Annotated in this window: 36 protein-coding genes (1 of these 36 cut by a window edge); 5 read left to right on the top strand and 31 right to left on the bottom strand. The window is 51.7% G+C overall.

From position 1 onward, the window contains the following. Both D7M11_RS25720 and D7M11_RS25715 read right to left on the bottom strand, forming a co-directional pair. Positions 1-1,401 (bottom strand): NTTRR-F1 domain (locus D7M11_RS25720; RefSeq protein WP_120750137.1); only part of this gene is annotated, 1,401 nt, incomplete at its 3' end. Positions 1,402-1,629: 228 nt separating this feature from the next. Next, positions 1,630-2,616 carry a glycosyltransferase family 2 protein gene (locus D7M11_RS25715; RefSeq protein WP_120750136.1) on the bottom strand — a complete coding sequence of 329 codons (987 nt, stop codon included), beginning with the start codon at positions 2,614-2,616 and terminating at the stop codon, positions 1,630-1,632. Positions 2,617-2,776: 160 nt separating this feature from the next. On the opposite strand from D7M11_RS25715, the gene D7M11_RS25710 reads away from it, so the two are divergent. Together D7M11_RS25710 and D7M11_RS25705 are read left to right on the top strand one after the other, a co-directional pair. Beyond that, the gene (locus D7M11_RS25710) at positions 2,777-3,568 is read left to right on the top strand and encodes a DUF6492 family protein (protein WP_120750135.1); all 792 of its coding nucleotides are present in this window, start codon (positions 2,777-2,779) and stop codon (positions 3,566-3,568) included. A gap of 62 nt (positions 3,569-3,630) precedes the next feature. Next, complete coding sequence (locus D7M11_RS25705) at positions 3,631-4,443, top strand: alpha-1,2-fucosyltransferase (protein ID WP_147433500.1); 813 nt, start codon at positions 3,631-3,633, stop codon at positions 4,441-4,443. A 54-nt stretch (positions 4,444-4,497) separates the two neighbouring features. Here D7M11_RS25705 and D7M11_RS25700 read toward each other — a convergent pair whose 3' ends face one another. From D7M11_RS25700 to D7M11_RS36195, 12 genes are all read right to left on the bottom strand, one after another. After that, positions 4,498-5,490 (bottom strand): glycosyltransferase family 2 protein, encoded by a 993-nt coding sequence (locus D7M11_RS25700; protein WP_120750133.1) that lies wholly within the window; start codon positions 5,488-5,490, stop codon positions 4,498-4,500. 219 nt (positions 5,491-5,709) lie between these two features. After that, positions 5,710-7,668: an alpha/beta hydrolase family protein gene (locus D7M11_RS25690; protein WP_120750131.1), complete on the bottom strand. Its 1,959-nt coding sequence runs from the start codon at positions 7,666-7,668 to the stop codon at positions 5,710-5,712. A gap of 601 nt (positions 7,669-8,269) precedes the next feature. Next, positions 8,270-9,448: an ABC transporter substrate-binding protein gene (locus tag D7M11_RS25685; RefSeq protein WP_193556280.1), complete on the bottom strand. Its 1,179-nt coding sequence runs from the start codon at positions 9,446-9,448 to the stop codon at positions 8,270-8,272. Positions 9,449-9,716: 268 nt separating this feature from the next. Further along, the gene (locus tag D7M11_RS25680) at positions 9,717-10,880 is read right to left on the bottom strand and encodes a Gfo/Idh/MocA family protein (RefSeq protein ID WP_147433499.1); all 1,164 of its coding nucleotides are present in this window, start codon (positions 10,878-10,880) and stop codon (positions 9,717-9,719) included. Between the two features lie 285 nt (positions 10,881-11,165). Beyond that, entirely contained in the window at positions 11,166-12,011 is an 846-nt protein-coding gene (locus D7M11_RS25675; RefSeq protein WP_120750128.1) for a helix-turn-helix transcriptional regulator, read from the bottom strand. A gap of 264 nt (positions 12,012-12,275) precedes the next feature. Continuing rightward, on the bottom strand, positions 12,276-13,136 hold the full coding sequence (locus tag D7M11_RS25670) for an STM4011 family radical SAM protein (RefSeq protein ID WP_120750127.1): 861 nt from the start codon (positions 13,134-13,136) through the stop codon (positions 12,276-12,278). Next, positions 13,133-14,491 carry an STM4012 family radical SAM protein gene (locus D7M11_RS25665; RefSeq protein WP_120750126.1) on the bottom strand — a complete coding sequence of 453 codons (1,359 nt, stop codon included), beginning with the start codon at positions 14,489-14,491 and terminating at the stop codon, positions 13,133-13,135. Before D7M11_RS25665 ends, D7M11_RS25670 begins: the two co-directional genes overlap by 4 nt. A gap of 27 nt (positions 14,492-14,518) precedes the next feature. Beyond that, positions 14,519-15,304 (bottom strand): STM4013/SEN3800 family hydrolase, encoded by a 786-nt coding sequence (locus D7M11_RS25660; protein WP_120750125.1) that lies wholly within the window; start codon positions 15,302-15,304, stop codon positions 14,519-14,521. Between the two features lie 30 nt (positions 15,305-15,334). After that, positions 15,335-16,591, bottom strand: coding sequence for an STM4014 family protein (locus D7M11_RS25655; RefSeq protein WP_120750124.1), 1,257 nt, complete (start codon positions 16,589-16,591; stop codon positions 15,335-15,337). 2 nt (positions 16,592-16,593) lie between these two features. Beyond that, positions 16,594-17,436, bottom strand: coding sequence for an STM4015 family protein (locus tag D7M11_RS25650; RefSeq protein WP_120750123.1), 843 nt, complete (start codon positions 17,434-17,436; stop codon positions 16,594-16,596). A gap of 316 nt (positions 17,437-17,752) precedes the next feature. Continuing rightward, complete coding sequence (locus D7M11_RS25645; RefSeq protein ID WP_120750122.1) at positions 17,753-18,394, bottom strand: HAD family hydrolase; 642 nt, start codon at positions 18,392-18,394, stop codon at positions 17,753-17,755. Between the two features lie 52 nt (positions 18,395-18,446). Beyond that, complete coding sequence (locus D7M11_RS36195; protein WP_147433498.1) at positions 18,447-19,223, bottom strand: helix-turn-helix transcriptional regulator; 777 nt, start codon at positions 19,221-19,223, stop codon at positions 18,447-18,449. Here D7M11_RS36195 and D7M11_RS36190 point away from each other — a divergent pair. Together D7M11_RS36190 and D7M11_RS25635 are read left to right on the top strand one after the other, a co-directional pair. After that, positions 19,209-20,078 carry a phytanoyl-CoA dioxygenase family protein gene (locus D7M11_RS36190; protein ID WP_158606832.1) on the top strand — a complete coding sequence of 290 codons (870 nt, stop codon included), beginning with the start codon at positions 19,209-19,211 and terminating at the stop codon, positions 20,076-20,078. The two genes, D7M11_RS36195 and D7M11_RS36190, sit on opposite strands and share 15 nt — an antisense overlap. A 174-nt stretch (positions 20,079-20,252) precedes the next feature. Next, positions 20,253-21,065 (top strand): AraC family transcriptional regulator, encoded by an 813-nt coding sequence (locus D7M11_RS25635; RefSeq protein WP_147433496.1) that lies wholly within the window; start codon positions 20,253-20,255, stop codon positions 21,063-21,065. A gap of 443 nt (positions 21,066-21,508) precedes the next feature. Here the strand turns inward: D7M11_RS25635 and D7M11_RS25630 are convergent, their stop codons facing one another. From D7M11_RS25630 to D7M11_RS25555, 16 genes are all read right to left on the bottom strand, one after another. Beyond that, positions 21,509-24,358 (bottom strand): stalk domain-containing protein, encoded by a 2,850-nt coding sequence (locus tag D7M11_RS25630; protein ID WP_120750119.1) that lies wholly within the window; start codon positions 24,356-24,358, stop codon positions 21,509-21,511. A gap of 78 nt (positions 24,359-24,436) precedes the next feature. Next, a complete protein-coding gene (locus tag D7M11_RS25625) occupies positions 24,437-25,765 on the bottom strand; it encodes an ABC transporter substrate-binding protein (RefSeq protein WP_120750118.1) in 1,329 nt (442 codons plus the stop codon). Between the two features lie 344 nt (positions 25,766-26,109). Beyond that, positions 26,110-26,571 (bottom strand): YhjD family protein, encoded by a 462-nt coding sequence (locus D7M11_RS25620; RefSeq protein WP_120750117.1) that lies wholly within the window; start codon positions 26,569-26,571, stop codon positions 26,110-26,112. Further along, complete coding sequence (locus tag D7M11_RS25615; protein ID WP_120750116.1) at positions 26,568-27,824, bottom strand: DNA polymerase IV; 1,257 nt, start codon at positions 27,822-27,824, stop codon at positions 26,568-26,570. The genes D7M11_RS25620 and D7M11_RS25615 overlap by 4 nt, the downstream gene beginning before the upstream one ends. 260 nt (positions 27,825-28,084) lie before the next feature. Further along, positions 28,085-28,474: a hypothetical protein gene (locus D7M11_RS25610; protein ID WP_116061861.1), complete on the bottom strand. Its 390-nt coding sequence runs from the start codon at positions 28,472-28,474 to the stop codon at positions 28,085-28,087. Positions 28,475-28,930: 456 nt separating this feature from the next. Further along, on the bottom strand, positions 28,931-29,875 hold the full coding sequence (locus tag D7M11_RS25605) for a phosphotransferase (protein WP_120750115.1): 945 nt from the start codon (positions 29,873-29,875) through the stop codon (positions 28,931-28,933). 26 nt (positions 29,876-29,901) lie between these two features. Then, complete coding sequence (locus tag D7M11_RS25600; RefSeq protein WP_120750114.1) at positions 29,902-30,300, bottom strand: GNAT family N-acetyltransferase; 399 nt, start codon at positions 30,298-30,300, stop codon at positions 29,902-29,904. A 259-nt stretch (positions 30,301-30,559) separates the two neighbouring features. Continuing rightward, positions 30,560-31,345, bottom strand: coding sequence for an IclR family transcriptional regulator (locus D7M11_RS25595; RefSeq protein WP_120750113.1), 786 nt, complete (start codon positions 31,343-31,345; stop codon positions 30,560-30,562). Positions 31,346-31,485: 140 nt separating this feature from the next. Continuing rightward, positions 31,486-33,546, bottom strand: coding sequence for a glycoside hydrolase family protein (locus D7M11_RS25590; protein WP_120750112.1), 2,061 nt, complete (start codon positions 33,544-33,546; stop codon positions 31,486-31,488). Positions 33,547-33,670: 124 nt separating this feature from the next. Then, on the bottom strand, positions 33,671-35,005 hold the full coding sequence (locus D7M11_RS25585; protein ID WP_120750111.1) for an ABC transporter substrate-binding protein: 1,335 nt from the start codon (positions 35,003-35,005) through the stop codon (positions 33,671-33,673). Positions 35,006-35,108: 103 nt separating this feature from the next. Beyond that, entirely contained in the window at positions 35,109-35,642 is a 534-nt protein-coding gene (locus D7M11_RS25580) for a hypothetical protein (protein ID WP_193556278.1), read from the bottom strand. Beyond that, on the bottom strand, positions 35,639-36,010 hold the full coding sequence (locus D7M11_RS25575; RefSeq protein WP_120750109.1) for a hypothetical protein: 372 nt from the start codon (positions 36,008-36,010) through the stop codon (positions 35,639-35,641). Before D7M11_RS25575 ends, D7M11_RS25580 begins: the two co-directional genes overlap by 4 nt. Then, positions 36,010-37,098, bottom strand: coding sequence for a sialidase family protein (locus D7M11_RS25570; RefSeq protein WP_120750108.1), 1,089 nt, complete (start codon positions 37,096-37,098; stop codon positions 36,010-36,012). The genes D7M11_RS25575 and D7M11_RS25570 overlap by 1 nt, the downstream gene beginning before the upstream one ends. Next, the gene (locus D7M11_RS25565; RefSeq protein ID WP_158606831.1) at positions 37,095-38,024 is read right to left on the bottom strand and encodes a dihydrodipicolinate synthase family protein; all 930 of its coding nucleotides are present in this window, start codon (positions 38,022-38,024) and stop codon (positions 37,095-37,097) included. The genes D7M11_RS25570 and D7M11_RS25565 overlap by 4 nt, the downstream gene beginning before the upstream one ends. A gap of 468 nt (positions 38,025-38,492) precedes the next feature. Then, complete coding sequence (locus D7M11_RS25560) at positions 38,493-38,942, bottom strand: pentapeptide repeat-containing protein (protein WP_120750106.1); 450 nt, start codon at positions 38,940-38,942, stop codon at positions 38,493-38,495. 109 nt (positions 38,943-39,051) lie between these two features. Then, positions 39,052-39,999 carry a helix-turn-helix transcriptional regulator gene (locus D7M11_RS25555; RefSeq protein ID WP_120750105.1) on the bottom strand — a complete coding sequence of 316 codons (948 nt, stop codon included), beginning with the start codon at positions 39,997-39,999 and terminating at the stop codon, positions 39,052-39,054. Positions 40,000-40,103: 104 nt separating this feature from the next. On the opposite strand from D7M11_RS25555, the gene D7M11_RS25550 reads away from it, so the two are divergent. Then, a complete protein-coding gene (locus tag D7M11_RS25550) occupies positions 40,104-40,562 on the top strand; it encodes a VOC family protein (RefSeq protein ID WP_120750104.1) in 459 nt (152 codons plus the stop codon). A gap of 224 nt (positions 40,563-40,786) precedes the next feature. Here the strand turns inward: D7M11_RS25550 and D7M11_RS25545 are convergent, their stop codons facing one another. Continuing rightward, on the bottom strand, positions 40,787-42,056 hold the 3' portion of the coding sequence (locus D7M11_RS25545; protein WP_120750103.1) for an ATP-binding cassette domain-containing protein. The gene runs 986 nt beyond the window's last position; 1,270 of the gene's 2,256 nt are visible here — the last part of the coding sequence; its start codon lies beyond the right edge, outside the window — the gene reads right to left on this strand; the stop codon is at positions 40,787-40,789.

Here is a 42,056-nt window from a genome sequence, read left to right as displayed (position 1 = left end):
TTCTCCTGCCAACCCCGTGGCCCCGGTCGGTCCCGTTTCTCCGGTCGATCCCGTTTCCCCAGTCAACCCCGTGGCTCCGGTCGGCCCCGTGCCTCCAGCCGAACCCGTGGCTCCGGTCGATCCCGTGGCTCCGGTCAACCCCGTTTCTCCGGTCGGCCCCGTGGCTCCGGTTGAGCCCGTTTCCCCAGTCATCCCCGTGGCTCCGGTTGAACCCGTGGCCCCAGTTGTGCCCGTTTCTCCAGTTGTGCCCGTTTCTCCAGTTGTGCCCGTTTCTCCAGTTGTGCCCGTTTCTCCAGTCGTGCCCGTGCCTCCGGTCGATCCCGTGGCTCCGGTCGGGCCCGTGGCTCCGGTCGATCCCGTGGCTCCGGTTAACCCCGTGGCTCCGGTCGATCCCGTGGCTCCGGTCGATCCCGTGGCTCCGGTCGAACCCGTTTCCCCAGTCGATCCCGTGGCCCCAGTCGTGCCCGTTTCCCCGGTCGATCCCGTAGCTCCGGTCGAACCCGTGGCTCCGGTCGGCCCCGTGGCCCCAGTCGTGCCCGTTTCCCCGGTCGATCCCGTAGCTCCGGTCGATCCCGTGGCTCCGGTAGGGCCCGTTTCTCCGATCGAACCCGTGGCCCCGGTCGGTCCCGTTTCTCCGGTCGATCCCGTGGCTCCGGTCGAACCCGTTTCCCCAGTCGGCCCCGTGGCTCCGGTTGAACCCGTTTCTCCTGTCAACCCCGTGGCTCCGGTCAACCCCGTGGCCCCAGTCGTGCCCGTCTCTCCAGTCAACCCCGTAGCCCCAGTCAACCCCGTTTCCCCAGTCAACCCCGTGGCTCCGGTCAACCCCGTGGCTCCTGTCGAACCCGTTTCCCCGGTTGCCCCCGTTTCTCCGGTCGAACCCGTGGCTCCGGTCGCCCCTGTTGCGCCGGTAGGCCCCGTTACGCCCCCGCCTATCGCGTTTAACAACTGAACATCATCAATAAGAATGTCAGCCGAACCAGCGGTTGGCCCTTTATTAAACACAATTAAAGCTTGTGAAGCGCCTAAGGGGATGTTGCTCGTATTGTGATAAACAGTAATCCATTCGTTTTCGAGAGCATTAGGCAGACGATCCTCATAAATCGCCTCTATGGCCGTAAAACCGAGGAAATTAAATATATCGTCGTAATAACTAACCGTTACTAATAATAACGGATTCGGTGCTGCCCCCACCTTCGACAACGATACCAATAATTCGTAGCTTTCACCTTCTTCAACGGGTACGTATTGCGCTAGAACCGCATTAACGTCGCCACCCTGCAAAAGCGCAGAATAAAAACCGCTATGCGCCCTAATCGAGGTAATGTTGGCATTTAGCGATATCCATGGACTTAGGCCTCCTGTTTCGAAACCGCCATTAACAACTAGATTATTTATTGGCATTCCAATACTCACCTTCAATTTGTTAGAAATGTTAGAGTAAAAAAATTACTTTATTAATATACACATCATGTTGAAGGTTGTCCGGGCTCTCGCGGCTTAGACACGTAGATTCTGGTATTGGCTTGGCAGCGATCAACCCACAAGTTTGAGGAAATTAAAAAGGCTGTCGAAATATTCGACAACCTTTTTTCCGGCTCGAAATAATTAAGCTCTTATTCGATATGCCTATTACAATAAGAACAGGTTTTTATTCAGTATCATACCTTTGTTTTGGAAAAAAGTGCTCAATTCTTTCCTTTGTTTTATCTGAAAAAGCATAACTCCATCAATCCGCCCCCTCTTGTACAATTTCACTGCTTTCTCAGGATATGAGCCGTTGCTAGAATTATCGAAGTGGGAGTAAATTTGCACAGGACAATGTGGAAGCACATGTCTCACCGCATTTCGGCTAATCATCCTGTCCGCAAATACGATTAGCCGGGGATCGCTAGCAAGGTGTGAATACTCGAATTGGCGCAACCGCATGATACAGCATCGCAACTTCTCCATGTAAGTAGCCATCCCGTTCCGACGGGACAGCGAAGAAGAATGGATTCTGTATTTGTATAATACCTCGTCGATCTTCCCGATCGGGCCGTGTTGAAACAGCCTCAGCCACAGGTCGTAATCATAGGTGATCCGGAAACTGGTGTCATAGCCCCCAGCTTCGAGAAACTTCGCTTTCGAGAATAAAGCCGTTCCATGACATATCGGACAAACAAGATAACGGTTTCGATATAAAAGTTCACTGTCATTACCATAATTAAGGTTGGTCTCGGTCCTTCGAAGTTGATTCGGATCCACGTCGTTTTCGCCTATACAGGTTATCTTTGAGCCAACCGCAACCAGCTCGGGATTTTGCAGAACATATCCGGCTTGAACAGCAAGCCGTTCCGGCATGCTTACGTCATCCGCATCGTGTACGGCTATCCAGTCCCCACGAGCTTTTTTAATGGCAAAGTTGAGCGCATTTGCCGCCCCACGATTAGTAGGCAACCGATATTTAATAATGCGCTTATCCTTCAATCGATCAAGTATTTTAGGTGTACGGTCTGTTGAGCCGTCATCAATTACAATTAATTCAAAATTGTCGTATGTTTGCGCCAATACACTATCAATGGCTTGCTGAACATACAATTCCCCATTGTACACAGCCATCACTACGGATATTTTCATTACTGCCCTCCAATCGCTCTATAATCGGTCGTCATCAATAATTTATTCATTCTCCCCTTTCATATCTTGTGCGCTTTTCTCAGGTGCACCTGTCCGAACCAACACCGACAATAGTCATATGATGAAGGTAGAATTCCGTCCATGAAGGGAGGGTTCGTTGGTGAATCAAGGTCATCCCGTTTGGAGCCATACAAAGATCGATATTGTTATTCCGGCGGCTCCGAAAGACATAAGCGTTTTACCCCATACCATAGAAGGAGCTCGTCAAAACATCAGACATCCCATCGGTTCCATAGCGGTAGTTGCACCCGATGATCCTAAGATCCGAGCGTTGTGCAAACGGTATAACTGCGCCTTTTTCGATGAGTCGGGGGTCGTGCCGATTGCCAAAAACAAAATCGATTATACCGTAAACGAAATCGACCGAGCCGGATGGATTTTTCAGCAGCTAATCAAGTTTAGCGGAAATATCGTTTGTGCCGAAGAGCACTATCTCGTCATTGATGCCGATACCGTATTTATCCGACCGAATGCATTCAAGGAGAACGGTAAAACGGTGTTTCATTATGCAGACGAATACCACTTACCCTACTTTGTCGCCTACGAAAGACTACTGGGTGAGAAGCCGGTCTCCCCCAAATCGTTTTGTACACATTACATGCTATTCGAGAAAACAAAAGTGGCTCAGTTGAAGAGTACGATCGAGGAACGATTCCATATACCTTGGTATGAAGCGATTTTGCAGCACGTGGACCGAACCCACACTTCCGGATTCGCCGATTATGAAACCTACGGGAACTTTGTACTGTCTCATTTTCCGGGCCAGGCGGTCATGAAGTATTGGAACAATCTTAGTCTGACTCGTTCCAAAATGAATAAGACCATACAAACTGATTTACGCAAGCTTGCCTCCAAATACAATACCGTCTCATTCCACAGCTGGAACAAATAATATACATCTAAGCGTAGGGGGAACGAGAGTTGCATCAGGATAGCGGGAGACCCGGAATCTCCATGTCGACACTAGGCCGCTACGGACGTTTCGGCAATCAAATCATTCAATATGCTTTTTTACAAATCTATGCGAAGCGTTTCGGTCTGAACGTGCAGACATCGTCCTGGATCGGAAGAGATTTATTTGGACATCGGGACGAGTTGGTCAACCGGAAATATCCTAGAATACAGGAAACGCAAATAAAAAACAAACAAAAACTGCTGACCGATCCGCATCCTCGCCTGATTAATGTCGACATCCAAGGGTATTTCCAATTCCACACGCGCTACTATGCTCCTTATCGAGCCGATTTCCATTCTTTATTTGAGCCAGTCCCTGATGTAGCGGTCTTAATGGAGAAAGGGTTGCGTCGTTTGCGTGCAGTGGGAAAAACCGTAATCGGATTGCACCTGCGCAGAGGTGATTTTCGCACCCGTCAGGTAGACGAAGCCGATAAAAAAATTTACTTTATACCGCCTAACGAGTGGTATATTCAATGGCTCAAGTCCATATGGCCTTACTCGGTTAAGCCCGTGCTGTACATTGCAAGCGACGAGTTGGAGTCGGTTCTTCCGGAATTCTCCGAATTCAGCCCCATTACTTATCGAGACCTGTTCGACCCTTATCCAATGGCGGACTATTATCCCGACCATTATGTCCTAAGCCGTTGCGACATGCTGGGTATTTGCAGCAGCACATTTTCTTATACCGCCAGTATGCTAAATAAACGAGCGAGCATATTTCTCCGACCGGACCAAGAACGTGGGAAGCTAGTCCCCTACGATCCTTGGAACAGTCCCATCAACCCTTGGCTTCACCTTATGGGGTTATAACGTAAAAAAAAGCAAAGGCCGAACTCCTCTGAGGATCGGCCTTTTTCTGCATACCTACACGGTAAACAAATTACGGTTCAGGATCATTCCATTGCTCTGGAACGCTTCTATCAGTTGTCGAATAGTCCCTTTGTCGATCAAGGTGCTCATCATGATTCCATCGATGCTCCCCTTACTATACAAATCATTTACTTTCGAAATACTGAGTTCATACTGATCATGAACATACAGGGTTGCTTTGCAGTTTGTAGCCGGTAAAACTTTATGGTAAAGATTTTTGCACAACCAATCCGGAGCAAATATGGCGAGTCTCGGATTCACCAGTTTCGCGTAACATACCTTACTTATCGACAAGAGTGCGCTTCTCAGCTTCTCGTCATACGTATCCTGCCACTTCTTATTGGAAAGCGATGTCGGATACACACGGTAATTGTATAACACTTTGTTTACTTTTCCGATCGGTCCGTAATCGATGAGCCGCGTCCAGAGATCATAGTCATAGGCAATTTTATAGCTCGAATCATAGCCGCCTACATCCAGATACGCTTGCTTGGAGAAAACGACTGACCCGTGACATAACGGGCATGCGCTGAACCGCCCATCCATAATTTGTTTAGGAGTAACATAGTCATTGAATGCATTCTGAGTCGATTGTAGAAAGGAATCGGGGAGCTTTTTGTTTCCCGGAATGCATCGGATAAGGGAACCGACAGCAACATACCCAGGATGGCTTCGGATATACGCAGCTTGCTTCTTTAGTCTGTCAGGCTGGCTAATATCATCCGCATCATGAATAGCGATCCATTGACCTCTTGCCAGCTGTATCGCTTTCACCAGTGCGTTGGCAGCTCCCCGATTTTTAGGCAAATGAATCACGCGAAACCGGGGGTCATGAATGTGATTCAATATATCCCGCGTAGCATCCGTCGACCCGTCGTTTACAATGATAACCTCCAGATGTTTATAGGTCTGCGCTTGGATACTTGCTATAGCTTCTTGCAAAAACATCTCGCCGTTATAAACGGCCATCGCTACCGAGATAAGCATTTGTTCCCTCCTAATCGATCATATATACGGCTAGTTTATGATCGATGGAAGAACTTGCCTTGGACAGATGACCGGTCAGCTGAAAATGGACCCATTCCGTTGGGGCCATTTTCAATCCAGATACAAAATACGAATTCAAAGCTACGCTTTCGCAAATCATGCACTGAAACCAAACAAAAAAACGGAGCCCGCGCGAATAACGGGTTCCGTTTTTCTGCATCAACCTGTAATCGTGCCGTTAGTCAAGGCGTCCATGTATGCTTCCCTACTGCCGAAATGGAGCAGTTGTCCCGGCTTACCCAGCGAGTCGTACACCTTCTCCGTCCACTCGAAGCGATCCCACTTATTGCCGATGACGACGATTTTGGCTGGCCATAACAAGGCGGCAAGCTGCGGAATATCCGCATGGCGGGTCATGTTCTTGAGTTCAATGCCTTCACCCAGGCTGGCGGGATCATCGGGGGACGCGAACGTCGATGGAATATCCTCGAGCACCACGGTATCGATTCCTCCATCCAGCAGGGCAACCAGGAGGCTCACGACCGCAGCTTCGCCACGTCCGGCCAGTATTATGCGCTGCGAGTCCACCTCGGGCATATGGCGCAAAATGTCCAATCCGCACAGGGTGTCTCCTATGCGCATCTCCGTGATCGTCCGCCCGATTAGCGCAGCCGCCCGGCGAATATGCCAATTCAGCTCCACTCCCCATGTCGAATCGCCCGTTCCTCTCACGTCGATGCGTCCGCGAAGCCAGTCGTCCTTCACCCCGTTCAGCACGTCATACGCGTCTTCCTCTTTGCGATGGCACGATTGGCGAATACAAACGGCGAGCGGGTGTTTGCTTGTATCGAGCAGCCCCCGAAGCTCACCCTCCAGCCGCCAATCGGCTTCGGGCGAAAACGAAAATTTGCGCGCGAACGACGGGCCAGCCCAATATTCTTGTTCTATACTATATGATGGCGCCCGTGGTTTTGCGGGAATCGTATTCAAAATTTGCGTGCGTAACGTGTCCAGCAGATTCGTTTTAACGGTCTCCAATTGACTTTCCGTGCGGATGTCCGGCAGCGGCGGCGATGGAATGAACCACTCTTGCACGGTTGTCACGCGGCTCGGTTCGGGCGGCTTCCCGCTGTAAACAAGAAGCTGATCTTCTTCGACCCTTACGCCATCTACATCCTCTACCGATTCCGGCGTTATATCCTTATGCGCGAGATGGGTCAGAAACCAGCTCAATATGCGTTTGCGAGATTCGGGCGTATACATATGCTGAGCGCGAAACGCACACAAATCCAGTTTGTTTTCATGTCCGAGCTTCCAATACAACGCTTTCAAACGGTCATACACATGCTGTACAGAATCGATTCGAAACACGCGATCCCGATCGGGCGCCACAACCAGCACCGGACGGGGGGCAGCCAGGGCGTAACTCTCCGCAGACGACCAGCCGTCCGGATTGTTCGGAAAATTGCAGTCGCAATGATAATCCAGCGTCCGGTCACCAAGATGCGACGCCAGATCGCCGGTGCCCGACGACGAAGCCATCGCCTTGATCCGGTCATCGGCACATGTCAGCCACCAGCTGATCGACCCGCCGCCCGAATGTCCCGTAACGCCGAGCCGATTCGGATCGACCTCGTCCAGATCGCACAGCAGATCCAAACCGCGAATCGCATTCCAAACTTCCACCGCCGCCGGCGTGTAGCCGGAACTGACCCAGTCGAATCTTCCTTGCGCGTACGTTCCATGGTGCACTCCGCGTATCTCGCCCAACTGAATCGTATCCAGCACCAGCGTTACGAAGCCCTCCTGGGCAAACCGGCGCGCATGGTCCTGATAATGCACCTTCTGCTTGCCGTGATGACCGCATAAGTATAACACTGCCGGAGCGGGCTCCTTCAATCCGCTGGGCACGTACAGATTCGCCGTCACATACAGGCCGGGCAAGCTCTGAAAATGCAGCTTGCTTATCCGGTGGGTGTCGCAGTCTACAGATCCAGTAATCGTTTTCTGTAACGGCGTGCGTTGCTGCGCCAAGTACGTATCGATGCCCAGCATCTGGTGAAACTTCATCTGTCTGCTCTTGCGCCAGATTTCGAACGATTCTGTGGTATCGAAATCCGGCAGCGATCTGGCCGATGCAGCACGAGCCTGCTTATTTAGGTAATCGACGATATGCACGGAGGGAGCTCCTTTCTTGCATCTGATAGTGGGAAGTTGCTAGAGCTATTATAGCAAAAATAAGAAGCTCCGAGGTATTCGCCTTAAAAGACAGACATCATTCTAGCAGCCCGCCACTCAATGTCGCTTTACAACAAGCTGGGAAACACGCACTTTATACAAAAAAGGGAACCGTCTGAGCAGCTTTTGTTTCAACTTGGTCTCACCAATCCTTCGCGGCCACTTACATAACAATGTATATTCACCAAATGATTCTACTTTTTTGTTGGAATATCCTGTATATGAAAAGAAAAAAGGCAGCCGGTCGATTCCCAGCCGCCTCACTTATGTCATTGTTGGAGAGTCCCGCCGCCGCTATGCTTTGGCTTCCCATAATCGTTGTGTATCCGTTGTCGGAGCATCGGAACATCGTATCGTAAAATGAGTGGTTGTCATGTCTGTAATCCAGACATATCCGGTATTGCCGAGAGAACCGAACGGGGCCCACACGCCTGGGAGCCGCCTGTTACGCAAACGGCAACTATATACTAACGGGGCGATCCGTTCCGCGGGAAGTCCGGGCATACGGGCTCTGCCCGGACTTCCCGCGTATTCTACATGCTTACTTCTTTGCCGCTATTACTTCTTGAATTTTTTTATTGGCCGCCTCGTCGGCTTCTCGCAAGGCAGTGTTTATATCTTTTTGACCTGTGACGACATTCGTATATGCTGTATACAAGAATCCCGGCACTTGTCCGAAATAGGAGTTGAACGGATAAGGGGATGCGGCGGATTCGAGCGGTACGGCTGCTTTCAAATTTTTACCCGCCAGCTTCGGCACGTCTTTGCCGAGCACATCCATCAAATTGTCAATTTTGATCGGAGGTACGTACCCGAGCTTAGCGAAATCCTTCTGAAATTCCTCGGAACCGATGTACGCGGCTGCGATGAACGCCTGGTCACGGTTTTTGCTCGTGCTGGCGATGGCATAAAACGGGAGCTGAAGGCCGGGACCCGTCTTCGGAGCTTCCTTGAACCTCGGAAGCTCGACGAGATCCCAATTGATCGTTGTCGTATTGGCAAAATCCCAGCTACCGGCGCTTTGCGCGGCAACCATGGCTACCCTGCCGTCCTTCCAGAATGGATCGACGTAACTTGGGACGAACTCATTTCCGTTAATAAGATGGAACCGCGCAAAGTTATCGATGATTTTTTTCCAATTGTCGTTGTTGAGCGTCGCCTTGTTCGTCTTTGTGTCGATAAAGCCCTGAGATAATTGATTGACCGGGAACAGATGGCTGTATCCTTCCTGAAAGCCCATATATTGGACGCCGCCGTCTTGCCTCGTCAGTTTGCCGGCCAATTCATAAACTTCGTCCCACATCATGCCGTTTTTTGGATAAGCGACTCCGAATTTATCGAATATGTCTTTGTTGTAAAACAGCGCTGTAGACACGGTCGCATTCGGAATACCGTATATTTCCCCTTTGCTGCCAAACATCCTCATTTGCTCCTGGACGGCAGGGTATAATTTGTTCATATCGTATCCGTATAATTTGATCAAATCGGAAACGTCGTTCTGCAGCTCGTTGTCGGCCATTAGCGAATAAAAGCTCGCACCGCTTACTTTGACCAGATCGATCGCGACACCCGCCGCAATCAAATCAGATATAGACCCGCCCCCGTTGTTCTTGTTGGCGGAATACAGCTTGAAGGAGAGGTTAGGGTATTTTTTCTGGATTTTGTTGCCGTACAGCTCCATGAACATCTCCTGAGTATAGGTTGCCGAGTTCTCGAACACGTTTATAACGACTGGCTTGGAGGTTGCTGCTGCAATTTTGGCGGCGATATCATTCTTTTCTGGCGCAACTCCGTCCCCCTGTCCGTTGGTAGTACCCCCTGATTTGTTCCCGCTGCTACATGCACTAAGTGCCAATACAAGAATTGTACTTACGATTGCGACCGACCGTTTTCGGATCATGGAAAGTTCCCCTTTTTCTCATTTATTTGAAATTCCTTCGTGTTCGTATCTCCAAACCCACCTGCAGCTCCCGCTTTCGCGTTCGGTACTAAATCCATTCATGTTTAACCGCTTGATCCCTGTACGAAGCAGCTTTGCGGAAATCCGGCACATCGATGACCCTTCCTCCGTTCATGACCGACAACTCGGACAATAGACCAACCGCCGTCCATTCGCAGGCGTCGTACACGTCGATTGCCGGCGGAGCCTCGCCCCGCACCGCCTGAATGAAGTCATGTACGATAAAATAGTCTCCGCCCCAATGGCCGGTCTGCTTCTGCTCCTCCGTGGCGTTAAGGTAGCGCTCCGGCAACTTGTCGGCATATCCGCTCAGCGGTTCCCACTTGGCGTGGTCCATCTTCTCTCCGTCGTTATGGAAATAAATTTTGTGCTGATCACCGAGGCCGCGCGGCGCTTCGTAGCTGCCTTTCGTTCCCTGCAGCGTGTAATAAGTGCAATTGCTCGGCCGGTTCGACACGCAGTCGAGGCGCAGACGGATCAGCTTGCCGCTCTCGAGCTGGCACATCGTGACGGACGTATCCTCCTGCCTGAACTGCGGGGCTGTATGCCAGCCCGTGCCGAAGCAAGCGACGCTTCGGATCCGTTCCCCGCGGAACCACTGCATGAGCGGTCCGAGACTATGCGTCGGGTAAAAGTTACCCCGTTTGCCATATTGCCAGTAATGACGCCAGGAGGTCCGGTTCGCCGTCGGATCGTTCGCGATCCGGCGGTTATAACCGTAGGCAAGATGGCGGTTGCTGTGCAAATACTCCCCTTCGGCATAATAAAGATCGCCGAACATTCCTTGCCGGACCATATTGCCGATCAGCTGGTTTTCCGGAATATAGCAGTAATTTTCCGCCATCATATACACCTTGCCGCACTTCTCCACCGCTTCCTTCAGCCACCACAGCTCATCCATCGTAACCCCGGCGGTCACCTCGCACAGCACATGCTTGCCGGCTTCCAGCGCCTGGATCGTCTGCTGGAGATGAAACTGCATCGGCGTGGCGACGAAGACGGCGTCGATATCCGATTCGAGCATGTCTTCATACACCCGGTACGTATTCGGAATCCGCAGCTGGGCGGCCCTTGCCAGCAGCTGGCCTTCGTGCAGATCGCATAAAGCGGTTACTTCCACGCCGGGAATCGAGCTGAAGCCAAGCATCATACTTAACCCACGTACCCCGACAATGCCAATTTTTAAGGTCACTTCTCCTCGCTCCCGTCTGTGTAAATGGGTACCGCCCCCTAGAATACGCTTACAAAGCTATGAGTTAATTGCAATCCTCCATCTTCGGTTAAAAAGTAGGGCACGCCCCCTTCTATTCAACTGGCGGAACTATATTCCGTGGGCTAAACCACAACTCTAGCGTACCATAGCAGCTTCTCCCCGGTATGATGGATCTTGCATCGTTTTCAACGCTTATTTGCCTTATGTTGCTCTCTTGTATCGTGACCGTCTCCTTACTGCCCGGCTCACCGGTCGCCACGGCGCTCATGACAAGGCGCTTTGCTCGCGGCGATACTGATCCGGGGACATGCCGACCTGCTTTTTGAACACCCGGCTGAAATGGGCCAAATTATTATAGCCAACCTGGTAGCATACATCCGTAACCGTGCTGTCCTTCCGGTAATAAAACAGCAGCTTGGCCTGCTTGATTCGTCTATGGCGCAAATAATCGAAGATGGTCATGCCGGTCATCTCCCGGAACATTCTCGTCAAATAATATTTGCTCATATGAAGCTCGGCTTCCATCTGCTCCAGCGTGACGTCTTCCATATAATAATTTTCAATAAAGGCGATCATCTTCTGCACATTGCGCTCTTTCTCCGCCGATATTCTCGGACTGTTCTCCATCGCCTCCCTGCTCAAATTGCTGATAAACATCAGCAAATCGTAGAAGGCCATCAGGAAACGGTTATAAAACGCTTTTTCCTCTTCCTCATAGAAATGGTTGATGCGCTGTAAAATGTTCTCGCAATCCGCAATCTGCTCCTCGCTAAGCCGGATGCGGTGATTACGCAGCTCAATAAACGGCTTGAGCGGAGAATCCGTACAGAAGTAAGGATCGAACACGGAAGCGAGCTGAGGATCGAATGAAAACCGGGTCTGCACGCAATCCCACCCCGGCTCCTCCTTCGGATTGTAAGGCGTAATACCGTTCGTAATAATCATATCGCCCCGGCCCCACCGGACCGAATGCTCTCCTTGGTCATAGTCGCATTGGCCGCTATGTATGTAATAGAAATGGTATTGGGTACAGTCGTGGGGAGTGACGCAAGGATCGCTTCTCTTGTACTCGTAAGTGGCAAAGGGGAAATGCTGTCGTGGATGACTCATCGATTATCCCTCCAACTCGTATTCATCGGCTCCAGCGGATGGGCAATATAGATCAACTGGCCACACGTTTAATGTAGCACAACCTGGTAGCCAAGATTTGATTTTGATTGCCATTTCCTCTTCTTGATTTGATATATATTGCACATTGGGTGATCGAGTACGGCTGTGGCACGCAAAAAAGCCGTAGACGAACGAACGTTCATCTGCGGCTTAGGTTGTTTCATTTTGCGCGTGCACGACCCGCACTATAAGTCAGTCATACCTTTACGCGTTAGAACTTGCAATGCGCTCCAGCTTCCGGTTTCCGTAAACGCGTTCCAGCCCCAGCTCGGGCATATGGATGTAGCCGATATAACAATCGCAGTCGTTCATCCGGCAAGCTCTCGCTTTCGACAAGCCATCCAAGCCGTCGCGGTACAAATGCCCGATCACGCTGCGGTCCTTGTAGCAGCGTTTGACCGTGCCTGCACCCTGGACGTAAAACACGTCGTAGCCGGTCCGGCATTCCCGGCCGCGGCTGTCGTAATCGGCGGCGTTTAAGCCAAAATGCGGGTCGATGCCGCGCAAGAAGTCAAGATCCGCATCCGAGTAGTAGTCGCGCTTGTCTTTGAAGGCGTTCACCCACATGTAGACGTCCACGGGCAGCGTTCTGCGCATGGAGGCCAGGGCGTCAAAAGCGCTTTTGACCCCGACCGAGCCTACGCTAAACGGCACTCCCCGGCGGTACAGCGTCAAACATTGCCGGACGAAGGCCTCCTCCCCGGTTTGACCGGGATGATACGTAGCCCAGAATGCCGCCCTGCTCGGTTCGAGCTCGCTCGTCCAATCCAGCTTGACCGACAGATTCGTCTGGATCGCCACCTTGTCGATATGCTCCATATGCGACAGCTCGACCATCGCTTCCCGGTACCAGCGGTGCACAAGGCCTTCTCCGTACGGATTGAAAAAAATCTCCAGCCGGTGGCCTTCGGCGCCCTGCCGGCTTGCCCAATCGACGAATGTCCGAACCTGCTGGCGATCGGCGGCGAGCGTGGCGCTGCTGTCTTTCGTTTTGCTGAACGGACAATACGGACAATCGTAATTGCACGACGAGAGACTGCCGCGAAAATAAACGGTGGCGTTCATGCAAACTCATATCCTTCCATAAGCTCCCGCACTTGCGGCGAAATGAGACCCTCTCCGATCGCATCGGAATAGGCCATCCCTTCGGACGTAAGCCGGATCGTTCCTTGTTCGTCTAACGCAAGTCCGCTATCCAGCAGCAGCCCCAGCTCCGGAACATCTCGGATCGCTTCCCGTCCCGGGAATCGTTCTGCATATTCGGCAAGCGTTAGCCCTTCGCTGTGCAAAATCGCCTTCACGACAAATCTTCTGCGCTGCTCGTCCTCGTTCAGCACGTAACCGTAGTCCGCCGTATCATGGCTTACTGCCGCCACATAGTCGGCCAGGATGCCGGCCGTCGCCGCCCGGCTGACCGCATAGCGGGATGCGTAATGGACCCGGCGCGTATAAGAGCGCGCTCCGCAGCCCAAACCGACCATTCCTTCCTCCTGACAGCCGTAGGGCAGCAGCGTTTTGGCCGTCGCGGCCTCGGGCCTGGAGAACCGGCGCATCGAATGCTGTTCGTAGCCTTCCGCCAGCAGTCGGTCCCGTGCCGCCACGTAACAGTCCAGCCGGATATCCGCCCCGCTTGCCTGGATCTGCTCCGGCTTCAGAATCGTCTGTTCGCGCGTATAGAGCGGGTACAGAAAAATTTCCTCCGGCTCGTACGTCAGAGCACGTTCCAACGAGTACAGCCACGATTGCACCGTTTGCCCCGGCAGGCCATAGATGAGATCGAGGTTGAGCACCGGGAACGGATCGCGCTTCAGCAGCGTCAGCGCACGTTCTACCTCATCGGGCTTTTGCGGCCGGTAAATGGCGGCTGCCTCCGCTTCGATGAAGCTTTGGATGCCCATGCTGACGCGGTCCACATGCCGCCGCTTCAACACGTCCAGCCGATCGGCGGTCACCGTCTCCGGAGACGTTTCGACCGAGATTGAGGCCTGACGGACATCCAGCCCCATCGTGTGCTCGGCAATATCGAACAGCCTCTCCAGCTGCTTCGGTTCGAGCAGCGTCGGAGTGCCGCCGCCGACAGCGAAACGAGCGAACGGCTTGCCGCTTACATGGGGAGCCCACCCCCGGGCTTGTCTTTCCAGTGCGTCTACATATTCGACATGGACGTCGCTGCGTTTGTCCGGCAGCGTGAACAGATTGCAGAAGCCGCAGCGCGCACCGCAGAAAGGAATATGCATATACAAAAACCGCGTCTCCTGCGGCTCGTCCCGCCACAAGTCCGCAATAGGGAGCGGCGTTTCGAACCGGCGGTACGCCGTTTTGTGCGGGTAGCTGTACAAATAAGCGCGATAAGGATCGAAACGCAAACTTTCGCTCCAGCTGCCTGCGTCGGATGGTGTTGAGACTAGAGGCCGATTCATATACGTTCACTTCCTTTCCTTCGGAACCTACAAAACAAATTCGCGGTAGGGCACCGTCCATACCGCTTCGTGCGCAAGCCGGTGGCCTTCGTAGCCATCCTCGCCGTAACAAGTCCCGTGATCGGAGAAAACGAGGCAAAATACCGGCCGTTCCCTCTCGCGCAGCGCGGCGAACAAACGGCCGAGCTCCCCATCCACATAGCGGAGAGCCGCGCGCTGCGTATCGACCGAGTCCTTCTTCGCGCCTTCCACGTAATAGTGATTCGGTCCGTGAATGGCCGATACGTTCAGAAACAAAAACAAACGTTCGTCCATCCCCGTCTGCCCAAGCAGCTTCAGCGCGTGATTGACCTGATGTTCCGTCGACCGCGGGTTGGTCACGCCGAACGTCATGCGCCAGTAGCTTTGCTGGAAATAACCGGGCAGCACGCGGGCCAGCGGCACTTTTTTGCTGAAAAAAATAACCCCTCCGATACAAATCGTCCGGTAGCCTTCCGCCGCCAGAGCGGATACGAGATCCGGCGCGTCGAACAGCCACGTGTGGGGATGCGTCTTCAGCCCCGTATCCTTCGAATGAAACAGCCTGACATGGCTGGCCTTATCGGTTGTGGCCGGGGTGGGCAGAAATCCGCCGAAAAACGCATGATGCGCCGCATATGTAAAGCTGCCGGGCGTATGGCGTTTCTCCCAAAACCCGCTTCCGCACAAATTTGGGCAATTCGCTTCTTCCAGCACCGCCGCATCATACCGGAGGGTATCGAGCGTAATCATCAAGATGTCGTGGGTTCCGACAATGGCGTTCATATCCGGCACGCCGGTTCCCCCTTTCTCCGTTTAGCCTGTCTACGGGCCGTCTTGTCCGAGACAAGCGTCCAGCTGCAGCTCGGAAAGCCGCTTCATTTCCCATGTATACGTATCAAGTCCATTGTAAAGGACGCGGTAAAGCAAATCTCCGAACGGATTAACGTCCACCGCGTAAGCGCGCAAAGAGCCGCGGGCGACGACAACGTCGATGCCGGCTACCGCCGAGGCTGGAAAAGCGGCGGCCGCTTTTACCGCGCAAGCCTCCATGCCGGCGATCGTTTCGTCCGTCAGTCCAAGCTCGCGGACATCCATTCGCTCGCTGCGCAAATGCAGGTTCGTAATCGGCGTCCGGCTGACCCGGGCAATGCGATGGCAGGCTTCCCCCGCCACCACAAGCTGGCGAATATCAAAAGCGCGTTCGCCGTAAGCGGCCTTGGCGATCCACTGCTCGACATGCGCCCCGTGGCGAAGCAGCCAGCCCACGATCAAGCGAATATCCTTGTTCTCCGTATACCTGCGAAGCTTCATCGAATTATAAAACATCGGCGGTCTGGTTCTAAACCGCTCCACCCCAATCGTCGTCACCGCTTGCTCCGCACCCGTCGTCGGATTGAGCTGATAGGCGATCACCCCGCAAGCCCCGGAACCCGCAGCCAGCTTAATGAATACGCGATGCATGCGAAGACGGAGCATCGTCTCGCGCAGCGACTCGTAATCCGGAAGGCTCTCGGGAGGGGCGAGCAGCCGCGGAACGGCTACCCCCGCCTCTTTTAGCACGCGAGACGTCTGCCGTTTATCGAACATTTGGATGATGTCCCTCGGCGCATTTTGCCATTTGACACCCGGCCAAAGCCCGGCGGCTTCCTTGTCCAGACGGGCAAGCAGCCGGCCGAAACCGCGAAACCATTGGGACGGATGATACAGCCTTCCCTTTTGCTCCTCCGCCGCTAGCGCCGTTCTGGCAGACCACGGTTCCGGATCGGGCAGATGACCGTAAGGCAGCAGCCGATCGCTAACGCTGTCGCCCGCCCGGTCCGGGGCTCCTAATGCGATCAATTCCCGCTCCACGGCAAAAAGCTCGCCCGGCGCATCGAGCCGGAGCAGCGGTACGCCGCTGCCGCTGTCACTGCCGTCGCGCCCCCGCCTGGGCTCGGCCAGCTCCTCAAGCGAACGGCCTTGCAGCAAATCCAGATAGGAAACGACATGCGCAGGAGGCAGCCCGAGGGCCGTCCTCGCCTGCTGCAGTCCCGTCGTGCGCCGGTTGCCCGGATTTCCGATTACGATCAAACGTTCCATCCTTATTCGGTAAGCGACGGATACCGGTAGTCCTCATCGTCTCCGTCCTGCTGATCGTTAATGTCTACATTCACGCCGGACTGCTTCCAACGGTTCATCATATCGTCCGACATAAAATGGTAGTTCAGATCAAGAGACTTCAGCTTGCGCACCTTCTCGCTGGCGAGCAGCGCTTCGGCTCCCTTGTCCGATAACGTTCCAAGCGACAAATCCAATGTATGCAGCTGGTCCAGGATCGGCGCATCGGCAAGCGCGATGGCAATCTCGTCCTGAATTTCGCTGTCCTTCAAACCCAGATAGGTAAGCTCGGGAAACAGCCCCGGCTCGATGAGCGGCAGAACGTCCTCCAGCCCCCCGTCGAAGCCGTAATTGTCCACGCCCAGGTACAGCTCCAGCTTGTTCAGCTTGGGCAGCGAACCGCCGCGGATGCTTGCCAGCACCTGCTTGCCCAGCCCTCCGCATATGATGACCAGTTCCTCCAGCTTGGCGTGAACGGCCGGCTCCAGAGACAGACCGCTGCTGCCTTTGATCGTGAGCGACCGCAGTTCGGGATACGCCGCGAGCACCGGAGCGATATTGCTTTGCATAATCCAGGAAACTTCGCATTCCTCATAGTCCATGTCGCCGATAAACAGCTTGCGGAGCTTCGGGAATCGGTCCTTCAGGGCGACGAGCTTCTCCACAATCGGTGCCGAATCGTTTTCGTACGAGCCTCCCCAGTCGCCGATCACCAAGCTGGTCAGCTCTGCGGCTTCCGGCGAAGCGGCGAGCTTCTCCAGCAGCTCCGCCATCTGAACGCCTTCCTCATATTGATCGTAATCGATTGCCAGTTTCACTTCCGACATCCCATCCGCCTCCTGCTTCTTTGCCTTCTACTATAGAACAATCGTTCTCCTAATTACTATAAACGATTTTGGAAAGACGGTGCAAACTAGGCAAGACCTGACTAATTCCCCCTATTTAGATAGAGACCGTCTCAGGAAAAATGAAATAGTCCGGAAGATCGATTTTTCCTCTGACCATCAATTTACTAGGGATCGAGCATATTGAAGTAGATCAATGCTGAATAGGACCTTCGAACGAAAGTTGAGACACGAGCGCCAAATGATTGTACCGCTTTTCTTCAAGTTCAAGATTCTGCTGTTTGCAAAGATTCAGTTTTTACATTTTTGCCAGGTCTAGCTCCAATAACGAGTTTAGTTTCAGATTTACCGGTTCAAAGGTTAATGGTTTAGTAACTTCGTTCGGAACAACGACACAAAATAAACCGGCCGATTTCGCGGCTTTCGCTCCTGCGGGCGAGTCCTCGATAGCAAAAACATCACCGGGATTCAGATTCATTAAAGCTAAGACATGCAGGTACAAATCCGGGTATGGCTTCACATGAAGCACATCTTCCGCGGTTGCCATGTACTCGAAATATCGCAATAGGCCATATCTGCTTAATAATTCTACGACTCTTTTCCGGGGTGAACTGGACGCCAAACCGATCGCAATTTTTTTCGCACTTGCCTCTTCCAGTAGTTTTTCAACTCCCGGCATGATTTGAAGCATGCCTAGCTGCTCTTCAACCTTCTTCTTTTTATAGGCTTTCAATTCAGCCTTTGAAAAAGCGGTTTCCGAAGAACGCAGCAAATACGCATAGGGATCAAAGTTATTCTTGTTTCCGCCGATTCTTTGTTCCCATAAGTGAATGGGAAGGTGAGCCCCGTTTTCTGCAAATATTTCATTCATGATTTTGTATTCCATCGTTTCCGTATCCAGAATCACTCCATCAAAATCAAAAATAACACCTTGTACCATTAGCGACCCCTACCCTAATTTATTGGACTCTTTCCCCCGCGCTTCCCTTCGCTTATCGGCGCATGACTTCGGAAGGAGGCGTTCCGTAAAAGGCGGCGAACTGCCTCGAAAAATAATGAATCGACGAATACCCGAGCGATTCCGCCGCAGCCGTTACCGTCAGATTGCTTTCCTGAAGCCGGACGAGCGCCTTTTTCATCCGCATTTTCAGCAAATACTGCTGCGGCGACAGGCCGGTTTCTTTTTTGAACAGCATGTGAAAGTACGATTTCCCCAGACGGCACTTCTCGCACCAGGCATCGATATCGATCCGCTTCTCCGGGTGCAGCTCCATCTGCTCCATAATCGCAACGATGCGATAGTCGGCTGCCGGTTTTGCGACGGTCAAATCATACCAGTATAGCAGCCTGCCTTTGAGCAGCGAACCGACGGTTTCGTTCCGGTAACGGCCGGATAAATCGTAGATTTGTACAATAGGCTCAAGCAGTTCAGGCAACTGCGGATACGAGCCGAGGAAGGAGCATTCGGGCAAAAGCTCCAGCTCCGCGCAAGGCGGTGTCGCCGTTTGCAGCTCCGCCTGGTACGGCTCCGCAGCAAAGCAAAACCGGTGAATCGGAGGCGGTGCCTCTCCGCCCGCCGCGGTAGGCCACAAATCGAAATACACGTTGAGCGAGCGCAGCGGCTCTTCCTCCGAGCTGTAAAACGCATGAGGCCGTCCCGGCGCAACGAACAGCAGCGTTCCTTTCCGCACACGGTAAGAACGATCTTCGACGGTCACGCGTCCGGTTCCTTCTGTGACAAAGGAGGCAATCCCATGTTTCACAATCATCTTGCCGGCAGCTTGTCGCAGGAGCAGCTGGAGCGGTATGATCTCGAAGGATATTTGGTTATACCCGGTCTGCTTACGGACGAGGATATGCGGCCGGTCATCGCATCGATGTCCGAATATGTTGCGGAAATCGCCGATCGTTTGTACACGAACGGATTGATCGAAGACAAGCTGGAACGTCTGCCGTTTAAGTATAGACTCGCCGGGCTGTTTCGCGACTTGTCGGAGAAAGAGTTTCTGAGCTTCGGCCGCAGCTGGAGGCCGCGCAAGCCGGGATATTACGAACTGCTTAGCAATCCGAAGGTGCTGGATGCGGTTGAATCGCTCATCGGCGGCGAAATTTTCTGCAACCCGGTCTACAACGTACGCCCGAAAGTGCCGAAGGTAGCCGCCGGTGCGGTGCCGTGGCATCAGGACAAATCGTACTGGCCGGATGCGAATGCGAACCCGGTCATTACGGTGTGGATCTCGCTCGTCGACGCGACTCTGGAAAACGGCTGCCTCCACCTGCGGCCCGGGACGCACAAGAAGCGTCTGCTCGAGTGGCATCGCGAAACCGTTACCGGAACCGGCTATACGGCGCTGCACGAGAAGCAGCTTGGCAAAGGGGAAACGGTCGTACTGCCCGTAAAGGCAGGAACAGCCATTCTGTTTAACGACCGTCTGCTGCATATGTCGACGCCGAACGAATCGGATCATGTCCGCTGGAGTGTCGACCTGCGCTGCCAACCCACCGATCAGGACCCGATGCCGCAGCACGGGGCGGGGTTTCTGGCGCGAAGCCGACAGTTTCCGGATAGAGTGGCGACGCTTGACGACTGGTTGAACCACAGAGCGGAAAGATCGGCAACCTAAAGCCGTCCCGCAGCCGTAGGCGAGTTATATTATCGCTATCATATCCCCATACGGGCGAACGGTTTGCTATAATAGGAATGAGCTTTGATCTCGCGCGACAGAGGAGGTCATCCCATTCTTCCTGCAGCCAACAAAAAAATCGAAACATTCGAAGGAAAGCGCTTTCCATTCAAAATGAGCATACAACGGGACCGCTCCGTTCTCGTCGCTTCACATTGGCACGAACATTTCGAGCTGATCAAAATCGTGCAAGGTCCGGTGCTGGTGCAGATCGACCAGCATAGCTTTACGGCCGAAGCCGGCGACATTTATTTTATCAACAGCTGTCAGGTTCATTCCGTCACTTGCGTCCCCGGGCTAAACGGCGTTATCAAGGGAATGGTGTTTGACAAGGCGCTGATGTATTCGTTGGAAAATCCGGAAATGCGGCATTTCCTGTCTTTGTTCCTCCGTTCGAATAAGGTGTCTAAACGTTACCGGCATACGGACCCGTTATGGAACGATCTGAATGTCGAAATGGAGAAGGCTTACCAGGAGTTCACGAGCGAGCAGGTCGGCTACGAATATGCCATTCTCTCGTGCCTGTTCCGGATTTTCGTCCCCATGATGCGGTTATACCAGCAAGAGCTGGACAGCAGCGCTCCCCACCGGTATGCCAACCAGTACATGCGGCTGAAGCCGGCTATCGACTACATGGAGGAGCATCTTGCCGAGAAAGTTTATATGGAATCGGTTTGCAAAAAGGTGAATATGAGCCTCTATTATTTCTCCAGTTTATTCAAAAAAGTATTTGGCTTGCCGCCCGTGCAATATTTAGTCCAATTGCGGATCGATCATGCCAAACGCCTGCTGCTCGACGAGGAACGCTCCATCTCGGAGATCGCCGAACTTTGCGGGTTTTGCAATATCAATTATTTTGACAAAGTGTTTAAAGAAAAAAGCGGGTTTACGCCAATGGAGTTTCGCAAGCGTTATGTCCTGAAGTAGGAAAAACGTCCAGGAGCGACGGCAGTTAGTGGGAGTTCCGCTCCCTCTTCCTCCCGTCAGCGCCGTTCCGCCAGCGATAGTGGAACTTCCGCTTCCGTTCCCGCTGTCTTAGCGGAACCGCCTGTTCCGTTTTCGCCACCTCGCGCCCCTACTAGACCCACATAGCGGAAGTCGCACTTCCTTTATTGCTCTGTTTGTCTGGCTCCAACCAGGCTAGCGGCGGCCTTAACGGAACTTTCGCTTCCGTTATCGCCCCTTCAGCAGCGTTCCGCCAGCGATAGCGGAACTTCTGCTTCCGTTCCCGCTGTCTTAGCGGAACTTTCACTTCCGCTTTCCCGCCCGACCCTCGCCAGCCGCCTATCCAGTTGCCCTTATTACAAAACAAAGAGACTGCCGCATATTCGGCAATCTCTTCTTCTCGTAAGTCTATGTCGCCTTTACACCTATTCCACGAAAGTGGTCACGCTTTTCGCCGCAAGCGTGTAGGTAAAGCTGCCTCCGCCTGTCGCGCTGCTTCCGATCGAAGCGATATTTTCCATGTCGCTTGTCCGGTATACCTGAACGGCCGATCCGGTCATCCCGCTAATCGTCACCGTTACCGGCTCCGCGGAGCTGTTCGCCGCAACGAGTACCGCTTTGCCTGTTGTCGCGTTTTTGGCCGCCGTTACCGTCACATAGCTGTTGCCGCTTTCCGCCTTCACGTTATAATCCCCCGGACGAATGAACCGGCTGAACTGTCCCATCGTATACAGCCTCTTGTTGATCACGTACGTGCCGTCCAGCATCAGGTTGACCAGTCCTTCCCGCAAGGCGACGGAAGTCGGCGCGGCAGGTTTGGTGACGAACAGCCAATACAGATAGGAGCTGTAGCCTTGCTCCATTGCCGCATTGATCTGGCCCGCGACCTCAAGTCCCCCGTTCATCATGGAATCGTTCGGGCTCGGCATGCTGTATTCCATCATGAACAACGGTTTGTTGAAGGAACGCAAATCGTAATTGTACGCGTCATACGTATTCCAAGTATAGAAATGTGTACCGATATAATCCAGCTTTTGTACCGCAGCGGGACCCATCTGATTCAATAGTTTGAGCGACGAGCCCAAATGTCCGCCTTCGGGAGCGCCTAGCCCCACATCGATGCCATCCGTCTTGAAAGCGTTGTATACGGCGGACACTACGCTGCCCATCTCCTGCCCCGTGTAAATGGCAGAGGCGTAGTCCATCAAGGCTTCGGGCTCGTTCTGGATGCTGAGCCAGCGTACGTCGTAGCCGTAATCTTCCTTATACTTTTTGGCCCAAGTCAACAAATACTCGGCAAAGTCGTCATAGTGCTCCGGCTTCAGATGACCTCCGCGAACAGCGGACCCGTTGTCTTTCATCCATGCCGGTGGACTCCACACCGATCCGGCGAACCGCATGTCCGGATAACGGCTGACCGCTTCATCCGCGAACCATCTCTGATGCTGATCCGTATCGAAATCCCAGACACCCGACGCGGGCAGGATCGTCGCCTGCTGCGCATTTCCCGGGTCGGGATCGTCCTTCGTAAACGGGTTTATCTCTAGTCTGACGATCGAGAGACCGGCCTCGCCCTCCTCCATACCGAACATTTTATCGAGCAGCAACTCCTGGGTCGGTGTGTCGGCGTTTTTCAAATCGTAAACCGGGCCGTTGGCCGTTGCGCCGAATCCCCATATTTCTTGCCGGACCTCGCTCGTGTCGACTTCGATGACATTCACCTTCTTGGACACAATCGTCACCGTTTTGGTTCCCGACTCCCACGAAACCGTCCCTTCCAGTGCATCCGCTACGAACGACGCCGGCACCATCAGCAGTCCGTCCTTCAAATAAGGCGGAGCTTCCAGCGTGACCGACGAACCGTTCACTAGAGCGGCCGATTCCCCGGCTGTAATGACGCTCGTTCTGCCATTTTTCACGGCGGTCGCCGTTTTCGTCAGCTCATTCCAGCTTACATCCGCCCGCAAGACGGCGAGCGTTTTGGACCATTGCAGGAACGGGACTTCGTCTTTGACCTCGGGCTTGGCGCTCAGATAAACGACCGGCTTGCCGTCCACGACGATCTGCATTTCTTTGGGCGGTAGGCGGGACGGCGGGATTTCCGTCGTAACCCCGGTTTTGACCAGCTCGACATCGTCAAAGTATACGTCGCCGACAACTCCGGCGTATCCGGGCAGCGACATTTGCTCGACGGCGATTCCGTACAGCGGATCGACTCCGACCGTGTAAGGCAGCGTAATTCGGACCCAATCCTGATCGGTGACCAGTGTCCGGTGGTTCGCCCGGTCGTTGAAATAAGACATGCTGCCGCTCAAAGCGCCGTCGATATCGATGACGGAAATAAAGAAGTAACCGGCCTTGACGGAACTGGCCGAGCCCACTTTCGCATACACGGACAGGTCGTATTGAGTTCCGGGGGTAAGATCAAGCCCGGTAAACGCATCGCCTAATTTGATCCGGTTGTATAGCTCCGTCCGACCGGCGACATGAAGGCTTTTGCCGCCATATACGTCGTGCACGACCGTATTGTCGAGAGACATCCCCCAGGTAGGCTGTCCGCCGCCGACTCCAACATTCGCCTGCTGCCAGCTGGAGGCGTTATCGAAGGTAATGCGCTTCGAGGTCGGAGGCGGCACCTCCGCGATTTCCACATCGTCAATATGGAATACCGGCACCGTCTCGGTCCAGCTACCGGAAGCGATCTGCTCGATAGCAATCCCATACACCGTGCTGCCGGTCGCCATGTACGGAAGCGTAATCTTCGTCCATCCGTCCTGGCCGACCAAAAATTTATAGTTCGCCGGATCGGAATAATAAGGCGGGTCCGACGGACCGCGAGTACCCGGGTAGCTAACAACGGACAAGAAGAAATATCCGTTCGTCACGCTGCTGCTCGCGCCGACTTTGGCCCACATGGAAATGTTGTAATGTTTGCCCGCCTGCATATCGAGGCCGTCAAAAGCGTTCGGCAGTTTTACCCGGTTATAGAGCTGCGTTCGTCCGCTAATTTTGACGCTTTTCCCGGTGTCGCCGCGGTATACGGCGGAATCCAGACTAAGCATGGACGATCCGCCGCCGAGCGCCAGGTTCGCTTCGGAAATATTCGAATACTCGTCGAAGGAGATGGTGACTTCCGAGGAGGAGAGTCCCTCACCGCCTTCCTCCGCCGCCGCGGTAAAAACGCCAAACGTTTGCAACAACAGGCAAATGATCAGGATCAAGCTCATCCGGCGTGCGTACTGCCTCTCTCGTACGTTCCTGCACAGCTGATTCATTGCGAAAGCTCCTTTCCCACATTCAAGATAGCGCTTTCATATACAGCGAATGCACTTGACGTTCCAGCCTCCTGCCTCTTACTTCATCTTGTTCGTCTCGATCCATTGATTGATTTTTTCTTCCGCTTCTCTCAAGGCGGTGTTCAGATCTTTGCCTTTCATATAGTCCTCAAAGCTTTTGAACGAAATATTTCGTACGTCCGAAGAATCGTATGGCGAGAAGGCGGGAGCCGCCGGCGCTGTGCTTTTGAAAATCGACTTTAAGTTTTTCCCTTGCAGGAACGGCATATCCGCTCCGAGTGCATCTCGCATGGCAGGGTTTTTCAACGAGGAGAAGCGGGCCGTCTTCCGCGCGCTCAACAGCTGCACCTCATCCGAGGTTACGACGCTCAGCAGTTGCGCCGCCTGTTCTTTATATTTACTCGTTTGGGAAATAGAGAAAATTTGCGCATCGACGAACGCATACAGGTTCGGCTTCCCTTTGTAGCTCGGATATTGCACCAAATCCCAGTTCAAACCGTTTTTCGACGCCTCTTCCAGACCGATATTCAACAGGTTGTTATAAGGCAGCATCGCTATCGTTTGATCTTGCATGAACCAATTCCGCGCTTGGAAGGAGTTCAGCTTATCCGGCTTGTTGTTCGGGATGCTCCATATTTCTTTGGCCAGCGTAAACACGGTCCGCCATCCGTCCGAATTCACCGATGCCTTGTTCGTCTTCGCATCGACGAGCGTTATTGCCAGAGGCATGGCCAGTCGGGCGATCGTATCGAAATCCAGCCCTCTATACGTAACCCCGGCGTCTACGCGGGACACTTTCTTCGCCAGTTCGATCGTATCCTCCCAGGTCATGCCGTCCTGCGGATAAGAAACGCCGAACTTGTCGAAGATCGCTTTGTTGTAGTAATTGGCATTAAAGTGCGCAAAAAAAGGCAATCCGTATACTTCCCCCTGCTCCGACGAAGCGCCGGCAAGCATCTGTGCGTCGAAACGGTTAAAATCCACCCCATTCGGCTTCAACAACGGGGTAATATCACCAAGCAGGCCAAGCCTTTTGTATTTGCCGATATCGGCGATGTTCGTATAAAAAATATCCGGCGTCTGGCCCGAGGCGACCAATTCTTCGATCGTCGCGCCTTTCCCGTTTTTGACCGTTTCAATGCTGATATGCGGATACAGCTTCTTCACCGGTTCCTCGATAAGCGTCTTTACATCCTGATCGCTCAGCGAGCTGTTGGACAAATAAATCTTCAGCGTCGCCGGAGTCGTATTGATGACCGGCTTTTTGGGAGCGTCTGCGGATTTGTCCGGTTCGCCAGCGGCTCCAGGCTTGGTTCCCCCGCATCCCGTCACCACCGCAATTGCAGCAATTAAGCATAAAACGGTTATCGTTTTCCTTTTTCTCATCTGACCTTCCTCCCCTAATGTACAGGATCCTTTTTGCCTGAACTAAAGCGCTTCCCCTTCCATCCACTTACAGGCGTTGTTACATTTACACTATAACAGAGGTGCTTTAGCCGACTCTACGTAACTTTATTGAAAAAATTTATGTTTTTTTGTGATTATGTAACAAAGGTATTCAAAGTTGTGCAATACCTTATAATGTCAAGTTTCTCGGGGTTTAAGGGTATTCATCGTTATTCAATGTTTTTCGATGTTTTACAGGGTTTCTGTGGGTAAACTGTGGGAAGCCCCACCCAGCTTAGGCTAAGCTGGGTGGGGCTTCCCTTTTTAATTTATTTGCATGGTTGCTACGCTTTTATTTTATTGACCACATCTGATATATATTTGGCAAGCCTTATGCTTATTTCGGACCTAATGACCTCCCTGACGATCCCAATACGTTCCTCATAGCCACGGCAAACATAACGATAATAAACAACCATATCGACCTGCTCGTCGCCGTGTATTTTAATACTCCTGCGGGTGAGCTCACGCCGCAGGTCATACAGGTCCTTGGTGATCTTGGTCATAACAACCTCGGCCGATAGAAGGTACAGACGCTTTAGTATGTTGGTCGAATTTTTAATATCGTCGATGCTCCGCTGGACCATCGTCAGCATATGGGGCAGCAGGACGTAATCGCGAATCATGGTCAACTCTTCAGTTGTAGGGCGTGTAGCCTTTTTGTCGTCTCGGGCTTCGTACTGCTCAATATGTTCTGGTAGAGCCATCTTTGACCCCCATCGATTATTGGCATCCAGTTTTGTCATGCCCAATGTCCTCCAATCTGCACGGCCCGCTCCCGAGCCTGCCCCGTCTCGAGCAGCGAGGACGCCCTAATGATGGCTGCCGATCCAAACCGCTCCTTTATTTCATCGACAGCCTGTTCGCGTCGGATATGACGCTCGCGGTCGTCAAATAGATCGAGCTGGTATACATCATCGTTGGTCAGGTCCGTCAGTGATATATGGAGATGCGTTAACGGCAGACCCTGCCAATGCTCCAGAAAAAGCTTTTGTACGGCCGCCCCTACCTCATGCGGCAAATAGCTGGGATTACGCAGCGTCATCTGCCTGCCAAATCCCGACGACCTGTCCCCGTCTGTCTCCGCAGCTCCGACAGCAATAACTCGCCCCATGTAACCTTTTCGGCGGGCACGCCGGCATACCTCGATCACCAACTCCAGCATAATCGGTTCTATGTCCTCAAACGCTCTATACATGCCCCACTTAAGGGCGCGGCCGCAGTTGATAACCTTGATTTGATGCCGCATACCCCTAACGACCGGGCTCGGATCAATCCCCCTGGCAGTCTGCCAATAATACTCGGCCTGAATATCGCTTTGTTTGCCCATCTCTCGGCGCATCCTGCGCTTAAAATCGCCAAGATCAAGGCGGGCAATGTCTCCGATCGTCGCCAATCCCATCCGCAAAAAATGAGTTGTCATGCGGCCCGCAACCATAAACATTTTGTTTACCGGCAAGTCCCATAAGTCGGACATGTTATGATCATCCAACCGATACAAGCCGTCCGGGTTCTTTTTTGCAAAGTTATCCGTAGCCATTTTTGCGAGTATCTTTGTCGGCCCGATACCCACCCTGGACCATATTCCCGTCGCTAATTTAACCCGCGTTTGGATTTGCCGCACGATCTCCTCTATTGACCCATAAGCTGCAATCGATCCCGTCACGTCCAAAAATTGCTCGTCGATGCTATAGGGCTCTACGAGGTCCGTAATTGATTCATAAATCTCTGAAATCAGCAGCGAAACGGAAATGTAGGTCTGCATCCGCGGCCTAATAACAACAAGGTCAGGGCACTTTGCCAAAGCCTCACCCACCCGTTCCGCCGTCGTAACCCCTCTCTCCTTTGCCAGCGGGCAAGCGGCCAGTATAATTCCGCTCCGGCGAGCAGGATCGCCAACAGCTACCGGTTTATCGCGATATTCTGGATGAGCGGCCTTCTCAACCGATGCATAGAACGACTGGCAATCCGCCAAGAAAATCACCCGTTCCCTTTTCATTAGGCACCCCCGAACAAAATACGAACATTCGTTCCCATTATTATAGGCGAGAACGAGAAATTTATTCAACAAGAAAAAAATGTATAGGCGCAATAAAAAAGCATTAGCACAGCGAAATAATCTGGGGGATTGAGAATCGCCGTGTCCAAATTCATTTCTTATATGCTGGTACTACCCCAATTAGATTGCCGTTTCACATTATGTACTAAAAATAAAACCGACCATCGAGTACCATGGTCGGCTTTTTCAAATATCGCGGTTTAGAACGGCTTTCTTATTACTTTAATGATACGTGCACCGCCTCGGATAAGCCGATTTGCTTCTTCCCGATTAATCCGCACTAAAACAGATACGTCTGTCGAGTTCTCCACGTCGAAAACTGAAAAAATACGACCATTAGCGAACAAAACGCCTTTCAGTTCAACTTTCTTGCCACGACTCGGGGTTGGAGGCTTGGTTTGAAATATCGTACGCATGACACCTGCACGAATAAGACTTCTTGCTTGTTGCGCAGTCGTTCGAACGCCGAACACCGGGTCGATTTCGACACCAGGTGATTTAGCTTCAACCTCGACAATCAGGAAAAAGCGGTTTCCAATCTTTGCAATACTATTCGCTCCAATGGTTACTGGCTGCGTTGTTTTCGCCAAGTACAGCACCTCCCTCGCATCATAGTATGAGGAATGATGTATTGTGGAACGTGGAAATACACCCATTAACTGGGGCCAACCTTGCAGGATTGGTAATATGAAATGAAATAATAAAATCCCCGTCCAGCCACTACGGCCAGACGGGGTTTTAAGTTTGTTCAGGAGGTGCCTTGAATATACAAAAACTATGCAACAACCGCCCCAAACGTAGTCGTGCCACCTATCGTCTGCCAGCCTGCGGAGGTAATAGCATCATCCTTAACCTCTAACAAACCCCGTAATATGTAAGCCCTTCTCGCACACACTCAATTTTATTGAAAAAATTTATGTTTTTTTGCTATAACGAAATCCTTCGTGTGCCCATATGAAAAGAAACTGCACCGTGGCCGCCATGTTCAGCAACCAGGTACAGTCTCTTTTCCAGGATAAGCCGCCTCTAAGAAAAAGGAGCGCCGATCAATCCTCGATCTCAGTCAATTCTTGGATCAAATGCCGGATCGTTTCAGCCCGCGCCCGCTCGTCCTGCCGGTCAAACAGAAGCTGCTCCATGAACTCCCATATATCCTCCAATTTGCGCCGATGCCGATAAAATTGCAGCACATCGCGATGGGGTGTAAAACCGCGATGGACGCCGCAATAGACGGCCATAAACTCGTCGTAATAAGACTTGTCCTGAACAAACATCAGGTCGGCTTCAACAGGCGCCAGCTTGAGCCCTTCCCAATCAATGAGTATGAGACATTCATCGGACTGCATCAAATTCCAGTGATGCAGATCGGTGTGGCATAGGGCCATTTTTATTTCTTTTTCCTTCAAATCGGCAGATAGCTGCTCTAGGGAATTCATCCGTGTTACGAGAGATTCCCTGCAAGACAACAAGAACTCCCTTACGACGGCGGAAAGCTTGTCCATGTCCCGGTCCAGTGTCTCTTTCATCTGCGCCAAAAAAGGAACGGCAAAGTTTTCCCGAATGGCCTCCGTTTCGACCGGAATCTCATCGCCATACAAATGAAGCTCTGCGATTATGGCGGCGAGTTCGGCTGCTTGCTTCGCGGTTAAGTCCCGGTCGCCAACTGTCTCTCCTTCAATATACTCGTACAGCAAGTAGATGGCTTCGTCGTCTTCACATTTGTAATCACCGCTTAAGGTCGGAACGGGAACGGGAAGTCTGTCCGTTAAACGGCTGTTGTCCATAAGCCAAACGGTAATCGGCACATAATGATCGATAAAAGAGGTCCATTTCGGAGTTGATGCCCGGCTTTTTTCATAAACCTTTAAGAAGAAGATACGTTCATTACTGCATACTTTATAGGCAAGCGCCGCCCACCCGCCTTGCTGCGCCTGCAGGTCGGTAAGCTCCAGATTGTACTTTTCAAGAAAAAGGCGTTTGATCGTTTCCATAAGATCTCCTTTTCGGTTAATGCCGCCTATTCTATCATTTGGCGCCAAGTATCTTCGATATCCGTAAAATGACTAAAGCCGATTTTTTTGTAAAACGGTTTGGATTCAGGTGCAGATATAAGGAATACCAAGGTGTCTTTCTCTAACTGCTCTTTCAAATGCGCTACCATTGCTTTACCGATTCCCCTCCCCTGGTACTCAGGGTCAACAGCAAGATCGTTCAAGTAACAATCGAAGCAATAGTCCGTGAAAGCTCTCAGGAAGCCCACCAGCTTCCCGTTATGCCAAGCTGATATTTTCACATTTGCATGCTTCAGCATCAAATTCATTCGTCTTTCATCGTCGGGACGTCTTAAACCAGCTTTGTTGTAAAGCGCTATGACTTCCTCGAGTGATGGAGTTTCGTCGCTTTTATATAGGATCACTACTTCAAACCTCCTCCAACTATACCTCGTGCGGGTTGTCGGTTATTTCCATTATCGTATCACACTATTGAGATCACGATAACCTATCGTTCTCCTTCGCCTTGCTTCCAAGCGGGCTGCCCATCGATAAAAAAAGCAGTCCGCAACCGCAAGGAACACGGATGCCGGACTGCATTTTTTTGCTTTCAACATCTTAACAGGATGTTCTCGGTAGCCGACGCGGTTCGCTCGACACTTAGACCGTCTGTCCGGCTCCGTATTATACGCGAGCCGTGGTATGGCCCATCTTGGAAGAAATACGGTCGGCCAACTCGATCAGTACGCCTGCCAATTCCTTTTCCCGTTCAGGCAAATTCACCTTCGACAACGAGCCGGATACGCTAATTGCCGCCGCCACCGCACCGGTTCTCCCCATAATGGGTGCGGCAAGACAGGCGCGGCCGAGCGCGAGCTCCTCCTGCTCCGTCGCATAGCCTTTACGGCGAATGCGGTCAAACTGCTCGATCAATTGGTCCTTGGACACAAGCGTATGCTCCGTGAACGACCGCATCGGCGCCTCGGACAGCAGACGATCCGTCTCTTCCGGCTCCGAGTAAGCGAGCAGCACTTTTCCCATTGCCGTGCAGTGCAGCGGATTGCGTCTGCCGACATACGTGTACATGCGCGGCGAATCGTAGCTGTCCACGTGAGCCAAGTAAAACAGCGTGTCATCGTCCAAAATTGCCAGATTGGCGTCCAAGCCAAGCCGCTTTTCGATCTCGTACAGTTCGGGCAGCGCCTGCTTGCGAATTTCGTAATTGTTAAGCGCCACGCCGCCCAGCATGACAATCTCCGGGCCGAGCCGATAAAAACCGGTCGCCTCGTCCTTGACGACATAACCGATCGACACCATTGTCGTCAGCAGGCGCGACACATTGCTTTGGGTCAGATTGAGCATTTTGGCGAAATCGATGACCCGCAATTGCGGCGTCTCGTTGGAAAAACAGGATAAGATGCCAAGCGCCCTTGTCACGCTTTGCGTCAGCATGGCAGGGGATTGCTCCATTTTCAAATCGATCTTCCTTCCGCAATTGCTTCATTACGCAATTGGTTTGCTTATTATGAGGATCGATTGTATTATAGCACAGTTCACCTGCCATTAGCACAATACACCTGCATTAGAAGCGAAGCGGTCTCTCGTACGAATTAAACAACTGCTCCTGTTGAATCTACCCACGATGTACCATTCCAAAAAATAGGCTTATTTAGAATCGTATCAAAATAGGTAATCCCTACTTCCTTAGTATCACCTGGCCGATTAGTGGTTGGTCCAAAGTGAGAAGGCTTAAACGCCTCCGCATAAGTGTCCGGAACATTTCCTAATGTTCTAATTGTATTAACTGTCGCACCGCTTCTAATGATAAAATGAGAAGTCGCTGTACCGGTTACCAGTTTGTTTTTGGTTGCTTCGACATAACCTGTACAACTTTCCCTGAAATCGTACAGATAAGACACGCTTGTTAAATGAATTAAACTCAATTCGTTTTCTTCCAGCTTGATATCGGAACAAAAAGAAAATGTATTTCCTTTTTGCGAATTAAACATTCTATTCTTTCTAATGGTCAATCCGTCAACATAAAGCGGCGATAAACTTCTTTCACATGTTCCGCCATCCAGACTATCAAAGGTGTTCCCTTCAATGTTCATGTTTTTAATTTTGAATCTATTCGATCCTGTCTGATAATTGTAAACCCATGAACCGGATGCTTTTACATGGTTGTTATAAATATTTATATTTTCAATAACTTCTGTTCCTGTGGTGTTTGTGCTATTTGTAAATACCACGAATCCACCGTTTCCGCCTATGTCATAAAGCGTTCGTGTGATTGCTTTATTATCTCTAATTTCAACATCTCTAACATCTTTTCCGACAACGGCAAATCTGCATATTTTATAAGAATCGATGATAACATTGTTGATAATTCTTAACCTGTCCACTCTATTCAAGGAATAAGCAAACGCAGCATCTGCCCCGATAATCGTGTTCCCTTCGATGGTTACATCTTCACAATTCCCTGTATTGATTCCCCTTGAGAAACCTAACGCATTGATAACATTATTTCTTATTTTCACATTTCGGTTAAGCTGGTGTGCATCATCCGGGCCAATTACGTTAATGCAACCGGTTAAATTATTGTTTTCAAACCATACATTTTCTTGTACAAACAACCCGCCTAAAGTAACGTCTTTCGCTTCATTCCCAAAATCGATAGACGTCCCGCCTTGAATGATATTGTTTTGTACTCTGACATTTTTCGAATAGATGTTCAGTACACTGCCAGCGTTGCTTCCTCTGTTAACATCTTCCCGAATATCTGAATTAGTAAGCACAAATCCATCGCAATACCACGCAGAAATAGGCGTCGATACTCGTGTGTTATTGGAAAAGAATTTATCAAAAGTCAGATTTTTTGTTTTGTATCCGGTAATGCCTTCTAAAAATGAATTGACGAATTGGCCGCCTTCGAAATGAACTCCTTCACATTGTTCAAATACGGCTAAATGCCAACGAACAAAGTCCCCCGGTACCCTTACGCCCGCATTGATAGTGTTACTGACAAAACGAGTGAATGTACAGTTTTCAAATCTGATATTTTTGCTTTGTCTAAACCTCAGCAGATTCCGAACTTTCGTCTTATCGTCCGTACCTACATATGCCGGTGAAGTAATTCCACCATCAAACGTAATCCCTTTGAAAATCATATTTTCTTTACTCTGAATATCAAACAAAGTATCTACATATTGTCCGACGTCATTGTAATTTTTTGCTTTTAGAACGCTTAACCCTTCTATTCCGCTAATCATCGAACCAGATGGAATGTTCATATTTTTAACCACAAACTCTCCAGGCGGAACGAATACATGCACATGATCCAGTAAAGCTTGATTGAGAATAGCGCTATTATCTGTTATTCCATCATCGACAGCACCTAGACTTTTAAAATTCACTCCTCTTTCATTAAACTCTCGAACCGTTTGTGCCCAATGCTCGGAACATTGCTGCTCACATTCCTGAACGACCTCTTCCACAATTCGCCGAATCCCTTCCGCATTTCCATTTGAGTTGGCCGCCGAGTTTCCATAGACGTCGCCCGTCACCGTATTGGTATGGCCGGCCAGTCCCTCAACGCTATGGGGGAATAACATTCCCGCAACAGCGGCCGTACCGGCCACACTCAACAACTTCCTTCTGCTCAACTTCTCCATTTTTTATACCCCTTCCTTTCGCTCAACGAATATACAGCCTCCATAAACTCGAGAAGCTGCAAAACAGGTTACCTGTCCAGGCTCTTCCAGAAGATTGTTCCGACTAGAAGAGCCTTTCCTGCCATCATTTCAGTTCTTGCATGGCCTTATTGGCCCTTTCTTCCTGTTCGCGCAATGCTGTATTGATATCCTTTTTCTGTAAAGCCATTTCCTGAGCGACTGCATTTATATAGGTATCCGTTGCGGATTTCCATCTGGAATAATCAGGTAATGGCGCAGGAGATACTTTGAAAATAGCTTGCAAATTCTTACCATTATAGATTTGGGAATCCTGTGCATAGGTCATTTTCATTTTCTGATCTTTTAAAGCCGTAATCATCTGACCATTTTTGTTGAGCCGCTCTTGTACTTCGTCAGAAATCATCGTCATAATGACCTGGTATGCGGCTTCCTTATGCTTACTCGCCTTAGATACTATTAGCATAGGAAAGTCTACGGAGTTACCGTAGTTAGGCTTCTCTTTGAATACCGGATAAGCAGATAGATCCCAATCGAATGGAGGGTTAGCACTAACGAGATTGGTGGTCCCCATAATCCAGCCCGCCTGCATAGCAATCGTACCTCCAGCCATGTTAGTTGGGCGCCAGTTAGTACCGTTAATGAATCCAGGAATTTTAAGCAGCTGCTCTTGTAAAGAAAAGACATATTTATGTTTATCATCCGTAAGAGCGGCCTTTTCATCTTTTTCATCGAAATTAGACGCTCCATACTGCCTTAACCAATTCACTGGAGTAGGAGGGGCGCTGCCAATATATTGAACTTCCCCATCCTTGCGGGTTAATTTGTTGGTTAGTTCGATAAACTTATCCCAGGTGATGACGTCCTCAGGATAGCTGACACCGAATTTGTCGAATAAATCTTTGTTATATAGTAAAGATCCATAATTCATTCCGAAAGGCAAACCATAGATCCCCTTATTTCGACCTAACCCGCGTAAAGTTTCGACTATAGCCGGTTCGAATCGATTAAGATCGACATTGAATTTTTTGATCATAGGATTTAAATCCTCAGCGTACTCCATATCTAAATACTTGTTCAAACCCGTATTACTATCTGCGACTAGATCCGGTATCGTTCCTGCAGCGATTAAAGCTTCAATACCGTCTTTCGCAGGGCTTGTTACTTTTAGCAGCTTTAGACTAATGGCAGGATGTTTGGCTTTAACGGGTTTGACAAAGTATTCCTCGAATTTTTCTTCTGTAATTCCTGTGTTAGCATCCAAAAAGAGAAGCTCAACCGGAGGACCGTTATACTCGTTTATGTTCTTAACATCGGAACCTTTCTGGACTTGTTCATTGGCTTCATTTTTTTGATTATTTCCACAACCAGAAAGTATACTCACAGAAATTAATGAGGCTACAAAAACAGAGCTTACAAAATTGTTCCTTATACTAAACATTACATTTTCCCCCCATAGTAATCCCAAAAATAAATGGTTCCATCGTAATGGCACTTTACTCTACGTCTGATCAATCGGTAGGCACATGTGTTTTGCACTTGAATCAAACGCCTTTGGTTTTGAACCAATGCACGATGTCGTCTTGACGGAAATGCCGCCAATCGCCGTGGCCCGCTTGGACAATCTGAGCCCGTTGAGCTTCTTGAGCAGCCTGCCCTTCCTGGCCGTTTACCCGAATCAATTCGGCCGTCGATCCGTTAGCCCGATACAGCTCTCCCCATTTGACTGCATGTTCGGCCATAGGCAATACGCGGTCCTGCGCGGACCCGATCAGCAGGGCAGGCGGCCGGTGCTCCGGCTCTATCGACCATCCGTGCCAATCGCGACAACACGGATCGCTGCCTGCGGTTTTTTCCGCGAATTCCGTGTCCTCGTCCGTAACGATGCCGTATGCCTGTTTCACCTGCGCCCGGTGCGTGTGACGGAACGCATGGCGCAGGTTGCACAGCGGGTATAAGCCGACGATGGCCGACACCGCCTCTGAGCCAAGCAGCGCGACGCTGTTCAGCGTCGTCATAAACCCGTTCGAAGCACCGAGCATGCAGCAGTGCTCCGTCACCCGGTACGTCGTCCTCATGTGATGGTAAAACGCTGCGCAAGCTTGCCTGCAACGCTCGTTTCCGTACAGCTGATCCCCTCCGTTTTGTGCACCGCAAACGATAAACCTTCTTCCAGCAGCGCCTCGATCAACGGATTGGAGTACAGGCGGAAGCCGTCCGCAGACGCCGACAAATAATAACCGTCACGCTGCCTATCGACGCCGTATTGGGTTTTAGACGTAAAGTTGGCAGTCCGTTCGCTGCCGCCCATCGTCCAGCCGTTGCCGTGATTGCAGATGACATAGGGATGCGGGGCGGAAGAACGCCCGTAGTTTGAGGGAAGCCGGACAAAGCACCACTGGCTATCCGCCCCTTCGCCGTACCGGTAAAAACGCACCTCCTCCATCAGCCGATGCTCTCCCTGATTTGCGCCCAGTCGAACGTAAAAGCTATAATGTCCGGCATATCCCGCACGAGATGCGGCGCATACGTGATGACGTGAAGGCGGGTTTCCTCCCCTTCCCCGGTGAACAGATGCTCCGCGTAATAGGAATGCCCGATCTGCGACTCATTTTCGTCCAGAAGCACATTGCCAAGCAGCGTCAGCGTCTCCGGATCGAACCGGTACAGACGCAGCGAGGTCGGCGCTCCCCGGGCGACATTGCGGCATAGCACATACCAGTTTCCAGCCCGTTCGAACAGCTTCGGTCTGCCGATATAGGCGATCGAATCGTATACGTCCGACCATCTGCTTTCTCCGGTGCGGCGAAACTCCCGGTCCGTCCGGTATGCCCGTGTCGCCTGATTGTCGCCGCGGGCCACGATTACGTAGCCGTCCCGGTACGCCAGCAGCGCGCATTCGTTAAACGCAAAGTCGAACTCCTCGTTCAGATTGCGGATATGCGACCAGCTATGGCCAGAATCTGCGGATCGCAGTGCGTGCACCGCCCTTCTGCCGCCCGCGAGCTCGGGAAACGACATGGCCAGCAGATCCACCGCGACTTTTGCCGGTTCTATCTGCTCCGTCACCAGATCCGCCTTGTCTTCTGTTCCGATCCAATGTGCATCGTCCAACGCATATCCGTAGGCATAACCCCCGGCCTGCGGAAACCAGCCTTCATCGCGAAACGATTCGCTTTCGTCATCGGAGCGGTATACGCGCAGGCCCATCCGCATCTTGACACCGCCCGGACGCTGAATATCGACCGAAAGCGTTATGGTTCCGTCAGGCATGCGGGTGAGCTCCGGATTTTGATGAATCCAGCCGGGTGTACGGTCTATCGTCTGCCTGGACACTACTTCCCCGGAGTTCGGTTCGTACCTGAGCGTCTCCAGCGACGCCTCCGGGTCGAGCGCATGCCGGTCGCCGTTTTTGTAGGCAACCAGCAGTGTGCCGTCCGGCAGCGGCAGCACGGTAGGGAAGGCATAATAACGCGCTGGACCGCCGCTCCCGTTGTCGGTTAAAACGCGTATCCGCTTGGGAAGCGCATTCATAGGGCTGTCACCTCTTGTTCGCAATCTTTGGCATATCGCACAATCGTTTCATACAAACGCCTAACGGCCGGTTCGTCCGTTTGTCGAAGTCCGGGCAGCGGTCGCCGCGGCTCCCCGCAATCGACGCCGCGCAGCCGCAGTATCCCCTTGACCGCGGCGAACAAGCCGATGGAACGAATCTCCGTAATGATGTCATTCACAATAAACTGCCAACGCTGCGCCTCCGCCGCATGTCCGAGCCGATATTCGCGCTCCAGCTTCAGGAACAGCTCGGGCATCGCTCCGTATGTGCCGCCGATGCCGGCGTCCGCCCCCATGATGCGTCCGGCTACATACTGCTGATCCGGTCCGTTAAAGACGAGAAACTTTTCGCCGCCGATCGCTTTGAACCGCTGCAGCTCGTATGTATCAAACGTCGTCATTTTGATGCCGAGCAGCCGCTCGTGACGCAGCAAGTCCCGCAGCATGTTTTCCGTCATGCGAAAGCCGGTCGCAGATGGGATGTAGTACAGAATAAATGGCAGAGCAGCGCTTTCCATCACAGAAAGCCAATACTCCTTGACCGCCTCCTCCGTGTATGCGTAGTAAAATGGCGGGATCGACGACACGGCATCCGCGCCGCACGTTTCCGCATGCCGGGCCAGCCGGATCGCCGCACCCGTCGTGGCTGCGCCGACATGAACGGTGACGGTCGCGGTCCCCCCGTTCTCCTCCAGAACCGCCTCCAGCGTCCGCTCGCGCTCCTCCTCCGTCTGCAAGATGCCTTCTCCCGTCCCGCCGCCGACATAAAGCCCGCGAATGCCGGCATCCAGTAAATGCCGCGTCAGCCGTCTGACGGATTCGGGCGAAACGTTCCCGTACGCGTCATAGCAGGCAGGCATCGCGACATGAATGCCGGAAAAACGGTCAGCTTGCTTGATTGTCATGGATAAGTCCTCCGTCTTCGGAAGCATGAACAGTGGTTCGCCCCTCCGCCAATCCGGGTTTGCGTTTTTACGATTAGCCCGTTGTTGAAAGGGACTCGATTACGTTCATGTTCACTAGGTTGTTGTCATGCAGAGTGAAATTGCAATAAATTTGCAATTTTATGAGATCCGTCGATCTAAAATCAGATCGTTGACCAAATTATATTATTTACATTCATATTATGCAATATAATTTTATATTATGAAATATACGTTTGTTATTAATATTGACTTTGTGGGTTTTATAACAAACCTAAAAACGCCGTAGCCGCCCGATTGGGACAAGCCCCGGCGACTTACAGCGTTGTTTCGATATAGATATACCGGTCAGAAAACACAGCGAGGCCGCCGATCCTGTCGGCAGCCTCAGCCTGCTCATATATGAAACATTAACAGTAAACCTTTGTATTACGCGTCAACCTGCCGCCCCTACTGTGAGTTGTGCAGCTTAAGAAGCTCCTCGATCAGGACACCGTTTATCCGAAGACCTTCTATGTTGCAGTCCGTAAAATTTACATTAGCCAGATTACAGTTGTTGAAGCTGCTTCCTTCGATTTTGAGATTGTCGAGTACAAGAGGCTGCTCGGCACCGGCATTCCGAATCGTCATCCCGCTAATGTTCGCCCCATCGATCGTAAGTCCGGTAAGATTCGCATCGCTAATATGGCCGTTTACCATGTTCATATCCGTCATCTTGCAATTTCGAAGATCGGCATACCTCACTTTCATATTCGTCAAGGAGACATCGTCGAAAACAACATCCACTATACGACAATCCCGAAATTCGGAGTTCGAAATATCGGAATTTTTGACCAGCAGCCTCTGTTTCGGCTTACGCTTATCCACAATCTGAATGACAACTTCTTCGTTTTCGCTCATTTCTTCTCGCCTCACTTTGGGATTTTTGATTTCACTATGTATCGATGCCAGTAACGATTACTTTCTATCAAAATCCTAGCTATAAATTTCACTTCAAGATTGTAGCTACCTACTCGTACTGACGCATAATGTCCGCAAGCGTCTTTTTCATATAGGCCACAAGCTCCCCAGGACTCTCTACTAACGCCTCCTTGCCCAATCCGATGAAAAACTGGGCTAAGTAAGGAAGCTCGCTCTTCGGAACGTCTCCCTCCAGCCAGCCAGTCCCATCCTCCCGCGGACGCAGCTTGCGCGCCAGCCAAAGCTCGGCCTCGCACCGCCGAACGCCTTCTCTGCTTAGTTCTGCGCGCAAACTCACCCGATCCTGCTTGAGCCTGACATGCGACTCCCAGTTCCCGAGATGAACATGCTGCAAATCCAGCGGTCTCCTTTCGCCCCCCGCATAGTCCGCCGAACGGATGCGGTCGCACCGGAACAGACGAATATCTTCCCGAACAAAGCAATACGCCGGACAATACCATAAACCGTTTCTGGCATAAATGCCGATCGGCTGTATGTGCCGGGATGAACTTCCCCCGCCGGATTCGTATTCGATGGCGATCACAGTTTGGCGGATGGCCCCGTCCAGCAAAATCGCCATATGCGGAGATTCCAGCTGCCTGACCGGGGAAACCAGATCAAAGCGGTTTTTCATTTGATCGATTCGGTCCCGCGTATCCCCCGGCATGTACAAGTAAAATCTGTTTAAGGCCGACTCCGCTTCCGTTTCAAAAGGGAGAGACGAGTAGTGCCGGAGGGCATGACTTGCAAAAAAGATCGCAACCGCTTCTTCTTCGGTAAAAGCAATCGGAGGCAGTATTCGCTCGTTCAGCACCTGGTACCCGCCATGCGGGCCCACTTCGGAATACAATGGCACTCCCAGTTCGCCAAGCTCCTGCAAATCTCTGAGTATCGTTCGGGGCGATACGTCAAATTCCTGAGCAAGCTCCTTGACGGTAAACTTCCGCTTCCGGTTGACGGTCATCATTAAATCAAGCAATCGTTTGGATTTGGACATCGCGAAACTCCATGTTTTTATTTGTGACAATACTTGTCACTATTATCGGATACAATAACAATCAAGTCCAGCTGATAGCTGAGTAAAAAGGAGTTTGTAAAACAATGACCGTACAATTGACCGCATTTTTAATGATGGACGGAAATGCCAAACAAGCGATTGAATTTTACAAAGAAGCATTGGAGGCCAAAGTCCTCTTTTGCCAAACCTATGGCGACGCACCGGAAAATCCCGCATCCCCTTTGCCTGCGGGCACGAAAAGTTTGGTGTCGCATGCGATTTTGCAAGTCGGCATGGCCAAAATCATGGTTGCCGATCAAAGTCCCGGCAAGCCTCATCAAAGCGGAAATCAGGTTCAAATCTGCATGACGACGAACGAAATCGAGAAAACGGAGAAGTTTTACGAGTTGTTGCAGCAAGGAGGACAAGTCGGGATGCCGCTGCAGCCCACTCATTTCAGTCCCGGGGTTGCCATCGTTACCGACAAGTTCGGGGTGGTCTTTCAGCTTGTTACGATGACTTCGGAAGAAGCCGCCATTCGGGGGCATCAGAAGGACGTCTGATTTCGGGCTGGAAAGGCGTGTCACGTATGAGTCGGTTCTAAATTTAAAGGCTGGAGTTACCGGCGAACCGGCAACTTCAGCCTTACCTTCACCTTATAGCGGCTCTGGTTTTACGCGCCAGCATTCCCGTCGAAATCAATCACGAACCGGTACCAGGTGTTAGTTTGAAACGTTTGGACCCGGCCTGCAAGGCTTAGCGGAACTTTTGCTTCCGCATTTTTACCCTACACCAAATATTGTCCGGTGATCGACTGTTTCGCATGGACGATTTGCTCGGGCGTGCCCTCGAACACCACTTGCCCCCCCTTGCTGCCTCCGTCCGGTCCCATATCGATAATCCAATCCGCCTGGCTGATCACTTCCAGGTTATGCTCGATGACGATCACCGTATTGCCGGCATCGACGAGACGGTTCATAATGCCGAGAAGATGACTGAGGTCCGACATATGCAAACCCGTCGTCGGCTCGTCCATCACATAGATGCTGCCCTTCTTGTGCAGCTCGCTGGCCAGCTTGATGCGCTGGCATTCCCCGCCCGAGAGCGTGCTGAGCGGCTGGCCGAGCGTAATATAGTTCAGCCCTACGTCGCTCATCGCCTGGAGCTTGCGCACAACCTCTTTCAGCTGAAAAAACTCCAGCGCCTGCTCCACCGTCATCTCCAGCACATCTGCGATCGACTTGCCGTTCAATTTGTAGGCGAGCACTTCTTCCTTGAACCTTTTGCCTCCGCATACTTCACACGGCAGCTTCACGCTATCGAGAAAGGAGAGATCCGTATACACGACGCCTAACCCTTGGCAGTTCTCGCAAGCGCCCTTGGAATTGAAGCTGAACAACCCTTGATTCACCTTGTTTGCAGAAGCAAACGCTTTGCGCACATCATCCATAATGCCCGTATAAGTCGCAGGGTTCGAGCGCGTCGATACGCCTACCGCCGATTGATCGATAACGATCGCGTCCGGATGCTGGCTGAGGAATACTTCATTAATCAGCGTGCTTTTGCCCGATCCGGCAACCCCCGTGACTACGGTTAATACTCCTGTCGGAATATCTACGCTTACGTTCTGCAGGTTGTGAAGATGAGCTTTATGGATGGACAGCTTGCCGGACGGATTCCTGCATTCGTGCTTCAACTGCAGCGGCCGCTTTATATGGGTGCCTGTCAGCGTACCCGACTCCAGCAGGCCCTGGTAGCTTCCTTCATACACGATGTTACCGCCGCGACTGCCGGCGTGAGGCCCTACGTCGACGATATGGTCCGCCACTTTGATTACATCGGGATCGTGCTCGACGACAATGACGGTATTGCCTTTGTCGCGCAGCTTCTGGAGCAGTTCATTCAACCGGTGAACGTCGCGGGGATGCAAGCCGACGCTCGGCTCATCGAAGATGTAAGTGACATCGACCAGACTGCCGTTCAAATGCTTCACCATTTTGACCCGCTGCGACTCGCCGCCGGATAAGGTATCCGTCTCGCGGTCCAGCGTCAGATAG

This window comes from Paenibacillus ginsengarvi (assembly GCF_003626695.1).
Lineage (GTDB): Bacteria > Bacillota > Bacilli > Paenibacillales > NBRC-103111 > Paenibacillus_AB > Paenibacillus_AB ginsengarvi.
This window is presented reverse-complemented; position numbering and strand designations above follow the sequence as displayed.

Coding starts and splice junctions, on each gene's coding strand:
- D7M11_RS36195 (WP_147433498.1), bottom strand. CDS start 19,223: ATGATTGTGAAACATGGGATTGCCTCCTTTGTCACAGAAGGAACCGGA.
- D7M11_RS25650 (WP_120750123.1), bottom strand. CDS start 17,436: ATGTCGGAAGTGAAACTGGCAATCGATTACGATCAATATGAGGAAGGC.
- D7M11_RS25585 (WP_120750111.1), bottom strand. CDS start 35,005: ATGTTTAGTATAAGGAACAATTTTGTAAGCTCTGTTTTTGTAGCCTCA.
- D7M11_RS25570 (WP_120750108.1), bottom strand. CDS start 37,098: ATGAATGCGCTTCCCAAGCGGATACGCGTTTTAACCGACAACGGGAGC.
- D7M11_RS25575 (WP_120750109.1), bottom strand. CDS start 36,010: ATGGAGGAGGTGCGTTTTTACCGGTACGGCGAAGGGGCGGATAGCCAG.
- D7M11_RS25590 (WP_120750112.1), bottom strand. CDS start 33,546: ATGGAGAAGTTGAGCAGAAGGAAGTTGTTGAGTGTGGCCGGTACGGCC.
- D7M11_RS25580 (WP_193556278.1), bottom strand. CDS start 35,642: ATGAGGACGACGTACCGGGTGACGGAGCACTGCTGCATGCTCGGTGCT.
- D7M11_RS25565 (WP_158606831.1), bottom strand. CDS start 38,024: ATGACAATCAAGCAAGCTGACCGTTTTTCCGGCATTCATGTCGCGATG.
- D7M11_RS25605 (WP_120750115.1), bottom strand. CDS start 29,875: ATGGAAACGATCAAACGCCTTTTTCTTGAAAAGTACAATCTGGAGCTT.
- D7M11_RS25665 (WP_120750126.1), bottom strand. CDS start 14,491: ATGAATCGGCCTCTAGTCTCAACACCATCCGACGCAGGCAGCTGGAGC.
- D7M11_RS25595 (WP_120750113.1), bottom strand. CDS start 31,345: ATGGAGCAATCCCCTGCCATGCTGACGCAAAGCGTGACAAGGGCGCTT.
- D7M11_RS36190 (WP_158606832.1), top strand. CDS start 19,209: ATGTTTCACAATCATCTTGCCGGCAGCTTGTCGCAGGAGCAGCTGGAG.
- D7M11_RS25635 (WP_147433496.1), top strand. CDS start 20,253: ATGAGCATACAACGGGACCGCTCCGTTCTCGTCGCTTCACATTGGCAC.
- D7M11_RS25700 (WP_120750133.1), bottom strand. CDS start 5,490: ATGCTTATCTCGGTAGCGATGGCCGTTTATAACGGCGAGATGTTTTTG.
- D7M11_RS25670 (WP_120750127.1), bottom strand. CDS start 13,136: ATGAACGCCACCGTTTATTTTCGCGGCAGTCTCTCGTCGTGCAATTAC.
- D7M11_RS25655 (WP_120750124.1), bottom strand. CDS start 16,591: ATGGAACGTTTGATCGTAATCGGAAATCCGGGCAACCGGCGCACGACG.
- D7M11_RS25560 (WP_120750106.1), bottom strand. CDS start 38,942: ATGAGCGAAAACGAAGAAGTTGTCATTCAGATTGTGGATAAGCGTAAG.
- D7M11_RS25550 (WP_120750104.1), top strand. CDS start 40,104: ATGACCGTACAATTGACCGCATTTTTAATGATGGACGGAAATGCCAAA.
- D7M11_RS25645 (WP_120750122.1), bottom strand. CDS start 18,394: ATGGTACAAGGTGTTATTTTTGATTTTGATGGAGTGATTCTGGATACG.
- D7M11_RS25630 (WP_120750119.1), bottom strand. CDS start 24,358: ATGAATCAGCTGTGCAGGAACGTACGAGAGAGGCAGTACGCACGCCGG.
- D7M11_RS25715 (WP_120750136.1), bottom strand. CDS start 2,616: ATGAAAATATCCGTAGTGATGGCTGTGTACAATGGGGAATTGTATGTT.
- D7M11_RS25615 (WP_120750116.1), bottom strand. CDS start 27,824: ATGAAAAGGGAACGGGTGATTTTCTTGGCGGATTGCCAGTCGTTCTAT.
- D7M11_RS25555 (WP_120750105.1), bottom strand. CDS start 39,999: ATGTCCAAATCCAAACGATTGCTTGATTTAATGATGACCGTCAACCGG.
- D7M11_RS25620 (WP_120750117.1), bottom strand. CDS start 26,571: ATGACAAAACTGGATGCCAATAATCGATGGGGGTCAAAGATGGCTCTA.
- D7M11_RS25675 (WP_120750128.1), bottom strand. CDS start 12,011: ATGAGTCATCCACGACAGCATTTCCCCTTTGCCACTTACGAGTACAAG.
- D7M11_RS25625 (WP_120750118.1), bottom strand. CDS start 25,765: ATGAGAAAAAGGAAAACGATAACCGTTTTATGCTTAATTGCTGCAATT.
- D7M11_RS25705 (WP_147433500.1), top strand. CDS start 3,631: ATGTCGACACTAGGCCGCTACGGACGTTTCGGCAATCAAATCATTCAA.